Source organism: Streptococcus caprae, from assembly GCF_042649745.1.
In the GTDB taxonomy this organism is placed as follows: Bacteria; Bacillota; Bacilli; order Lactobacillales; family Streptococcaceae; genus Streptococcus; species Streptococcus caprae.
On record NZ_JBHRZV010000049.1, the window covers coordinates 1 to 57,018 of the forward strand.

At 42.3% G+C, this 57,018-nt stretch carries 58 protein-coding genes, 1 pseudogene and 1 riboswitch (1 of these 60 only partly in view); of the genes and pseudogenes, 48 read left to right on the forward strand and 11 right to left on the reverse strand.

Going from position 1 to position 57,018, the window contains the following annotated elements:
• The first annotated feature begins 223 nt into the window (after positions 1-223).
• The gene (locus tag ACFORF_RS06270; protein ID WP_380426476.1) at positions 224-958 is read left to right on the forward strand and encodes a GntR family transcriptional regulator; all 735 of its coding nucleotides are present in this window, start codon (positions 224-226) and stop codon (positions 956-958) included.
• A 108-nt stretch (positions 959-1,066) separates the two neighbouring features.
• Here ACFORF_RS06270 and ACFORF_RS06275 read toward each other — a convergent pair whose 3' ends face one another.
• Positions 1,067-1,777 carry a GntR family transcriptional regulator gene (locus tag ACFORF_RS06275; RefSeq protein WP_380426478.1) on the reverse strand — a complete coding sequence of 237 codons (711 nt, stop codon included), beginning with the start codon at positions 1,775-1,777 and terminating at the stop codon, positions 1,067-1,069.
• Positions 1,778-2,385: 608 nt separating this feature from the next.
• Between ACFORF_RS06275 and ACFORF_RS06280 the strand changes: the two genes are divergently transcribed.
• The 9 genes and pseudogenes from ACFORF_RS06280 (at position 2,386) to ACFORF_RS06320 (ending at position 10,341) form a co-directional block, all read left to right on the forward strand.
• The gene (locus tag ACFORF_RS06280; RefSeq protein ID WP_380426480.1) at positions 2,386-4,173 is read left to right on the forward strand and encodes a glycoside hydrolase family 35 protein; all 1,788 of its coding nucleotides are present in this window, start codon (positions 2,386-2,388) and stop codon (positions 4,171-4,173) included.
• Positions 4,174-4,176: 3 nt separating this feature from the next.
• Positions 4,177-4,662, forward strand: coding sequence for a PTS system mannose/fructose/N-acetylgalactosamine-transporter subunit IIB (locus ACFORF_RS06285; protein WP_380426482.1), 486 nt, complete (start codon positions 4,177-4,179; stop codon positions 4,660-4,662).
• A gap of 39 nt (positions 4,663-4,701) precedes the next feature.
• Positions 4,702-5,601, forward strand: a complete 900-nt coding sequence (locus tag ACFORF_RS06290; RefSeq protein WP_380426484.1) for a PTS mannose/fructose/sorbose/N-acetylgalactosamine transporter subunit IIC — start codon at positions 4,702-4,704, stop codon at positions 5,599-5,601.
• Complete coding sequence (locus ACFORF_RS06295; protein WP_380426486.1) at positions 5,588-6,406, forward strand: PTS system mannose/fructose/sorbose family transporter subunit IID; 819 nt, start codon at positions 5,588-5,590, stop codon at positions 6,404-6,406. Before ACFORF_RS06290 ends, ACFORF_RS06295 begins: the two co-directional genes overlap by 14 nt.
• A gap of 2 nt (positions 6,407-6,408) precedes the next feature.
• Positions 6,409-6,816 carry a PTS sugar transporter subunit IIA gene (locus ACFORF_RS06300; RefSeq protein WP_380426488.1) on the forward strand — a complete coding sequence of 136 codons (408 nt, stop codon included), beginning with the start codon at positions 6,409-6,411 and terminating at the stop codon, positions 6,814-6,816.
• Between the two features lie 156 nt (positions 6,817-6,972).
• Positions 6,973-7,185, forward strand: coding sequence for a YdbC family protein (locus tag ACFORF_RS06305; protein WP_380426490.1), 213 nt, complete (start codon positions 6,973-6,975; stop codon positions 7,183-7,185).
• Between the two features lie 277 nt (positions 7,186-7,462).
• On the forward strand, positions 7,463-8,473 hold the full coding sequence (locus ACFORF_RS06310) for a YeiH family protein (RefSeq protein WP_380426492.1): 1,011 nt from the start codon (positions 7,463-7,465) through the stop codon (positions 8,471-8,473).
• A gap of 608 nt (positions 8,474-9,081) precedes the next feature.
• Positions 9,082-9,162, forward strand: a pseudogene (locus ACFORF_RS06315) (IS200/IS605 family transposase); the annotation flags it as partial.
• A 73-nt stretch (positions 9,163-9,235) separates the two neighbouring features.
• Positions 9,236-10,341, forward strand: a protein-coding gene (locus ACFORF_RS06320; RefSeq protein WP_380426494.1) for an IS3 family transposase whose coding sequence is annotated in 2 segments (ribosomal slippage) — positions 9,236-9,512 and positions 9,512-10,341 — 1,107 coding nt in all. Because the reading frame shifts where the segments join, the coding sequence is not laid out codon by codon here.
• A 43-nt stretch (positions 10,342-10,384) separates the two neighbouring features.
• Here the strand turns inward: ACFORF_RS06320 and ACFORF_RS06325 are convergent.
• Together ACFORF_RS06325 and ACFORF_RS06330 are read right to left on the reverse strand one after the other, a co-directional pair.
• Positions 10,385-10,639: a hypothetical protein gene (locus ACFORF_RS06325; RefSeq protein WP_380426496.1), complete on the reverse strand. Its 255-nt coding sequence runs from the start codon at positions 10,637-10,639 to the stop codon at positions 10,385-10,387.
• A 53-nt stretch (positions 10,640-10,692) separates the two neighbouring features.
• Positions 10,693-11,691, reverse strand: coding sequence for an AraC family transcriptional regulator (locus ACFORF_RS06330; protein ID WP_380426498.1), 999 nt, complete (start codon positions 11,689-11,691; stop codon positions 10,693-10,695).
• Positions 11,692-11,766: 75 nt separating this feature from the next.
• On the opposite strand from ACFORF_RS06330, the gene ACFORF_RS06335 reads away from it, so the two are divergent.
• From ACFORF_RS06335 to ACFORF_RS06345, 3 genes are read left to right on the forward strand one after another with little or no spacing between them, the layout of a single operon-like run.
• Positions 11,767-13,206, forward strand: a complete 1,440-nt coding sequence (locus ACFORF_RS06335) for an MFS transporter (protein WP_380426500.1) — start codon at positions 11,767-11,769, stop codon at positions 13,204-13,206.
• Positions 13,207-13,266: 60 nt separating this feature from the next.
• On the forward strand, positions 13,267-14,913 hold the full coding sequence (locus ACFORF_RS06340) for a glycoside hydrolase family 3 protein (RefSeq protein WP_380426502.1): 1,647 nt from the start codon (positions 13,267-13,269) through the stop codon (positions 14,911-14,913).
• On the forward strand, positions 14,900-17,500 hold the full coding sequence (locus ACFORF_RS06345; protein ID WP_380426504.1) for a family 78 glycoside hydrolase catalytic domain: 2,601 nt from the start codon (positions 14,900-14,902) through the stop codon (positions 17,498-17,500). Before ACFORF_RS06340 ends, ACFORF_RS06345 begins: the two co-directional genes overlap by 14 nt.
• 59 nt (positions 17,501-17,559) lie before the next feature.
• Here ACFORF_RS06345 and ACFORF_RS06350 read toward each other — a convergent pair whose 3' ends face one another.
• Positions 17,560-17,802, reverse strand: a complete 243-nt coding sequence (locus tag ACFORF_RS06350) for a hypothetical protein (RefSeq protein ID WP_380426506.1) — start codon at positions 17,800-17,802, stop codon at positions 17,560-17,562.
• 307 nt (positions 17,803-18,109) lie between these two features.
• Here ACFORF_RS06350 and ACFORF_RS06355 point away from each other — a divergent pair, with 307 nt between their 5' ends.
• Positions 18,110-18,490 (forward strand): alpha/beta hydrolase family protein, encoded by a 381-nt coding sequence (locus ACFORF_RS06355; protein WP_380426508.1) that lies wholly within the window; start codon positions 18,110-18,112, stop codon positions 18,488-18,490.
• A 529-nt stretch (positions 18,491-19,019) separates the two neighbouring features.
• Here ACFORF_RS06355 and lysS read toward each other — a convergent pair.
• On the reverse strand, positions 19,020-20,510 hold the full coding sequence (gene lysS, locus ACFORF_RS06360) for a lysine--tRNA ligase (protein ID WP_380426510.1): 1,491 nt from the start codon (positions 20,508-20,510) through the stop codon (positions 19,020-19,022).
• A gap of 151 nt (positions 20,511-20,661) precedes the next feature.
• Between lysS and ACFORF_RS06365 the strand changes: the two genes are divergently transcribed.
• Positions 20,662-21,564: an HAD family hydrolase gene (locus ACFORF_RS06365; protein ID WP_380426512.1), complete on the forward strand. Its 903-nt coding sequence runs from the start codon at positions 20,662-20,664 to the stop codon at positions 21,562-21,564.
• Positions 21,565-21,972: 408 nt separating this feature from the next.
• Here ACFORF_RS06365 and ACFORF_RS06370 read toward each other — a convergent pair whose 3' ends face one another.
• The 3 genes from ACFORF_RS06370 to ACFORF_RS06380 all read right to left on the reverse strand — a co-directional run bounded on the left by ACFORF_RS06370 (position 21,973) and on the right by ACFORF_RS06380 (position 24,188).
• Positions 21,973-22,446, reverse strand: a complete 474-nt coding sequence (locus ACFORF_RS06370) for an aminoacyl-tRNA deacylase (RefSeq protein ID WP_380426514.1) — start codon at positions 22,444-22,446, stop codon at positions 21,973-21,975.
• Positions 22,447-22,533: 87 nt separating this feature from the next.
• Positions 22,534-23,088 (reverse strand): energy-coupled thiamine transporter ThiT, encoded by a 555-nt coding sequence (gene thiT / locus ACFORF_RS06375; RefSeq protein WP_380426516.1) that lies wholly within the window; start codon positions 23,086-23,088, stop codon positions 22,534-22,536.
• Positions 23,089-23,132: 44 nt separating this feature from the next.
• A riboswitch (TPP riboswitch) is annotated at positions 23,133-23,243 on the reverse strand.
• A gap of 96 nt (positions 23,244-23,339) precedes the next feature.
• Positions 23,340-24,188, reverse strand: a complete 849-nt coding sequence (locus ACFORF_RS06380; protein ID WP_380426517.1) for a glycoside hydrolase family 25 protein — start codon at positions 24,186-24,188, stop codon at positions 23,340-23,342.
• A 173-nt stretch (positions 24,189-24,361) separates the two neighbouring features.
• On the opposite strand from ACFORF_RS06380, the gene ACFORF_RS06385 reads away from it, so the two are divergent.
• The 23 genes from ACFORF_RS06385 (at position 24,362) to ACFORF_RS06495 (ending at position 43,307) form a co-directional block, all read left to right on the forward strand.
• Positions 24,362-25,495, forward strand: coding sequence for a 5-methyltetrahydropteroyltriglutamate--homocysteine S-methyltransferase (locus ACFORF_RS06385; RefSeq protein ID WP_380426519.1), 1,134 nt, complete (start codon positions 24,362-24,364; stop codon positions 25,493-25,495).
• Between the two features lies 1 nt (position 25,496).
• Complete coding sequence (locus ACFORF_RS06390) at positions 25,497-26,012, forward strand: ECF transporter S component (protein ID WP_380426521.1); 516 nt, start codon at positions 25,497-25,499, stop codon at positions 26,010-26,012.
• The gene (locus tag ACFORF_RS06395; RefSeq protein WP_380426523.1) at positions 25,993-26,355 is read left to right on the forward strand and encodes a DUF4430 domain-containing protein; all 363 of its coding nucleotides are present in this window, start codon (positions 25,993-25,995) and stop codon (positions 26,353-26,355) included. The genes ACFORF_RS06390 and ACFORF_RS06395 overlap by 20 nt, the downstream gene beginning before the upstream one ends.
• An 87-nt stretch (positions 26,356-26,442) precedes the next feature.
• Positions 26,443-27,813 (forward strand): glycoside hydrolase family 32 protein, encoded by a 1,371-nt coding sequence (locus ACFORF_RS06400; RefSeq protein WP_380426525.1) that lies wholly within the window; start codon positions 26,443-26,445, stop codon positions 27,811-27,813.
• Positions 27,814-27,943: 130 nt separating this feature from the next.
• Positions 27,944-28,786 (forward strand): amino acid ABC transporter substrate-binding protein, encoded by an 843-nt coding sequence (locus ACFORF_RS06405; RefSeq protein ID WP_380426527.1) that lies wholly within the window; start codon positions 27,944-27,946, stop codon positions 28,784-28,786.
• Between the two features lie 86 nt (positions 28,787-28,872).
• On the forward strand, positions 28,873-29,226 hold the full coding sequence (locus tag ACFORF_RS06410; RefSeq protein WP_380426529.1) for a DUF1304 domain-containing protein: 354 nt from the start codon (positions 28,873-28,875) through the stop codon (positions 29,224-29,226).
• A gap of 146 nt (positions 29,227-29,372) precedes the next feature.
• Positions 29,373-30,242, forward strand: coding sequence for a MetQ/NlpA family ABC transporter substrate-binding protein (locus ACFORF_RS06415; RefSeq protein WP_380426531.1), 870 nt, complete (start codon positions 29,373-29,375; stop codon positions 30,240-30,242).
• A 128-nt stretch (positions 30,243-30,370) separates the two neighbouring features.
• On the forward strand, positions 30,371-31,747 hold the full coding sequence (locus tag ACFORF_RS06420) for a M20/M25/M40 family metallo-hydrolase (protein ID WP_380426533.1): 1,377 nt from the start codon (positions 30,371-30,373) through the stop codon (positions 31,745-31,747).
• A complete protein-coding gene (locus ACFORF_RS06425; RefSeq protein ID WP_380426535.1) occupies positions 31,740-32,801 on the forward strand; it encodes a methionine ABC transporter ATP-binding protein in 1,062 nt (353 codons plus the stop codon). Before ACFORF_RS06420 ends, ACFORF_RS06425 begins: the two co-directional genes overlap by 8 nt.
• A 1-nt stretch (position 32,802) precedes the next feature.
• Positions 32,803-33,504, forward strand: coding sequence for a methionine ABC transporter permease (locus tag ACFORF_RS06430; protein ID WP_380426537.1), 702 nt, complete (start codon positions 32,803-32,805; stop codon positions 33,502-33,504).
• 146 nt (positions 33,505-33,650) lie between these two features.
• On the forward strand, positions 33,651-34,856 hold the full coding sequence (sstT, locus tag ACFORF_RS06435; protein ID WP_380426539.1) for a serine/threonine transporter SstT: 1,206 nt from the start codon (positions 33,651-33,653) through the stop codon (positions 34,854-34,856).
• 216 nt (positions 34,857-35,072) lie between these two features.
• Positions 35,073-35,915 (forward strand): SAM hydrolase/SAM-dependent halogenase family protein, encoded by an 843-nt coding sequence (locus ACFORF_RS06440; RefSeq protein ID WP_380426541.1) that lies wholly within the window; start codon positions 35,073-35,075, stop codon positions 35,913-35,915.
• Between the two features lie 24 nt (positions 35,916-35,939).
• Positions 35,940-36,482 (forward strand): ECF-type riboflavin transporter substrate-binding protein, encoded by a 543-nt coding sequence (locus ACFORF_RS06445; protein WP_380426543.1) that lies wholly within the window; start codon positions 35,940-35,942, stop codon positions 36,480-36,482.
• A 78-nt stretch (positions 36,483-36,560) separates the two neighbouring features.
• On the forward strand, positions 36,561-38,240 hold the full coding sequence (locus ACFORF_RS06450) for an ABC transporter ATP-binding protein (protein ID WP_380426545.1): 1,680 nt from the start codon (positions 36,561-36,563) through the stop codon (positions 38,238-38,240).
• Positions 38,233-39,063, forward strand: coding sequence for an energy-coupling factor transporter transmembrane component T family protein (locus ACFORF_RS06455; protein WP_380426547.1), 831 nt, complete (start codon positions 38,233-38,235; stop codon positions 39,061-39,063). Before ACFORF_RS06450 ends, ACFORF_RS06455 begins: the two co-directional genes overlap by 8 nt.
• Positions 39,064-39,187: 124 nt before the next feature.
• Positions 39,188-39,571, forward strand: coding sequence for a DUF1310 family protein (locus tag ACFORF_RS06460; RefSeq protein ID WP_380426549.1), 384 nt, complete (start codon positions 39,188-39,190; stop codon positions 39,569-39,571).
• 3 nt (positions 39,572-39,574) lie between these two features.
• Positions 39,575-39,901 (forward strand): hypothetical protein, encoded by a 327-nt coding sequence (locus ACFORF_RS06465; protein WP_380426551.1) that lies wholly within the window; start codon positions 39,575-39,577, stop codon positions 39,899-39,901.
• An 89-nt stretch (positions 39,902-39,990) separates the two neighbouring features.
• Positions 39,991-40,377 (forward strand): DUF1310 family protein, encoded by a 387-nt coding sequence (locus tag ACFORF_RS06470; protein ID WP_380426553.1) that lies wholly within the window; start codon positions 39,991-39,993, stop codon positions 40,375-40,377.
• Positions 40,377-40,703, forward strand: a complete 327-nt coding sequence (locus ACFORF_RS06475; protein WP_380426555.1) for a hypothetical protein — start codon at positions 40,377-40,379, stop codon at positions 40,701-40,703. Before ACFORF_RS06470 ends, ACFORF_RS06475 begins: the two co-directional genes overlap by 1 nt.
• A gap of 89 nt (positions 40,704-40,792) precedes the next feature.
• Complete coding sequence (locus tag ACFORF_RS06480) at positions 40,793-41,194, forward strand: DUF1310 family protein (RefSeq protein WP_380426557.1); 402 nt, start codon at positions 40,793-40,795, stop codon at positions 41,192-41,194.
• Positions 41,187-42,464, forward strand: coding sequence for a triacylglycerol lipase (locus ACFORF_RS06485; protein ID WP_380426559.1), 1,278 nt, complete (start codon positions 41,187-41,189; stop codon positions 42,462-42,464). The genes ACFORF_RS06480 and ACFORF_RS06485 overlap by 8 nt, the downstream gene beginning before the upstream one ends.
• Positions 42,465-42,490: 26 nt before the next feature.
• The gene (locus tag ACFORF_RS06490) at positions 42,491-42,922 is read left to right on the forward strand and encodes a hypothetical protein (protein WP_380426561.1); all 432 of its coding nucleotides are present in this window, start codon (positions 42,491-42,493) and stop codon (positions 42,920-42,922) included.
• 37 nt (positions 42,923-42,959) lie between these two features.
• Positions 42,960-43,307 carry a hypothetical protein gene (locus tag ACFORF_RS06495; protein WP_380426563.1) on the forward strand — a complete coding sequence of 116 codons (348 nt, stop codon included), beginning with the start codon at positions 42,960-42,962 and terminating at the stop codon, positions 43,305-43,307.
• Between the two features lie 338 nt (positions 43,308-43,645).
• On the opposite strand, the gene ACFORF_RS06500 is transcribed toward ACFORF_RS06495, so the two are convergent.
• The 3 genes from ACFORF_RS06500 to rsmG all read right to left on the reverse strand — a co-directional run bounded on the left by ACFORF_RS06500 (position 43,646) and on the right by rsmG (position 46,536).
• Positions 43,646-44,317 carry a potassium channel family protein gene (locus ACFORF_RS06500; protein WP_380426565.1) on the reverse strand — a complete coding sequence of 224 codons (672 nt, stop codon included), beginning with the start codon at positions 44,315-44,317 and terminating at the stop codon, positions 43,646-43,648.
• Between the two features lie 126 nt (positions 44,318-44,443).
• Positions 44,444-45,814: a TrkH family potassium uptake protein gene (locus ACFORF_RS06505; RefSeq protein ID WP_380426567.1), complete on the reverse strand. Its 1,371-nt coding sequence runs from the start codon at positions 45,812-45,814 to the stop codon at positions 44,444-44,446.
• Positions 45,815-45,822: 8 nt separating this feature from the next.
• The gene (gene rsmG / locus ACFORF_RS06510) at positions 45,823-46,536 is read right to left on the reverse strand and encodes a 16S rRNA (guanine(527)-N(7))-methyltransferase RsmG (protein ID WP_380426569.1); all 714 of its coding nucleotides are present in this window, start codon (positions 46,534-46,536) and stop codon (positions 45,823-45,825) included.
• 135 nt (positions 46,537-46,671) lie between these two features.
• Here rsmG and ACFORF_RS06515 point away from each other — a divergent pair, with 135 nt between their 5' ends.
• From ACFORF_RS06515 to ACFORF_RS06560, 10 genes are all read left to right on the forward strand, one after another.
• Positions 46,672-47,220 carry a LemA family protein gene (locus tag ACFORF_RS06515; protein ID WP_380426571.1) on the forward strand — a complete coding sequence of 183 codons (549 nt, stop codon included), beginning with the start codon at positions 46,672-46,674 and terminating at the stop codon, positions 47,218-47,220.
• Positions 47,221-47,240: 20 nt separating this feature from the next.
• Positions 47,241-48,137 carry a zinc metalloprotease HtpX gene (gene htpX, locus ACFORF_RS06520; RefSeq protein WP_380426573.1) on the forward strand — a complete coding sequence of 299 codons (897 nt, stop codon included), beginning with the start codon at positions 47,241-47,243 and terminating at the stop codon, positions 48,135-48,137.
• A gap of 156 nt (positions 48,138-48,293) precedes the next feature.
• Positions 48,294-48,827 (forward strand): YceD family protein, encoded by a 534-nt coding sequence (locus tag ACFORF_RS06525; RefSeq protein WP_380426575.1) that lies wholly within the window; start codon positions 48,294-48,296, stop codon positions 48,825-48,827.
• Between the two features lie 234 nt (positions 48,828-49,061).
• Positions 49,062-49,751, forward strand: a complete 690-nt coding sequence (locus ACFORF_RS06530) for a response regulator transcription factor (protein WP_380426577.1) — start codon at positions 49,062-49,064, stop codon at positions 49,749-49,751.
• Between the two features lie 116 nt (positions 49,752-49,867).
• Positions 49,868-51,238, forward strand: coding sequence for a HAMP domain-containing sensor histidine kinase (locus tag ACFORF_RS06535; protein ID WP_380426579.1), 1,371 nt, complete (start codon positions 49,868-49,870; stop codon positions 51,236-51,238).
• A gap of 378 nt (positions 51,239-51,616) precedes the next feature.
• On the forward strand, positions 51,617-53,464 hold the full coding sequence (gene typA / locus ACFORF_RS06540; RefSeq protein ID WP_380426581.1) for a translational GTPase TypA: 1,848 nt from the start codon (positions 51,617-51,619) through the stop codon (positions 53,462-53,464).
• A 171-nt stretch (positions 53,465-53,635) separates the two neighbouring features.
• Positions 53,636-53,815 carry a hypothetical protein gene (locus ACFORF_RS06545; protein WP_380426583.1) on the forward strand — a complete coding sequence of 60 codons (180 nt, stop codon included), beginning with the start codon at positions 53,636-53,638 and terminating at the stop codon, positions 53,813-53,815.
• Between the two features lie 256 nt (positions 53,816-54,071).
• Positions 54,072-55,424 carry a UDP-N-acetylmuramoyl-L-alanine--D-glutamate ligase gene (gene murD / locus ACFORF_RS06550; RefSeq protein ID WP_380426585.1) on the forward strand — a complete coding sequence of 451 codons (1,353 nt, stop codon included), beginning with the start codon at positions 54,072-54,074 and terminating at the stop codon, positions 55,422-55,424.
• Between the two features lie 213 nt (positions 55,425-55,637).
• On the forward strand, positions 55,638-56,705 hold the full coding sequence (locus tag ACFORF_RS06555; protein ID WP_380426587.1) for a UDP-N-acetylglucosamine--N-acetylmuramyl-(pentapeptide) pyrophosphoryl-undecaprenol N-acetylglucosamine transferase: 1,068 nt from the start codon (positions 55,638-55,640) through the stop codon (positions 56,703-56,705).
• A gap of 12 nt (positions 56,706-56,717) precedes the next feature.
• On the forward strand, positions 56,718-57,018 hold the start of the coding sequence (locus ACFORF_RS06560) for a cell division protein FtsQ/DivIB (protein ID WP_380426589.1). The gene runs 887 nt beyond the window's last position; only the first 301 of its 1,188 coding nucleotides appear in the window; it begins with the start codon at positions 56,718-56,720; its stop codon lies beyond the right edge, outside the window.

Sequence of the window (57,018 nt, forward strand, 5' to 3'; positions counted from 1 at the left end):
GAGAAGTTAGAGGCACTTATAGCAGGGGAGAGTTTCAAGGGGAAGGCGGCGTTTATTCGAGAGATTAAGAATAGATTTGGACACGAAGATGGGATGTAATTTTAAATTTAATTTTTTAATACGCTTGTTTTTCTCTTAGAGTGCTTTAATTTTTAGTTGAAAAAATTACTATATCATATTATAATTTAGTTGGTTATCTATGGTTTTTGGAAAGGAGATTGAAATGTTTAAATTTTTAGAAAAACAAAGCTTGTATATTCAACTGGCTGATTATCTAGAAAATGAAATTCGCTTAAATTTTGTTCCTAATCAAAAACTTAAATCTGAACGTGAATTAACGGAAGAATATCAAGTTAGTCGGATTACAGTTCGTCAAGCTTTACAAGAGTTGGAAAAAAGAGGTCTTATTTATAAGAAACAAGGTCTTGGTACGTTTGTTTCAGAAGTTTTAGAACCTTCGGTAGACTTAAGTTTAATTTACAGTTTTACAGATCATATGAAGAAAATTGGTAAAGTTCCGTCCACTCGTATTTTATCTTTTAGAAAAGTTTCCGCTTCAGAATCTATAGCAAACCAATTAAACGTACCATTTGGCAGTACACTTTATGAAATTGAAAGATTGAGATTGGCGAATGATGTACCAATGATGTTTGAAAGGACTTACCTTCCTGCGGAAATATTTCCGAATTTAGTTGAGGATATGTTAAATATGAATCCCCTGTATACAATTTTTAAAGAAAACTATGAACAGTCTATTCGTTCGTTGGAAGAAGAGTTTTACGCTAGTTTAGCTCTAGACAGAGAGTCGGAATTTTTAAATATTCGTCGTCAAAGTGCAGTTCTTCACATTATACGGAAGTCATTTAATCAAAAAAATATTCCAATTGAATATACGTTCAGTATTGCAAGAGCAGATCAGTTTAAGTATCGTGTTTCTGTGAAAGGGCGTAGTTTTTAGTCAAGGTTTTATTAGATGAAAAAATAAACAGACCTGAAACCAAATTGTCAGATTTTCTATCTAACTTTTGGTAATCAGGTCTGTTCTTTAGTTTCGATTTTTTAGTGCTTAGCGATTATTTGCAGAGAGTTCAATTTTAAAGTATTTCCAATGTTTATGGGTTTCAACATACTCTAAAATCTCGTCTGTTCCGTTCTGACGTGTTGTTCTAATTTGTAAAATTGTTGGTTGGTTTTTATCAATGTTTAGTAAATCAGCAATGTCTACAGGTGTTGGTAAGCAAACTTCGTTACTTTCTGTATAAGGTTCTTCAGACATATGGATATTAAAATCAAGTTTGAAACGTTGATAAAGTGACTTGTAGTGACTAGGTTTTGCCTTAGGATTCATAATGAACCGTTCTGGAATATATGATTCTTGAACAATATAAGGATTCTCCTTGGCATGTCTAAGTCGCACAATTTTGAAGTAGAAATCATCTTTATTCAATCCTAGTTTTTCTAAATAGAATAAGTCATTGCCCTTACTGAACTCCAAAACATGTACAGTATCTTCTTTTAAGGGGAAAATCTCAATGTCAGAGAATTCAACTAGTTTTCCTTTGCGTGATCGAGAGACAAAGGTACCTTTCCCTTGTTGACGGATAAGATAACCATCTTTAACAAGTTCATTCATGGCCCTAATTACTGTAATTGAGCTAACATTATAAAGTTTGCTGAGTTCAGCCTCTGTATAAAATTTATCTCCGTTTTCAAATTTACCAGACACAATTTGTTGTTTTAAATCATTCTGGATTAGTTGATATTTTGGTACTCGCATAGTTGACCTCCTATTGGTTAATGTGTTAAAATTCATATTTTTACACTTATTATACTAAATGAAGCTTAAAAAACACAATAAAAAGCATGTTTATTTCAAAAAAAATCAATATTTATATTTTATAGAAACCATTGAACTCAATTTTAGTTTAATTATTGTTTTTGGGTTGCAAAAATAATAAAGACATCAGAGAGTTAACTCAATTTTTTGATAAAAGCACTAGTTATTTCTTTGGAAATTTTGAGAAAAATTGGGAAATCTATATTAGTTTCATAGTTAACAGATCATAGTTTTTAGTTAAATTGAAGGATATTGAGGGAAGAAGAGTTGATCCGATCTTACATCAAAGCCTTCAGCTAATTCAAAAAAGCTTTTATAGAGTTAACAGGTTTCCTCTATAGAACAAGTAAGTAGACACTTTTTGTTTTAAGAACTTTAAAGATATCTTGAATAAGTGGGATAGATTCTTTAAGGTTGATGATATTAAGAGACTTGAATTAGCTCTTTGAAAAAATTTTTAAAAATTTAAAAAAAGTACTTGTCATAACCAGAAAAAAATGTTAATATAACAATAGATAAAATAATACTACATAAAGGTGGTGAGACTCATGCATCGCTTTGAGATAAGAGATGAGTTTTACTTAGACAATGAGCCGTTCCAGATTTTATCTGGGAGTATTCATTATTTTAGAGTTCATCCCGATGACTGGTATCACTCCTTATATAATTTAAAGGCTTTAGGTTTCAATACAGTTGAAACTTATATTCCCTGGAATGCGCATGAACCTAAAAAAGGACAGTTTAATTTTGAAGGCATCTTAGACATAGAACACTTCATCCAATTGGCTACGGAATTAGGTTTATACATCATTGTAAGGCCATCACCTTACATCTGTGCAGAATGGGAATGGGGTGGCTTACCAGCCTGGCTTTTAAATGAAAACATGAGAGTGAGGTCGGCTGATCCAGTCTATCTAGGACACCTAAAAGATTACTATAAGGTACTCTTACCCAAATTAGCTAAACACCAGTTGGATAATGGTGGAAATATCCTCATGTTTCAAGTGGAAAACGAATACGGCTCTTACGGTGAGGAAAAAGCTTATCTGAGAGCTGTCAGCCAGCTAATGCGAGAAGAAGGTTTGACCGCACCATTCTTTACATCAGATGGTCCTTGGAAGGCAACTCTTCGGGCTGGCAGTTTGATTGAAGATGATGTTCTTGTAACGGGGAACTTCGGTTCTAGAGCCCAGAAAAACTTCCAGATGATGCAGGATTTCTTCGATGAGCACGGTAAAAAATGGCCGCTCATGTGTATGGAATTCTGGGATGGATGGTTCAATCGTTGGGGAGAAGATGTCATCAGACGAGATCCTGACGAATTGGCACAGTCTGTGATGGATGTCCTAAAACAAGGCTCAATCAATCTCTATATGTTCCATGGAGGAACAAACTTCGGCTTTATGAATGGATGTTCAGCTCGTAATCAAACTGACCTACCACAGGTAACATCCTATGACTACGATGCGATTCTAGATGAAGCGGGTAACCCAACACGTAAATTCTACGCTCTGCAATCTTTATTAAAAGAAGCTTATCCTAATGGCACCTATGCTGAACCACTGATCAAGCCAGCTAAGGCTTATGGTTCAATAGTCCTAAAAGATAAGACAAGCCTATTTAATAACCTTGAAAATGTAAGCGATTGCGTATCTGGGTTTTATCCAAAAAATATGGAAGAATTGGGACAATCAACGGGTTACATTTACTACAAGACAGAGATTCAGCGTGATGTGACGGACAAGCCTGAAAAATTCCGTATTATTGATGCTAGAGATAGGGTTCAACTCTATGCTGATCAGGTTTTAAAAGCAACCCAGTACCAGCATGATATCGGAACTGAAATTTTCTTTGATATCGATAAGGAAAGCATTGAGCTATCAGTCCTTGTTGAAAATATGGGACGCGTCAACTACGGTAGTAAATTGACAGCACCAACCCAGAAAAAGGGATTGGGACGTGGCTTGATGGTTGATTTACACTACATTGGAAATTGGGAGATTTGCCCATTGCCACTCGATAATGTAGAAGGTCTTGATTTTAGCCAAGAATGGGCTGACAACCAACCTGCCTTCTATCGCTTCGAACTTGAAGTAGATGAACCATCCGATACCTACTTGGATATGACAGGATTTGGTAAGGGCGTTGTCTTTGTAAATAATGTTAATATCGGTCGATATTGGGACAGAGGCCCAATCGTGACTCTCTATTTACCAAAAGGATACTTAAAGAAAGGAGTCAATGAAATAGTCGTCTTCGAAACTGAGGGATGCTATAGAGAGTACTTGGAACTTTCCGATAGACCAAAACAAAAAGCTTTAGAGAAAGAGGGATAACCTATGGCAATTATTGGAACACGCATTGATGGTCGCTTGATTCATGGTCAGGTAGCCAATCTATGGACAACGAAATTAAACATCACACGCATCATGGTTATTGATGACGAAGTGGTAAACAATGACATTGAAAAACAAGGCTTGAAGCTTGCTTGCCCACCAGGAGTGAAACTTAGTATTCTTCCTATTGAAAAAGCAGCAGCTAACATCCTTGATGGGAAATACGATTCTCAACGCTTGCTGATTGTAGCAAGACGCCCAGATCGCTTCAGACGGTTGGTGGAAGCAGGAGTGGAAATTTCAGTGCTCAACGTTGGAAATATGTCTCAAACACCTGAAACACGTTCTGTAACGCGTTCAATCAACGTTGTTGATGAGGATATCAAAGAATTTGATCTTCTCAGAGAAAAAGGTGTAAAATTGGTAGCTCAAATGGTACCAAACGACCCAGAAAAAGACTTTATGCCTCTCTTGGATAAAGTACGCTAAATTTGTTAAAAAAGGAAAAATTTTAAGGAGGAAAACATCATGATTCAATGGTGGCAAATTCTATTACTTACCTTGTATTCAGCTTATCAAATCTGCGATGAGTTGACTATCGTTTCTTCTGCTGGTTCGCCAGTCTTTGCAGGGTTCATCTCTGGTATCATCATGGGTGATGTTGCTAAGGGTCTCTTGATCGGTGGTAGCTTGCAACTCATGGTTCTCGGGGTTGGTACATTCGGTGGTGCATCTCGTATCGACGCAACATCAGGTGCGGTTCTTGCTACAGCATTCTCAGTTGCAAAAGGGATTGACCCAGAAATTGCGATTTCTACAATCGCGGTTCCAGTAGCAGCGCTCTTGGTCTATACTGATATCCTTGGACGTATGTCTACAACCTACTTTGCTCACCGTGTGGATGCGGCAGTAGAACGCTTCGATTATAAAGGAATTGAACGTAACTACCTCTTGGGTGCTATTCCTTGGGCAGCATCTCGTGCACTTCCTGTCTTCCTCGCTCTTGCTCTTGGTGGTACATTCGTTGAAAACCTTGTTGAAGGTGTTGAAAACGTACAATGGTTGGCAAACGGTTTGACATTAGCTGGTCGTATGCTTCCAGGTCTCGGATTTGCAATCTTGCTCCACTACTTGCCAGTTAAACGTAACGCTCACTACCTTGCCCTTGGGTTTGGTTTGACAGCTATGTTGACTGCAGTTTACTCTAACTTGTCTTCTGTTGCTGGTGCTGTTGCTGGTATCATTGGCGAAGCTGGTTTGGAAACAACTGTATTCTCTGCAGCACCTTTCAAAGGTCTTCCAATGATCGGTATCGCTATTCTTGGTGCCTTCCTTGCAGTGCTTCACTACAAACATGCAACTGAAGTAAAAGTGGTTGCGGCTCCATCAAATGTAGAAAGTGGGGAAATTGAAGATGACGAATTCTAATTACAAACTTACAAAAGAAGATTTTAATCAAATTAACAAACGTAGCTTGTTCACCTTCCAATTGGGTTGGAACTACGAACGGATGCAGGCTTCTGGTTACCTTTACATGATTTTGCCACAATTGCGCAAAATGTTTGGAGATGGTACGCCTGAGTTGAAAGAAATGATGAAGATGCATACGCAATTCTTCAACACGTCTAACTTCTTCCATACCATCATCACAGGTATCGACCTTGCCTTGGAAGAAAACGAAGGTGTCGCTTCTAAAGATGCCGTTAACGGTATCAAGACTGGTTTGATGGGTCCATTTGCCCCTATCGGTGACTCTATCTTTGGTTCCCTTGTACCTGCTATCATGGGTTCAATTGCTGCGACTCTTGCAGCTGCTGGTAACCCAATGGGTATCTTCCTCTGGGTTGCAGTCAACTTGGCAATTGATGTCTTCCGTTGGAAACAGTTGGAGATTGCTTACCGTGAAGGTACTAAATTGATCACAACAATGCGTGATCGCTTGAATGCTCTTGTTGATGCAGCGTCAGTTATGGGGGTATTCATGGTTGGTGCCCTTATCGCAACAATGATTAACTTTGAAGTATCTTGGTTGCCACAAATCGGTGATAAAGTAATTGACATTCAAGACCTCTTGAACTCAATCTTCCCACGTTTGGTACCTGCAATCTTTACAGGCTTCCTCTTCTGGTTGCTCGGTCGCAAAGGTATGAACTCTACTAAAGCAATCGTGATTATTATCATCCTTGCAGTTGTATTCTCTGCAATTGGTCACTTCGCATTTGGAATGGCATAATTATGGGAAAAGAACTTATTTTAGTCAGTCACGGTCGTTTCTGTGAAGAACTTAAAGGTTCAACAGAAATGATTATGGGACCACAAGAGATTATTCATACAGTTGCCCTCTTACCGGAAGAAGGTCCAGAAGATTTCCGTGCGAAATTGGAAGCGACCTTGGCTGGGATTGAAGAACCAGTAGTTTTTGCAGACTTGCTAGGTGGGACACCTGCGAACGTTGTCTCTCGTATCATCATGGAAGGTCGTCAAATCGACTTCTACGCTGGAATGAACATGCCGATGGTTATCGGCTTCCTCAATGGCGTACTACTTGATTCCGATGTTGATATTGTTGAATTTGGAACAACCAATATTCTCCATGTCAATGATATGTTAAACTCTGACGATGACGATGATGAGGACGAGTAAACTGTACTATAGCCTTTAAGTATCCAGAGACTAGGTTTTCATGCCTGGTCTCTTTCTTCTAGTCGCTTTATCTTTTTATTTTTGATACAATAAAAAAGTTGAAAAAATAGCGATTTTTTAAATTTTTACGAATAGTCATATATAGGAGGAAGAAGGATGTCTGATTTTACATTCGAAATTGTTGAAAAATTACTGGTCTTATCTGAAAATGATAAGGGTTGGACAAAAGAGTTGAACCGCGTGAGTTTCAATGGTTCGCCAGCAAAGTATGATTTGCGGACCTGGAGTCCTGACCATACTAAGATGGGGAAAGGAATCACACTTAGCAATGAGGAATTCCAAGTGATTCTTGATGCCTTTCGTAAATAAAATAAGGGAGCTCTGCTAGATAGCAGGGCTCGTTTTTGATATTAATGCTCTTCCAAAATCAAAACTATAGGTCTTTAGGTTTCCTTGCCTAACTCTCTTATGTCTACGTCGATCTTGTCTAATGAGGTTTTGAGTGAGTATAACTCCATGAATGCCGTTTGCGGTGAAAGTGAGAGAATTATACTCGAAACTAAAAGTAAGTGGTAAGCTTAAATTAATTTGTTATCATATCATGAGAAACTGTATCATTCGTTTCATTGAAGAAAAGGGGGAAGTCATGAAAATTAAGGATAAGTGGTTAGGTGTTGCTCTTTGCCTACTGATAGCGGGACCGGCTTGGGTGCTTGGTCACTGGCTTCCCTTAGTTGGAGCACCAGTCTTTGCAATCCTAATCGGGATGGTGGCTGGGAGTTTTATTATAAACCGCGAGAAGCTGTCTGCTGGTCTTACTTTTACCTCTAAGTATGTTCTTCAAATGGCTGTTGTACTTTTGGGGTTTGGTCTTAATTTAGGCCAGGTCTTGGCTGTAGGTACCCAGTCCTTGCCAGTAATTCTAGCGACGATTACGACTGCTTTAGTGGTTGCCTATGGCTTGCAGAGGTGGTTGCAGTTTGATATCACAACAGCGACTTTAGTGGGGGTAGGATCGTCGATCTGTGGTGGCTCTGCCATTGCTGCGACGGCGCCGGTAATTGAGGCTGAAGAGGAACAGGTTGCCCAAGCCATATCAGTGATTTTCTTGTTCAATATCTTGGCAGCTCTGCTATTTCCCACACTAGGAGGGTGGTTGGGACTATCCAATGACGGTTTTGCTCTTTTTGCGGGAACAGCGGTCAATGATACCTCCTCTGTGACAGCTACGGCAGCGGCCTGGGATACTCTCCATCAGAGCAATACTCTGGATAGTGCAACTGTTGTCAAACTAACGAGGACCTTGGCCATTATTCCCATCACCCTAGGGCTGTCACTTTACCGTGCCAAAAAACAAGTTGGTCAGGGGCAGGGATTCAGTTGGAAGCGTGTATTCCCAATGTTTTTACTGTATTTTATTCTGGCTTCCTTGGTGACGACGCTTCTACAGAGGGGTGGTTTGAATTTGGCAATTTTTGGTCACCTCAAAACCCTTTCTAAGTTTTTCATTGTCATGGCCATGGCGGCGATTGGCTTTAATACGGATCCTGTTAAGTTGGTTAAGACTGGTGGGCCGGCCATCTTCATTGGTGGGGTCTGTTGGTTTGCTATAACGCTTGTAAGTTTGGTCATGCAGGCGGTGTTAGGGATTTGGTGATAAAAATAAAAACCAGAGTTTGGAGATAACTCTGGTTTTTGGTATTGTGAAATCAGTCATCAATAAAGATATTCGGCTTGCCTAAAAATCGAGAAGCAAGAAAATCTCGCCAAGAAGTAAGCTATCAACATGTTGACGACCCTATTTCATTGTCGGAAATAGAAGTGCATTAATCTATAATGTTTACCGTTTTTTTCCGATATAAGATTCAAATAATTTTTTTCCTGAATCGTCAGAGCTTTTTTTCGTTTTTCCCCTTAGATCTTGATTGTCAGAGCTATTTTAAGGCATTATCGGAATGATTCGAGTTCAGATAGTTAGCGGCCCTGCACCCACAAAATGGGACATAAGAAAAACACTCCTGTTGAAATCTAGTAAACTAGAAACAGGAGTGTTTTATTATGTGACTTTAAGTCCGTCACGCTCCGAAGGTGCGTGACCAATAAACCACCCGCTATGCTGGTGCGCATCGAAGGTTATACCAAAAAACTCCAAACGCGATACCATAAAGGTGTTCAAGCCTATTGTAGAGCGAAAGGAGGAGAAAAATTATCCAGTGGATGATTTTTGCCGAAACCTAAAAATAAAAAAGTTGAAGGGCTCAAAAAGCACATAGTCTATCACACACAAAGCGGAATTTTAAATATCACATTGTGTTCACCCCTAAGTATAGACGAAAAGTCATCTATAATCTGAATCGGTTACACTAAACTAGACAGAATCTATAAAGTGTTCTACACTAAAGAAAATAGGAGAAAAGTTGTGTCTAGAAAAATTCGCCGTCACTTCACAGATGAGTTTAAACAACAAATCGTTGACCTGCATAATGCAGGAAGAAAACGCAGTGAGCTTATCAAAGAATATGATTTAACCCCCTCAACCTTTGACAAGTGGGTCAAAAAGGCAAGAACGACTGGATCATTTAAAACTGTTGATAATCTGACCGATGAACAGCGTGAGCTGATGGAACTCAGAAAACGAAATAAAGAACTTGAAATGCAATTAGATATCCTAAAGCAAGCGGCAGTGATTATGGCACGAAAAGGCAAATAATCACTGCTAACAAGGACAACTATAGCATTTCAGCCATGTGTCAATGCTTGAACATTCCTCGTTCCAGCTATTACTACAAGGCTGTAGAGCCAGTATCTGAAATGGAGCTTGAAGAAATGGTGAAGCGTATTTTCCTCGAAAGTAAGTCCAGGTATGGCGCTAGGAAGATTAAGAAATGTCTGGAAGTACAAGGTATCAACTTGTCTCGTCGTCGGATTCGTCGCATCATGAAGAGACTGAATTTAGTGTCAGTTTACCAGAAGGCTGTCTTCAAACCGCATTCTAAAGGGAAGAATGAAGCACCCGTTCCAAATCTCTTAGATAGACAGTTTAACCAAGAAAAGCCACTTGAAGCCCTTGTAACGGACTTGACTTATGTCCGTGTTGGTAATCGCTGGGCTTATGTTTGCTTGATCATTGACCTCTTCAACCGTGAAATCATCGGCCTATCTGCTGGTTGGCACAAGACTGCCGAACTCGTCAAAGAAGCCTTTCAAAACATTCCTTACGCACTTACCAAGGTCAAACTCTTCCATTCTGATCGTGGTAAGAAATTTGGTAATGCCCTGATTGACAAGATGTTGGAAGCATTTGATATTACTCGTTCGCTGAGTCAGGCTGGTTGTCCCTATGACAATGCCGTGTCTGAAAGTACATACCGTGCTTTCAAACTTGAGTTTATCAATCAAGAAGCCTTTCGGTCACTAGAGGAACTTGCTCTTAAAACCAAGGAATACGTTCACTGGTGGAATCATCACCGTATCCACAGTAGTCTCAATTATCAGACGCCTATGGCTCGGCGATTAAGCGCTTAATCAAATACACTTTATAAATTTTGTACAGAAAACTGTTGCCTTTTCATAAGTTTCCTCTAATAGGAATAATCATCTCTACATGATTATGATAATGAAACGGAACAAAGGAGTCTACAGGATTTACTGATAAAGCAATTGGTTGCGGATTAACATCTAAGGAATCATCTAAGTTATGAAAAAACTCATAAACAGGTTGTCCTTCAAAGGTTTTTGCTGGAATAGGATGCATTGTTGAAACAATAGTTTCCCAATCTCTTTTTTCCCGATATTTAACTAAAAGATCAAATATATCAAACATTACTAACTTCCTTATTCTTATCCTTCATTTATAATAAAAATTTCCTATCTAGGTTAAACATTATTTTTCCGATAAGCACTTGGGGTGCAACCGTATCGTTTTTTAAACTGCCGAAAAAAATAACTAGTCGTGTTAAATCCTGATTCAAGTGCAATATTATCAATAGAAAGTTCTGTATTCGATAGTAAATCACATGCGATTAACAGCCGTTTTTCTAACAAGATTTCTTGAAAATTCTTACCCGTATGCTTTTTTAACATATTGCTCATATAGTTACTATTATAGCCAAAATACTGAGCTAAATCCGAAATTTTTAACCCCTGATAGTGAGAATCAATATAATCTAAAACTTTAGCATAATCAAATCGCTGTGACGTATGGTGAGCAAACGTTTCATCACGGTAGATACGAAATAACTCCATAAAAATTAATTGCAAATAATGAGATAAGAAGGTTTCTCGTTGACTTTGATATGACCAATATTCAGATAAAAGCATCTGCATTTGCAAGTGAATGCGACTATTGCTACTTGTATCAAAAATCATATACCTATCATGTCTAGCTTGCTTATCAAAAGCTGTCGTCAAAAAAGAGGTAGCTAGACTCGTATCATTTTGCATGCGTAGAAGAAATAGTGAAGAAAATGTCTCTTCATTAATCAAAATATTAATAAGAATATCCTCCTCACCAAGCGGTTCAATTGAATGTGGTACATCTCTATCTAGGACACAAAGGCTACCTTGAGGCAAATCTATTTCGTCTCCATTGATTTTTTGCCTACATTGTCCAGCATAAACATATGTTATCTCAATAAAATCGTGTAGATGTTCAATCATTGGCGCAAATCTGTTATGACGGCTGATAAATATATTTTGCCCCTCCTTGAAAAAAGCATTTTTAGGGAAGCGTATAATATTAAACAAGGGATCTAAATACAGTTTTTCTGTTTCATTCAACATAGGAAAATCATTTATAGATTTCCCAGATTCCTTTTGTTTTTGTTCAATAACATTAATATGGTGTAAATAAGTTTCTAACTCTCTGAGATTCATAACAACCTCCTATATGTAGATAGTTCATTATAAACTAATTTTTGTGCATTGTAAATTTTTGAGGAAGATACTAAAATGAACATAAATAAAACGCTTACAGATATCTATAGATATCTAGAAAGGAATTATATGTCTCAACAAAATGCAACTAAAGTACCTTTAAGCGAAAAGATTACATTTGGTTTTGGTAATCTTGCTGCTAACCTAATGATTACAACCGCCAATGGTTTTATTACCTATTTCTATACTGATGTCATTGGATTAACAATGACTGTAGTAGGTTCCATACTCCTATTTGCTCGTGTTTTTGACGGGGTATCCGACTTAATCATGGGGGCCGTTGTAGATAGAACGTCAACAGCAACTGGTAAAGCGAGACCATGGATTAAACGAATGATTCTTCCTTATGCACTAGCTCTTATTTTACTATTTACATCTCCTTCTTTTCTCCCAGAAAGTATGAAAGCCATTTATGCTTTTGCAACTTACGTTATTTCTCTAGCAGGAGTTTATACGATGACAATGGTTCCTTATAACACATTACTTGGAACGACTTCATCTGATTCAAAAGAGCGTGGCTATCTTTCAACTTCTCGAACCATTTTTGGTTTCGCTGGAGCCTTCTTAGTTAACGGAGCTGTCCTACAAATTGTAAACTTCTTTGGTGAAGTAACTTCCGCTTCATCTTGGACTAAAATGGCTGCAGTATTCGCTCTCTTTTCAGTGATTCTGCTCTTTATTCTGCATCAAAATTCTAAGGAACGTGTCCTTGAAAATAGTGAAGCTCTCAGTGCCGATCAGGCACAAAAGGTCTCCACAGCTGATAACATTAAAGCCCTTTTCCAAAATAAATATTGGATTATCTTAATTTTAACAATGTTAATTAGCTTTATCAGCTCTGGACTTGGAGGCATCAATATCTACTACGCTCAATATGTTCTTGGTGATGTTAGCAAGGTTGCCTTGCTTGGTATGCTTTCCTTTGCACCGATTCTTGTAGGTAGTTTAGTTGTCCCATTCTTGATGGCCAAACTATCTAAGAGATCTGTGATGATTTTGGGAAATATTATTATGCTTATTGGTACTATTCTCCTTGCGCTTTTCCCTACCGATTTCACTTTAGTTATTGTAGGGCTTGTCATTCGTGGTTTAGGTATCGCCCCTGGTGCCGTGGCTGGATTTGCTATGCTTGGGGATGTAGCCGACTATGGTGAATGGAAAACCGGTATTCGTTCTGACGGCCTCATTTTCTCAGCGGCAACATTTGGTGAAAAAGTTGGTTCAGGACTTGGCGGTCTTATCCTTGGACTGGTCATGGCAGCTGGTGGCTATGTCGCAGGAGCAGCAACTCAATCAGCAGCAACACTCTTTGCCATTAAAGCTGTCTTTGCTTACATACCAATACTTTTAGCTGTGATTTCAATTATCCTATTGTTCTTCTATGATTTGGATAAGAAACTTCCTCAAATTGTCAAAGACATTCAAGCACGCGCTAAAGGTGGTAACGAAAATTAATACTTATTCTAGGGAGAGGAGCATTGCTCCCTCCTTAGTCTTATGTGAAAGGAAAATACCATGAATTTAAAACAGAAACCATTCTATCTTGATGATGATGCCATCCAGTGGGTTCAAGAAACACTAAGTCACTTGAGCTTAGATGAAAAAATAGGTCAACTCTTTCTTCCTATCGGTTATTCAACAGAGCCCGAATACCTCGACCATTTAATTTCTCTCGGTATTGGTGGGCTATTTTTCCGCCCTGGAGAAGCTACGGAGGTTCAGAAAACTTATCAGTACATGCAAGAAAATAGCAAAATTCCACTATTAACAACAGCCAATCTTGAAGATGGTGGTAATGGAGCTGCGTTTGAAGCAACAGCCTACGGTCGTCAAATGGCCGTTGCTGCTACAGGTGACTCTCGAGATGCTTACACTTTAGGAAAAATAGCTGCTCGTGATGGTAAGGCAGTCGGTGTAAACTGGGGATTTTCTCCAGTCATTGATCTAGACTTCAATTTTAGAAATCCTATCACAAATGTCCGTACCTATGGTAGTCAAGTTCACCATGTTATTGAAAATGCCAAGGCCTATACACAAGCTTTCCATGATAATGGTTTAATGACATCAATCAAACATTTCCCTGGAGATGGGGTGGATGAACGTGACCAACACCTGTTGACCTCTATTAATAGCTTGTCAATGCCTGCTTGGCGCAAAACATTTGGCCGTGTCTACCAAGAACTGATTGATTATGGGTCTAAAGCAGTTATGATTGGCCATATCGCCCTACCAGCCTACACAGGTGATGAGATGCCTGCAACACTCAGTCCTGAACTCTTGCAAAATTTACTCCGAAAAGAACTTGGTTTTAACGGCTTAACCATAACAGATGCCAGTCCTATGGTGGGATTTGGGGCAGCAATGAAACGTCGTGAGGCTGTTCCTTATGCCATTCAGGCAGGTTGTGACATGTTACTCTTTAATCGTGTTTTAGAAGAAGATATTCAATTCATGAAAGACGGTATCACCAATGGCATTTTGACACTGGAACGTCTAGATGAAGCTGTTACAAGAATTCTAGCTACTAAAGCTTCACTTGGATTACACTTACACATCGAACACGGTTCAGGACAATTTGAAAACTACGAACAAGAGCAAAATGAGCTGGCAGACCGCTCTATTACTCTTGTCAAAGACGATCAAAACTTACTGCCTCTCACTCCAAAACATCACAAACGTTTACTTATTCAAATTTTGGGTGGTTTTGAATCCAATTCTAGAGTAACTAAGCAAGTTACCTCTGAGTTAAAATCACGTGGTTTTGATGTAACTATCTATGAACCTGAAACTAATTTTTGGGAATTAGATACCGTCCAAGACTTTACCAACAAATATGATGCTGTCCTCTACATTGCTAACGTTGAAAATGCAAGCAATCAAACCGTGGCTCGTATCAACTGGCATACTTTATTTGGTTTAGGAAATAATCTCCCTTGGTTTGTCAAAGAAATTCCAACTGCTTTAATTAGCTTTGGAAATCCTTATCATATTTTTGACTTACCTATGGTCGACACCGTCATCAATGCTTATTGTAACTATGAGCATTTCATCAAAGCAACTATTGCTAAACTGACTGGTGAAACTTCCTTCAAGGGAATTAGTCCAATTAACCCATTCTGCGATAATCATATTTTAAAGGAGCTAAGACATGAAAATCCATAATTTAAAGGTAAATGGCATCAATGAGCCCCTTGGGTACCATTTTGATTATTTAACGTTTTCTTGGGAATTGGCTACTCAACACGTCCCAGATAATCTCTCTTTCACCATTGAAGTAGCTAAAGACAGTACATTTTTAGACATTGTTTGGAAAGATGAAATAATTGACACCTTTAATACCATAAGCACTACGGCTGATTTTTTAGAACCTAGACAACACTATTTTTGGCGAGTTTCCACAGAAAATAGTCAAGCAGTTAGCCATTTTGAAACCTCAAAGATGGATGAACTTTGGAGTGCTGATTGGATTACTTATAACGAAAAAAGTTTACCAAGCGTCCGCTTTTCAAAACGCATCTCTGTGGACAAACCAGTTCAATCTGCAAGACTGTACAGCATTGGTTTAGGACTTTACGAAGTTGAACTTAACAATCAAAAGGTTGGGCAAGAATATTTCACTCCAGGTTATCATAGCTATGATTTCATTGAGCAATATCAGACCTATGATGTGACTGATTTACTCACCCCAGAAATGGAACTCTCTTTTATTTTAGGAAACGGCTGGTACCGTGGCCGTTTTGTCTTCGAAGGTGGTTTTGAAAACCTTTACGGGGATAAGCAAAAACTAATTGCTGAACTTCATATTACTTATCAAGACGGTAGCACTGAATTAATTGTTACCGACAATTCTTGGAAAACGACGAGCACAGCAATTCAGGATAATTCTATTTACGATGGCGAAACTATTGATTTTGGACATACTATTAAACTTTTAACCACAGTAGAAGTCAACGATACTAAGCAGAATTTACAAGGGCGAATCGACCCACCAATAGGAATTGTGGAATCTTTCACTCCTTGTGTTTTTTATGACGCTGCTGGGCAACTTATTTTAGACTTTGGGCAAGAAATGACAGGATGGATTAGTGGTACATTACCTGCAAATAAAAAGAGAGTAATCTTTCAATTTGCAGAAATCTTGCAAAATGATACTTTTTACACGGATAATTTACGGACTGCTAAACAAACGTTTACCATTCTTAATAATGATATCCAGCGCTTTATCAGACCTCACTTCACTTTCTTTGGTTTTCGATATGTAAAAGTTGAAGGACTAAGCGAACATGAAGCAAAAACATTTAAAGCTCAAGCTATTCATAGCTTGATGGATGAGAGATTTTCTTTCTCATCTTCTCATGATAAATTGAACCAACTGATGAGCAATATTCGCTGGAGTCAAAAAGATAATTTTCTAAGTATCCCAACAGATTGTCCACAGCGAGATGAACGTATGGGATGGACAGGGGATATCACTGTTTTTGCTAATACTGCCTGCTATAATATGGAAACTAGAGCTTTCTTGGGACATTTTATGCAAATGCTTAGTCTAGAACAAAAACATGTTAATGGAGCTATACCTTTCTTTGCCCCTCTTCCTAAAGTTGATAATAAAGAAGGGCTAAATCCCTTCTTGACAAGTGCTGGCGCGGCTGTTTGGGGAGACGCTGCTACTGTTCTGCCTTACACGCTCTATAAACATTTCCGAGACAAGGGGTTACTAGCAAAACATATAGATAGTATGGTGGATTGGGTTGATTTTATTTATCAACAAGATGAAGCCAGAGGCGGAAACAGGCTATGGGATTTTGGTTGGCAGTTGGGAGACTGGCTAGCTCTTGACTCTGGTATCAAGGGCTCTGTATTTGGTGCTACAGATTCTGCTTTGGTAGCTTCTGTCTACTACTACCTCTCTGCTAATTATACGGCACAAGCACTCCACATTTTAAACGACAAACGTACTAAGTTTTACCAACAATTAACCGAGGACATTCGTCAAGCAATACTAAAGACTTACTTTATTGAAAATAAACTAAACCTGAATCCTAAAACACTCCAATCTGAGGTTGAGCATATTCGCCAAAATATGGCTAATACTTTTGCTGGGCAAAGTATCCCAACTCGAATTGACACACAAACAGGTTTATCACTCCTCCTTCGATACGGTCTTTACCCAAATGAAATGGCGCAAAAAGACTTGATTGACCGTTTGAAAAATAACTTAACTGAGCACGATGGATTTTTAACCACAGGATTTGCCGGAACTCCTGCATTACCACATGCCCTACTAGATAATGGGCTAAAACAAGAAGCTTTTAATCTATTATTCAAAGAAGCTGCTCCTAGTTGGCTATTTGAAGTCAATATGGGGGCTACAACCACTTGGGAACGTTGGGATTCTCTTTTGCCAGATGGAACGATCAGTGGTACAGATATGAACTCTCTCAACCATTATGCTTATGGTGCAATTGAAGATTTTATTGTTGAAAAATTACTTGGAATAAACCTTCCAGATGTTATTGACAACACCGCAACTTATACCATATTTCCCCATTACACAGATCATTTAGATTGGGTGGAGGGGCGTTTAAAAACTCCTAATGGTGATTTAACGGTTCGTTGGGAAAAAAATGGCACAAGAGTCTCTATTTCAGTGAACTTACCCGTTAGAACAAAAGCTATTTTCATCACACCTAATGGTGATTATCAATGGTTACAAGCAGGAGAAAATCATTTGTCCTTCATCGCATAATCATGATATGCTAGATTTTTTCGTAAAAATAGTTGACTCATCACTACTAACCAGCCTCATCACAAATGGCTGGTTTTGGTGTATAATGTCAAAAAACCAGACTTAGCTGGTCTAAAATGCATGAAAAACAGTTGGGGAGTATTGTCATTGTTGCCGACGCTGGTTATATCTTTTGTAGATACTTCTGATTGCTGCACTGAGTAAAATGCTAAGCATTCCTTCTGAATAGCAAAATTAACATTATCTTGCTTGGTATGATTAATGAATTTTAACAGCTCACTTACAATAGAAATATGTTGCATAGGTAGTTCTCCAAGATATAACTCATAAAATAGCTAGTCAGTTCATTTGTGGAGTACTTTATGAACTGGGCTTTTACAATTCAAGAATTCTCTTCAAATGTCCTGTTGTTTTATTGTTGAATCCGTTTTACCACAATAAGAGGATCTCCTATGTGCATCTACTTTTTTTAATCTAGCGGAAAGAGACTGTTTACCGTCCTCGACCTAAGGCTCTTAGGCAAGAAAAGGCTCTAGTTAAATATCAACTACACCAAGTTCTCTTACAGATTATTTTGCTCATGAGGCACATGTTAAGACGCAAGATCAAATGGCTCAAGGTCTCTTTCGGGTGGCCAATCTATCCTTGTTTGGAACAGAGACGCCTTCTGAGGAGCAGTTGCTCCAAGCTAGCGTAGCCCGTTTAGTAGACGATGCGACACCGCCCACTTTTATTTGGGCGACTGCTGGGGACAAGCTCGTTCCAGTTAGCCAATCCACGCGCCTTGGGACAGCTCTTGCTGAGGCTGGAATTCCGTTTGAATTGCATATTTTTGAAGAAGGGCCCCATGGATTGTCATTGGCAACCCAAGCGACAGCGGCAGCTTTGACAGAGGTGAATGCTGACGCAAGGCAGAGGGTGGATCTTGCTGAAGCATGGCTTGAAAAACGCTTTACACTCTCTCTAAATAAAAAAAGCAATTGGGCTTAAAATAGAACGACATAATACAAAGGGGTCTAAGTTGGACAGATTGGTTATAGCAAAAAGAAGTTGTTTAATTAATAAGTTTGGTTTAAATTGTAATAAAATGCTCTAGATCAGGTTCTGTTTATAATTAACTTTAGACTCTCTGAAGATGATAGAGTTCTTATAGAGTGTACCAACTCAATTCGTCCAGTAATTTCTTTTAAATTTTAATGCAAAACAGTTACGAGATAATGACAACTATTGCCTCGACTTTATCTCAACTGCAATTCAAGAATTTGTCTCGGATAATTGGCATGACTTCATGTTCCGTTTATCCATCGATTACCCAAATAAATGTGATGCTTAGGAGAAGAATAAAAACGAACGTTCTTTTATCTAGAGACTGATCTCATGAAGAATGTTCGTTTTTTATTTTCGTTAAATTTAGGTTTTTTGACTACTTTTCCAGAGTTGAAAAATTGGTCGTAAATTGGTGGTGAGTTCTGTCACTGACGAGCTATAAACCGCATGAAATCAAGGTTTATAACGACAATTATTTCATCGTCGGAAACAGTAGTACATCTCGAATCGTTGTCGTATCTGTCAAGAGCATGCAGAGGCGGTCGATACCGATTCCAAGACCACCTGTTGGTGGCATACCGTATTCGAGGGCTTCTACGAAGTCGTAGTCGATACCAGTCGCTTCATCGTCACCAAGTTCTTTAGCCTTGGCTTGGGCTTCAAAACGAGACAACTGATCGATTGGGTCGTTGAGCTCGGTAAAGGCGTTGGCGTATTCCTTGGTCATGATGAAGAGCTCAAAACGGTCTGTAAAGCGTGAGTCTTCATCGTTTTTCTTAGCCAATGGTGATACGGCAACAGGGTGACCGTAGACAAAGGTTGGTTGAATCAGGGTTTCTTCGACAAATTCTTCGAAGAAGGCATTGATGATGTGGCCGACTTCTGTGTAGTGCTTTTCAACTGGGACATGTTTTTCTTTGGCAAGAGCAGCAGCTTCTTCAAAGGTCATGTCAACCCAGAAGTCAACGCCAGCGATGTCCTTGATGGCATCGACCATGTGGACACGGCGGAAAGGTTCGTTGATTTTGATTTCAGTGCCTTGGTAGATGACTGGTTCATCCCCCTTAACAGCCTTGGTTGCGTGTTGGATGATGCCTTCTGTCAAATCCATGATGTCTTGGTAGTCTGCATAGGCTTGGTAAGCTTCGATAGAGGTGAACTCAGGGTTATGGGTTGCGTCCATCCCCTCGTTACGGAAGATACGGCCAATCTCGTAGACACGTTCCATACCACCGACAATCAAGCGTTTGAGGTGGAGTTCAGTTGCGATACGAAGCACCATGTCGATATTTTGTGCATTGTGGTGGGTGATAAATGGCCGAGCAGCAGCACCACCAGCTTCATTGTGCAGGATTGGTGTTTCCACCTCAAGGAATCCAAGGCCATCCATGTAGCGGCGGATTTCAGAGATGATTTTAGAGCGAGTCACAAAGCGATTAAAGCTGTCGCGGTTAGAAATAAGGTCCAAATGACGCTTGCGGTAGATGGTCTCAACGTCTGTCAATCCGTGGTATTTTTCAGGAAGTGGACGGAGAGCCTTAGACAGGTGGGTCAATTTGCGGGCATGGATAGACAATTCACCCATGTTGGTCCGCATGATGTCCCCTTCAACACCAAGGAAGTCACCAAGGTCGGCTTTCTTGAAGATTTCGTAAGCTTCTTCACCGACATCATCTTTACGAACGTAGATTTGGATTTGGCCTTCACGGTCTTGGATATGGGCGAATCCAGCCTTACCCTTACCACGCTTGGTCATCAAGCGTCCAGCAATGATAGCGGAAGCAGCAAGTTCTTCCAGTTCTTCCTTGCTAGTGTTAGCGTATTGTTCCTGTAATTGGCCTGAGTTTGCAGTGCGCTCAAAGCGTTTCCCGAATGGGTCAATCCCTTGTTCAGCAAGCGCAGCCATCTTTTCACGACGGACTAGCTGTTGGTCATTTAATTCTTCAACGTGTTGATTAGACATCATGTCCTCCTCAAAAGTAATTCTCTCTATTCTACCATAAAAAGCCTTATAAGACATAGGATATTGCTGAAAAAAAGTAGGTTTGGTAAAGTTTGATATAGTATAGTAATTAGTGTATAATCAGGAGTAAGAAATTTTTCGGAGAAGAGACATGATAACATCGATTGTTTTTGACGTAGATGACACGATTTATGACCAGCAAGCGCCCTACCGGATTGCAGTTGAAAAGTGCTTTCCTGGCTTTGATATGAGTCAAATCAATGCAGCCTATATTCGTTTTCGTCATTATTCTGATGTCGGTTTTCCTCGGGTTATGGCGGGTGAGTGGACGACGGATTATTTTCGCTTTTGGCGCTGCAAAGAGACGCTTTTAGAATTTGGCTATCGTGAAATCGATGAGGCAACGGGTGTTTATTTCCAGGAAATCTATGAACATGAGCTGGAAAACATCACTATGCTGGATGAGATGCGGATGACGCTGGATTTTCTCAAGTCAAAAAATGTCCCTATGGGAATTATCACCAATGGGCCAACAGAGCACCAACTGAAAAAGGTTAAGAAGCTGGGGCTCTATGACTATGTGGATCCTAAGCGGGTCATCGTTAGTCAGGCGACAGGTTTTCAAAAACCTGAGCGGGAAATTTTCAATCTGGCAGCTGAGCAATTTGATATGAACCCAGCAACAACGCTTTACGTCGGAGATTCCTATGATAATGATATCATGGGTGCCTTCAATGGCGGCTGGCATTCCATGTGGTTTAATCACCGTGGACGGACGCTTAAGCCAGGCACTAAGCCAGTCTATGATGTGGCGATTGATAACTTTGAGCAGCTGTTTGGAGCAGTCAAGGTCCTCTTTGACCTGCCTGATAATAAGTTTATCTTTGACATCAACGACAAGAAGAATCCAATCCTTGAAATGGGGATAAACAATGGTCTCATGATGGCAGCCGAGCGTCTCTTGGAGAGCAATATGTCCATTGATAAGGTTGTGATTCTTCTGCGTTTGGACAAAAAGCAGGAAAAGATTCTTCGAATGAAATACGGGAGATAGGTTAAAAAAAGTTTTAGGCCTAGTTTAGGTTACTTTAAGCCAGCCTGGCTATACTATAAGCATCCTAGCAGTAGATGTCATCGAATCGTTACAGATTTCATCCGAACTCTTCGGACATCTTTGCATGGCAAGTGCTAAGCGATTAAAGTCTCAAGAACTTGCTCAAAAACTTTTTACTGCCAAGGCAGTATCGTCATCCTTAAGTGCTAAAGCACCAAGGGATGGCAAATGATTTCATAAATCTCCTGAGGAGTCCTGGCGAAAGCTGGGGCTTTTTAACTGTTCGGATTCGTAGGTAATATGGGAAGCTTCGTGATTTCCTGAAAATAATAGTACCTGTAGCTGGCTTTTTACTTTTGAGTACAAGAAAAATCCCAGATGAACTGGGATTCTGATTTTTGATAGGGACTATTCAACTAAATCAGCAAATTCTGCTTGAACGAAATCTGCGAGGACCTGGGCATCAATCCGGATTGAACGCCCGAGTTCACCTGCCGAGACAATCATCTGGCCTTTTTCTATTGCCTGGTGGTCAATGAAAATGGGGAAGCGATGTTTTTGTCGAATGCCAACTGGATTGTTGGCCCCATGGATGTAGCCAGTGGTTTTTTCTAAATCTTTTTGGGAAATCATGGAGACCTTTTTATTGACTGAAAGTTTGGCTAGTTTTTTCTCTGAGAGATGATCGGTAATCGGGATGATACCGATGACAGGGCCGGTCTTGTCACCCAATAAAGCTAGGGTTTTAAAAATATCAGAGCGATTGACACCGTCTGGTGATTGGCCCTCCAGTCCATTGAAATCTAGGCTGTCATGGGCGATTCCTGCCTTATCTAGGATTTGGTCAACCAGGGTCTTTTTTTGCTTAGTTTTCTTTGCCATTGCAGTCTCCTTGTCACTCAAAAATGCGGTACACTCAGTATACCATATTCTCAATTTCAGTGAGATAGTTTTGGAGGAGGGACTATCTCAGATGTTATAGAAGTTTTTCTGGGTCAGATAAAGACTGGAAAGGACAATCGCGGTCACTACCAAGGTTAACCCAGCAGCTGTGCCATTGACCGTGAAGGAATAAAAGTATGGAGACATGCCTTCAGGCGCGTAGGAACCCCAAAAAATGACACCAGCGATGAAGTGGAAGATATAGCGACAGAGGCAGGCGAGAAAAGTTCCAGCCCAGATAAGTCCCAGAGCCTGTCCCTTTTGATTAGCTTTCAGTGCAGTTTGGAAGGGAACTGTGACCAGCCCTGCAAATCCGACAACCGTAAAGGCTAGGATATATTCAATCGCCACCTGAGACAGGGAGAGATAGTAGACCTTACCAGCAACAAAGTGAAGTAGTCCCCAAATCAAACCAGCCAAAAGGCCGTATTTGGGACCTCTGCGTAGGCTAAAGAGGACCAGAGGAATCATGCCCCAAGATGGTGAGAACCATTCTAGGAAATCAGGTACGAAAGAGAGGGCCATAGCTAGAGCAGCGAAGATAGCGGCTTCTACCAGGGTACGAGTTGAGTTGTGTGACATAAAAAGCCTCCTTTTGTGGTCACAGAAGGAGGCTGGCAATTACATTCTAGCCAGAATCACAATCCCTACGCTAGTCTTAGCTAGATCAGGTCCTTAGGATTTCGTTTGACGATCTCAGCATCCACGTTTTCGCTTCAGCACTCCCTGTGAAATTATTATACTAATGAGACTATTATAAGAAAGTGTTTTCAGTCGGTCAAGGGATATGCCTGGAATGAAAAAAATCAGGCCGTTTTTGTGGCCTGACTCATCTATTCTTTAATTTCTCCGAAGAGGTATTCGTAGGTTGATTTGGTTTTTTGGGTGACCGCAATTTGGTTGAGGTCCAAAGAGCCATCAAAACCTGGCAAGGAGCCTTCGGAAGTATATTGGTGGAGGTGGTATTCTAAATCAGTTTCTGGCGCAGCTTCATAATAGCCAGAGTTACTTCCATAAGTCGGGAACCAGACAGCATCGAATTGATCAACGGTAATGGCCTGCTCTTGCATGAAGTAGGTGCCGATGTAGATGCCGACTTTTTCAGCTCCAAGTTTTTTCAGTTCTTCACGGAAGGCCTGAACGCCTGCATCCATATCGGTCATGGTGACTTCTTCGACATCAATCCAGTAGAAAGTCGGGTTGTAGGGTGATGCATTTTTGTAAAATAGCTGAGCTTCTTCCCGCATCTCCTTTTCACTAGTACCGAGGGCGTAGGAGTAGACAGCCACAGGAATGTTACGTTTTTGGAATTCCTTGATATGGGTCTTGAAAGATTTATCGACGCCAGTGGTGTGGGCGGCATTGTTATCCTTGGTAATCTGCGATCCTCCAAAAACCCTGACGATAGCTCCAGAAATATTTTTAGATAGGGTATCGTAGTTGATTTGTGAAGGCAGCTGCCAGCCGGAAATATCAATGATAGGATTGAGGACGAGGGTCTCGTCTTCCTCCTCGTTAGAGGTTGTGGTGGATACGGTCGTGGTCGGTTCAGGAATTGTCTGCTGGGCCGTTGCCAGAGTTTTCTGACGAACCTTGGCCTGGTGGGCCTGGGCAAGGACCAGGGTGAGACTGAGTAAACCGAGTACGAAGTAGACCACAATTGGTTTTATTCTTTTTCTCATTCTTACTATTTTATCTCATTCTGTCTTAAAAATCAAAACATGGCGCTTCTTAACCGATTAAATAGTCTAAAACTATAACATAGCATAAAAAATCCATAATTTACAGCTATGCTCTGCAATGCTACAATAGGATTATCGAAAATTACTAGGAGCTGGATAAGGAGAGAACTATTATGGCTAAAAAATATTTTGAACACGTTGGATCATTCTTGCGCCCGCAAAACTTGCAGGACGCGCGTGCTGGCTTTGAAGCAGGTACCGTGTCTGCTGAAGAATTAGCAGCAATTGAAGATGCAGCTATCCGAGAACTGGTCGACCAACAAATCGCGGCTGGCCTCGAAAAGGTGACTGACGGGGAATTCCGTCGCGCATACTGGCACTTGGACTTCTTCTGGGGCTTTAATGGTGTAGACCATATTCAGGCTGCTGAGGGGTATCATTTCCACGATGAGACAACTAAGGCTGACTCAGCTATCGTTTCTGGGAAAATCACCGGCGAAGGTCACCCCTTTGTTCCAGCCTATAAATTCTTGAAGGACTATGTGGACCAAACTGGAGCAGCGGTTGAAGCTAAGTATACTATTCCAGCACCATCTCAATTTTACTTTGAGTTGATCCGTGACGCTGAGCATGTGGCACGTTTGAATGAAATCTATCCTGACTTTGATGTTCTGCGCGAAGACCTTAAAACTGCTTATTTGACTGTTATCAAAGACTTGCAAGCAGCGGGCTTGAAAACCATCCAAATCGACGACTGTACTTGGGGTACTCTTGTAGACGATAACTTCCTCAATGCCTGGGGTAGTGTAACTGGTCAAACTGGTGAAGAAGTCCGTGCTGACTTGTCCAACCGTTTCTTGACTGTCAACAATGATGTCTATGAAAACATTCCCGAAGGGATTACCCTTAACACTCACGTTTGCCGTGGGAACTTCCATTCAACATGGGCAACATCAGGTGGTTATGGACCAGTTGCAGAAACCCTCTTTGACAAGGAAGCCGCTGAAACCTACTTCTTGGAATTTGACAATGAGCGTTCAGGTGGTTTTGAGCCCTTGGCTGAATTCAAGGATCCTAACAAGGTTGCGGTGCTTGGCTTGATTACTTCAAAAGAAGGTAAATTGGAAGACAAGGAAACCATCATCGCCCGCATCAAGGAAGCCAGCCAGTACATTCCACTTGAACAAATCTGGTTGTCAACCCAGTGTGGCTTTGCGTCAACTGAAGAAGGTAACATCTTGACAGACCAAGATCAATGGGCTAAACTAGCACTTGTAAAAGAAATCATTGATGAAGTTTGGGGATAAGATGACCACCAAAAGAATGAGTCGGATAGCCATGCTGGCGGCCCTCTGTGTTGCCAGCCGACAGGCTTTCGCAAGCCTACCCAATATCCAACCCATCACTGCCATATTTCTAATATGTGCAGTTTTTTTGAATCTAACCGACAGCATTCTCATTATGGCTGTGACCATGTTAGTCTCATCCTTTTTACTAGGATTTGGGCCATGGGTGCTCTGGCAGATTGTATCCTTTGCGATAGTTTTGGTCATCTGGTTGGGACTCTACAAACTCATCCAGGTACTCCCTCTTGCCAAAGTCCATCAACTTATTATACAATCTATAGTAGCAGCTCTGATGGGGATTGTCTACGGTGTCGTCATTGATTCGATCGGTGCTCTGCTCTATAGCATGCCTTGGTGGAGCTACGTGATGGCAGGACTAAGTTTCAACCTGGCCCACGCCCTATCAACTCTCATCTTTTACCCCCTGCTAGAACCCATATTTAGGAGATTATTATTCCATGAAAAAGTACCTCACTAGCCTTATCGTTTTCCTATCAGCCCTGTTTTTGGTCGCTTGTGGCAATAGCACAGCTTCTAAGGACGAAGGTCAAGTTAACCTTGTCGTGACCCTTGACACTAACAAGGTCGATGAAACGGTTGATTTTGATGAAGGTGATACGGTTATGGACGTCCTCAAGGACAACTACGATGTTACAGAAAAAGACGGCTTCATTACTGCTATCGACGGTGTTTCCCAAGACGAATCAAAAGGTCTTTACTGGATGTTCGATGTTAATGGTGAAATGGCACCTAAGGCCGCAGACCAAATCGAAGTCAAAGACGGTGACGTCATCGAATTCTACCAAGAAGTCTATAAATAAGGAAGAGGCTGGCTTTCCAGCCTTTTTTGCATGGTCAAATGGCCTAAAAAAAGGTAAAATGGAAGAAAAAGATGATGGAGAGAGACGATGGAAACAAGTTTAGCGGGAGCTCAGGCTTATATTGACAGTCATCAGGAGATGGTGAATCCGAGATTTCGGCCCAAGGCCCATTTGACTGGCCAAGTAGGCTGGATTAATGATCCCAACGGTTTTGTATTTTTCAAGGGGGAGTACCATGTATTTTATCAGTATCATCCCTACAGTTCTTACTGGGGGCCTATGCACTGGGGTCATGCCAAGTCTAAGGATTTGGTCCACTGGGAGCAGTTGCCAGTAGCCCTCGCACCGGATCAAACTTACGATAAGGACGGCTGTTTTTCAGGCTCTGCTATTGTCAAGGATGATAAGCTCTACCTCATGTACACGGGGAATTGCTATTTCGGTGAGGGAGATGCCCGCAATGAGCAGGTGCAGAATATTGCCGTATCTGAAGATGGTATCCATTTTGAAAAGGTGGCTCAAAATCCGGTTGTGACAGGCGATGTCTTGCCAGAAGGTTTGGTAAGGCAGGATTTCCGGGATCCGAAGGTTTTTGAACGTGAGGGTCGTTATTATACTGTTATTGCCTCTCGGCATTCTTCAGAAAAGGGTGTTGTCGTGCTTCTAGGTTCGGATGACCTCATCTCTTGGGAGTTTGAATCCATTTTTCTAGAAGGCGAAGATCATCAGGGAACCATGTGGGAGTGTCCGGACTATTTTGAAAAAGATGGCAAGTCCTACTTAATTGTGTCTCCCATGCACTATGAAAAAGACGACAGCGATTTTGCCAACCTCTTTTCAACGGTTCTGTTCACGGGTCAAGTGGACTGGGAGAAAAAAATCTTTATTCCAGAGAAGGTCCAAGAAATCGACCATGGTCAGGATTTTTATGCAGCCCAAACCATGGAAGATGATCAGGGGCGTCGCATTATGATTGCTTGGATGCAGATGTGGCATCGTGCCATGCCAGCCCAAGATTTGGAAGAAGGTTGGGCTTGTAACTTGACCTTCCCACGTGAATTGATGTTTGAGGGTGGCTATCTCCAACAACGCCCTCTGTCAGAGAGCCTGGCCCAGTTGGATGAACTGGTACTAGATGAGGAACTGACCTCAGCTGTTTATGGGGAATTTGACCTGGAGAGCTCTGCTATGTTTGAGTTGGGAAATGCCCAAGAACATCTAACCTTTGGCTACGATGCGGATAAGGGGCTCGTCTATTTGGATAGGTCTGGCTTACAATATGCAATGGCTGGCCAGGAAAAAGAGCCTGTGACTCGACGGACCGTCGCCATCAAAGCCCATAAAATTGGTGTGCTCATCGACACTAATTCTCTTGAACTCTTTATCAATGACGGACAGGAGACCATGACGGCGACTTGTTATATTGCAGGAGAGCAGAAACTCTCTCAAGTAAGGTAATTGCTCCTAGTTTAGCTCTGCTATTTTACTAGGATGATAAAGAAAACCTATCACTGTGATAGGTTTTAAGTATTTTCATGTTTTTTAAGAAAATGATAAGATAGGTTTATCATTATTTTGGAGGATGATTATGAAGTTGAAAAATATCTTGAAAGTTGGAGCTGTAGCTCTAGCATCAACCCTAGTTTTAGCTGCTTGTGGTTCTAAATCATCAAGTACTGACACAGCAGATACAAAGGCAGCTGAGAAAGAAACTGTTGTTTTAGCAACTGTTGGAACGACTAAGCCTTTCTCATATGAAGCAGATGGTAACTTGACTGGTTATGACATCGAAGTGGCGCGTGCAGTCTTTGAAGGTTCTGAGAAGTACGAATTGAAAATCGAAAAAACAGCCTGGTCTTCAATCTTTGCAGGTTTGGATTCTGATAAGTTCGCTATCGGTGCTAACAACATCAGCTACAACGAAGAACGCGCAGCCAAGTACCTTTACTCATTGCCAACAGCTTCTAACCCACTGGTTTTAGCGGTTAACAAAAACTCAGGCATCAAGTCTTATGATGATATCGCTGGTAAGTCAACTCAGGTTGTTCAAGGAACGTCAACAGCAGCTATGCTTGAAACCTACAACACTGAGCATGCTGATGCGCAAACTAACATCAACTATACCAACGAAGATTTAGCACAAATGTTGCTCAGCCTTGACAGCGGTAAGTTTGATTACAAGATTTTTGAAACTCAGTCTGTTCGTACGATCGTTGAAGAGCAAGGCTTGGAAAACATTGAAATCATCGAGCTTGACCTTGAATCTGACCAAAAACCTTACGTCTACTTTGTTCTCTCACAAAGCCAAGAAGATGTTCAAAAATTCATCAACGAACGCTTGAAAGAACTCTACAAAGACGGTACTTTGGAAAAACTGTCTCAAGAATTCCTTGGTGGCAGCTACCTTCCAGATGCTAGCGAATTTGAATAATCTATGAAAGAGTGGAAAGTCAGCTTTCCCTCTTTTTCCTTGCTTGTTAAAGCAAGCAACCTCAACACTTTTTTAGAAAGAAATTTATGTCTTTTTTATCCATCATTTTAACAATCATTGTTGCCCTGGAGCATGTTTATATCATGTACCTAGAGACCTTTGCGACCCAGTCTGAGACGACTGGCCGGGTCTTTAAGATGTCAGCTGAAGAGCGTTCGCGTAAATCGGTAACAACCCTTTTCCAAAACCAAGGTATCTATAACGGAATTATTGGGCTTTTCTTGTTAATTGGTCTAGTTTTGGGTTTGAAGTCGGTTGTCCTTTTTTACCTAGTCAATGTGGTGTTGGCGGCTGCTTATGGAGCCCTGACTTCTGATAAGGCAATCTTGTTCAAACAAGGAGGCCCTGCAATTTTAGCCTTACTCAGCTTTTTGCTGTAAAATAGCAGAGCTATAGTTTGGAAGATTGAATTTTCAGATATTTCCTATAGCTAAAAACTATAACTAACCCTAATTTCTAACAATTTGATTCCTAGAAGTTCTTATGAGACAATAGTGGCACGATAAAAGAAAAGAGGATTTATCTTATGAAATTGAAAAAATTACTCGGTTTGGCAGGTTTTGCTCTTGCTTCAACTCTTGCCTTAGCAGCTTGTTCACCTGAGTCATCTAGCAAGTCAGCATCATCTGACGAGACAGTTGTCCGTGTTGGGGTCATGAGCTTGAGCGAATCTGAAGAAGCACGTTGGGATAAAATCCAAGAAATCTTGGATGAAAAAGAATCAGGCATCAAGCTTGAATTCACTCAATTTACAGACTACTCTCAACCTAACAAGGCTGTTGCTGAAGGCGAAGTAGACATCAACGCCTTCCAACACTATAACTTCCTCAACAACTGGAACAAGGAAAATAATGAAGACCTCGTGGCAATTGCTGAAACCTACATTGCCCCAATCCGTCTCTACTCAGGTACAGAAAATAACAAGAACAAGTATACTTCTGTTGAACAAATCCCAGACGGTGCTGAAATTGCTGTGCCAAACGATGCGACCAACGAAAGCCGTGCCCTCTACTTGCTCCAATCTGCTGGCCTGATTAAGCTGGATGTTTCAGGGACTGAGTTGGCAACGGTCGCCAACATTTCTTCCAACCCTAAAAACTTGAAAATTACGGAATTGGATGCCAGCCAAACAGCAGGATCTCTTCCATCTGTAGCGGCAGCGGTGGTTAACAATACCTTTGTACTTGAGGCTGGATTGGATTACCAAAACGCCCTTTACAAAGAGCAAAAGGATGAAAACTCTAAGCAATGGTACAACATTATCGCTGGTAAGAAAGATTGGGAAAGCTCAGACTTGGCAGATGCCATCAATGCTATCGTCGATGCTTACCATACAGACGAAGTTAAGAAAGTCATTGAAGAAACTTCAGATGGTATGGATGAGCCAGTTTGGTAAGTCGATAAATTTGAATAAGATTAATGTGAGAATGGAACATTTCCCTAGGGATTGAGTTTGCTCACGGTTATTAACAAATAGGGGACTGGTCATGTGCCACGTTCCCTTTTCCAATGAAGGAGATAGTTATGGTAGTTTCATCATCAGAAGAACAATATCAAAAGTATAAGACGGATAGATATATTCAAGCTGGCATCCAACAGTTAAGTCAATTGATTGCTGCTAAGTCGATTTTTGCCCAACAAATTGGTTTGGCAGAGATGGCTCAGCAATTGAAGGGAATTTTTGAGGCGGCGGGTGCAACGGTAATAGTGGATGAACGCTATAGGGCTCCTTTTGTAATAGCGGAGTTCAGCTCTCCTAAACCAGACGCTAAAACACTGATATTCTACCAACACTATGATACGGTTCCGGCCGATAGCGATCAAGTTTGGACTAAGGGAGCCCCCTTTACACTAACAGAGGATGCCGGGTATCTATACGGCCGTGGCGTCGACGACGACAAGGGACATATCACCGCTAGGTTGACAGCAGTTCAACGTTATATGGCTGAGCAAGGTAGTCTGCCTGTCAATATTATTTTCATTATGGAAGGAGCCGAGGAATCTGCTTCCCTTGATTTAGGAGCCTATCTTTCAGATTATCGTGAGAGACTATCTGGAGCAGATCTCTTAATTTGGGAACAAGGTCGTCGAAACAGTAAAGGACAGTTAGAAATTACTGGTGGAAACAAGGGCATTGTCACCTTTGATTTGTCGGTGCAGTCAGCTGATACGGATATCCATTCCTCCTTTGGTGGTGTAATTGAGTCTGCCAGTTGGTATTTGTTGGAGGCCATTCAGTCTATGCGTGATGCGCAAGGTCGTATTTTAATTGGAGGAATAGCTGAGGCTGTTCAGCCAGCAAGTGAACGTGAACTCGAGCTTGTACGCCAATATGCTCCGACTGACCAAAATGATTTAGCAGAGCTGCATGGTTTGACCTTAGATAGACTAGCTACAGACCGCGATGATTTTTTGAGACGTTTGTATTTTGAACCATCTCTGTCTATCCAAGGTCTGTCAACAGGTTATCTTGGCCAAGGGGTCAAGACGATTTTGCCATCTCAGGCTACTGCCAAGATGGAAATGCGTCTGGTACCAGGCTTGACACCAGAGTTTGTTATGCATAAAATAGAAGAGCATCTTACTTCGCAAGGTTTTAATCAGATTCGTGTTAACATGACCTTAGGAGAAGAAGCCTATCGGTCTGATATGTCAGCACCGGCCATTCAAAAAGTCATTAAACTTGCTTCAGCATTCTACGAGGAAGGCATCTCTGTTCTCCCGACATCACCTGGAACAGGTCCTATGCATCTGGTCTATGAAGTATTGGAAGTTCCCATGGCTAGTTTTGGTCTAGGAAATGCCAATAGTCGTGACCATGCAGGCGATGAAAATATTGCTATCGCTGATTACGTGACTCATATTGAATTAGTAGAGGAGTTAATCGCATCTTATGTCTAAAAAAATGATTCAACTAGACCATATCGACGTGACCTTCCACCAGAAGAACAAGGTTATCGAAGCCGCCAAGGATGTGACCATTCACATTAACCAAGGCGATATCTATGGGATTGTAGGGTATTCTGGCGCTGGGAAATCAACCCTGGTCCGTGTCATCAATCTCTTGCAGGTGCCAACTGCTGGAAAAATTACCATCGATGACGATGTTATCTATGAAAATAAGGTGACTCTGTCGGCTGGGCAATTGCGTGAAAAACGCCGTGAGATTGGAATGATTTTCCAACATTTTAACCTGATGGCCCAAAAAACAGCGGCTGAGAATGTGGCCTTTGCCCTCAAACACTCTGGTCTAAGCAAGCAAGAGAAGGCGGCTAAGGTTGCAAAACTACTGGACTTGGTTGGTCTCTCGGACAGGGCAGATAACTATCCAGCTCAGCTATCTGGCGGACAAAAACAAAGGGTTGCCATTGCACGCGCCCTAGCCAATGATCCTAAAATTCTGATTTCAGACGAGGCCACCTCAGCCCTTGATCCTAAGACGACCAAGCAAATCTTAGCCCTTCTACAAGAACTCAATGAAAAGTTGGGCTTGACCATCGTCCTTATCACCCATGAGATGCAGATTGTTAAGGACATTGCCAACCGAGTGGCGGTCATGCAAAATGGGCGCTTGATTGAAGAAGGCTCTGTCTTGGAAATCTTTTCTCATCCCAAAGAAGAATTGACCAAGGACTTTATCGAGACGGCGACGGGGATTGAGGACGCCATGGGCAAGATTAACCAACAAGCCGTTGTTCAAAATCTAGCCAAGGGAAGTCGTCTTATTCTGCTCAAGTATGCGGGTGCATCAACTGACGAGCCCCTGCTCAATGAGCTCTATAAAAACTACGGTGTCACAGCTAATATTCTCTTTGGGAATATTGAAATTTTGGACCATACCCCAGTAGGTGAGATGATTGTCATCCTATCTGGTGAAGGTGATAATATTGAGGCTGCCTGTCAGGCCATTGAAACTGCGGGTGTCAGTCTTACAATTTTAAAGGAAAGGGAATAGGATGCAGAGCATTTATCATTTTATCGAAGTCTATCTGCCCAATGTCTATAAGATGGGCTGGGATGGTCAAGCTGGCTGGTGGACAGCTATTTATGCCACGCTTTACATGACCTTTTGGTCCTTTGTTATTGGAGGGCTTTTGGGCTTGATTACAGGCTTGTTGCTGGTTCTGACCCAGCCACGTGGAATCTTGGAAAACAAGGTCGTCTTTTGGATTGTGGATAAGATTGCATCCCTTTATCGGGCTATACCTTTTATTATCCTTTTGGCGCTCTTGTCTGGTTTTACACGCTTTATCGTAGGCACCAGCATTGGTCCGACGGCTGCCATTGTCCCTCTGGCTATCTCGGTCTGGCCTTTCTATGCTCGTCAGGTTCAGATCGCCCTATCGGAGCTCGACCGTGGTGTCATTGAAGCAGCCCAGGCATCAGGGGCCACCTTTTGGGACATTGTACAGGTTTACTTTAGGGAAGGCCTACCAGAGCTCATTCGGGTGACGACCATGACCCTGGTTTCGCTGATTGGTTATACGGCTATGGCAGGAGCTATCGGCTCAGGAGGCCTGGGGAATGTTGCCATTTCTTACGGTTACAACCGCTACAACGATGATGTGACCATCGTGGCGACAGTTCTCATCCTGATTTTGGTCTTTGCCGTCCAGTTTATTGGAGATACCCTTACTAAGAAGATTAACCACCGTTAGGTTTAAAAACATAGCAGAGCAGGTCAGAAGACATGTTCTGTTTTTATATTTATGTTGGAAAACCTAGTTTTTCCCTTGTATTGACAGGGCAAATATTTTGGTTTATACTAATTTTTGTTTAAAAATACAAAAAGAAAAGAGATAAGATGAAACGTGCAGTTTGGATTTGGAATCAGACGAGTTTGATTAAACGAATTATTGTTGGAGTATTCCTAGGTGCCATCCTAGGACTAGGTCTACCTAAAGTGACCGTCATTGGGTTACTAGGTAATCTGTTTGTTGGAGGTCTTAAGGCCGTCGCTCCGCTATTGGTCTTTGCCCTGGTAGCTAACGCCTTGTCTCAACATAAGGAGGGGGCTTCGACCAACATGGGGCGCGTAGTGGCACTCTATTTGATAGGGACCTTTGCGGCGGCATTGGTTGCAGTCTTAGTTAATTATGTCTTCCCCTTGACCCTGACCTTGACCGATGTTGCAACGACAGACGTCAGTCCACCGCAGGGGATTTCTGAGGTCTTTCAAGGCTTGCTTCTTAAGTTGGTTGATAATCCAATCAATGCTCTTGCAACCGCAAATTACATCGGTGTGCTCTCTTGGGCTGTAGTCTTTGGCTTGGCTCTGAGAGCTTCTTCAGAAACGACCAAAGATATTCTATCTTCGTTGGCTGATGTCACCTCTGAGGTGGTTAAATGGATTATCAATCTAGCTCCTTTTGGAATCATGGGCTTGGTCTTTACGACCTTGTCAGACAATGGAATCGGAGTTCTTAAAGATTACGGTGTTTTGATTTTGGTTTTGGTAGGGACGATGGCTTTTGTTGCACTGGTGATTAATCCTTTAATTGTGTTTATGATGTTGCGGACCAATCCTTATCCACTGGTTCTTCGCTGTTTGAGGGAGTCTGGTGTGACGGCCTTCTTCACGCGCTCTTCTGCAGCCAATATTCCTGTCAATATGAAACTCTGTGAGGACTTGGGGCTAAATAAAGAGGCTTACTCCGTATCCATCCCACTCGGAGCGACTATTAATATGGCTGGTGCTGCTATTACTATTAATGTTTTGACGCTAGCAGCTGTCAATACTCTAGGAATTGAAGTTGATTTTGCGACGGCGCTTTTACTCAGTGTTGTAGCTGCAATCTCTGCCTGTGGAGCGTCTGGTGTGGCTGGTGGATCACTCTTGTTGATTCCGGTGGCTTGTAGTTTATTTGGGATCTCTAACGATTTGGCCATGCAGGTGGTTGGTGTTGGTTTTATCATCGGTGTTATCCAAGACTCCTGCGAGACAGCCCTCAATTCTTCTACAGATGTGATCTTTACAGCGGTTGCGGAGTGGAGTCAGAAGGCAAAATAATCTTAACTATTAGAAAGGTTGGACATAGGTTCAGCCTCTTTTGTTATAGTTTTTCCTTATAGCTAGTTCTTAATAGTTCATATTTTACAGAGGCTTTCTGGTATGGTAGAATGAAATATACGTTTTTTGTGGTTTTATCCTTCTTGTCTTGCTGTTTTCCATTCGGTTTCATGGCTGAGCAGGAGAGGTGATGACCACAAGTCAGAAAGGAATTTCATGGGAAATCATTTATTAGTCTTGCAGTCGGACTTTGGTCTGGTGGACGGTGCGGTCTCAGCCATGACAGGGGTTGCCTTGCAGGAGGATCCGACACTTGGTGTTCACCAATTGACGCACGACATCACACCTTATAATATTTTTGAAGCTTCTTATCGCCTCTTCCAAACGGTTGAGTATTGGCCAGAGTGGACGACATTCGTCTCTGTTGTCGATCCTGGTGTGGGTTCTAAACGTCGTAGTGTTGTGGCCCTGACTGAGCAAAATCATTATATCGTCACACCGGACAACGGGACCTTGTCTTACCTGAAAAAGCATGTTGGGATTAAGGCCTTACGCGAGATTTCTGAAGTGGCCAACCGTCGTCAGAATACGGAGCATTCTTACACCTTCCACGGACGGGATGTCTATGCTTATACGGGTGCAAAACTGGCTTCTGGCCACATCACCTTTGAAGAAGTCGGACCGGAGCTGGACGTGAATACCATCGTTGAATTGCCAGTGGTTGAAACAGAAGTTTCAGACAACTGCGTTCGCGGTGCAGTGGATATCCTGGATGTTCGCTTTGGATCACTTTGGACCTCTATCACACGTGAGGAGTTCTACACCTTGTCACCTGAGTTTGAGGACCGCTTTGAAGTGACTATCTACAACAATGATATGTTGGTCTACCAAAACCAAGTCACCTATGGTAAGTCCTTTGCGGATGTCCGCATCGGTCAACCTATCCTATATATCAACTCCCTCTACCGCGTCGGTCTGGCCATCAACCAAGGTTCCTTTGCCAAGGCCTATAACGTCGGAGTCGGCTCAAACTGGAAAATTGAAATTAAACCTGTCTAAGCGTAGTGAAATGGAGAAATGGAAATGAAAAATAATTCAACTAAAAATGTTGTTGCGATTGGTATCGGGGCTGCCCTCTTTATCTTGATTGGGATGATCAATATTCCAATCTTTGGAAATACCAGCATTCAGTTGCAATATGCTGTACAGGCCCTGTTCTCAGTGATTTTTGGTCCTGTCGTTGGCTTCTTTATGGGCTTCATCGGTCATGCCCTCAAGGACGCCATCCAATACGGTGGTGTTGCCTGGGCTTGGGTTCTTGCTAGTGGCTTGGTTGGTCTTGGTATCGGTGCCTTCCGTCGTTTTTACGATGCGACTAAGGGCTCGCTTAGTGCTAAGGAACTGGTTTTCTTTAACTTTGTTCAAATTGTGACCCTCTTTGTAGCCCATGGCTTGGTTTGTCCAATGGGAGACCGCATCCAATACGCTCAAGAGTGGTCTTACCTCTTTACTCAAGGGGTCGTTGCTGCGACTTCTAATGCCATTACCATTGGTGTTGCAGGAACAATCTTACTAGTCGTTTATGCACGGACCCGTACACAGTCTGGTTCATTGACCAAAAATTAAGAAGTTGGGGCGGGGCAGTTGCCTAGTCCCTCTCTTGCTTTTAGGAAGAAATAGCGGAGCGATTTTTAGAATTACACTATGACACATCCTATTATTACCTTTAATCATTTCACCTTCAAGTATGAGGTTCAGGCGGAGCCGACCTTGAAGGAGCTTAATTTGACTATTGAGAAGGGCCAAAAGGTCCTTATCGTTGGTCCTTCAGGTTCTGGTAAGTCAACCATCGGTCAGTGTCTCAATGGCATTATTCCCAATATCCATCGCGGAGAGGTCTCTGGTAGCCTGATGATTGATGGTCAGGAGGCTTTTGACCTGTCCATTCACGATAAGTCCCAGCTGGTATCGACGGTGCTCCAAGATCCAGATGGTCAGTTCATAGGCTTGACTGTTGCTGAGGACATTGCCTTTTCCCTGGAAAATGACGGTGAGTCCCTGTCTGAAATGCGGGAGAAGATTAATCTCTGGGCAGACCGGTTGGAACTCTCAGACTTCTTGGACCACCGTCCTCAGGATCTCTCTGGAGGTCAAAAGCAACGAGTTAGTCTGGCTGGTGTCCTGATCAATGAGAGTCCGATTTTACTCTTTGATGAGCCCTTGGCTAACTTGGATCCCAAGTCTGGCCAGGATACGATTGATCTGATTGACCGGATCCATGAGCAGACGGGGGCAACCACTATCATTATCGAGCATCGCTTGGAGGATGTGCTCTACCGTCCTGTAGACAAGATTATTCTGATTAATGACGGGCGGATTCTCTTTGATGGCCATCCAGATGATTTGCTCAAAACAGCCCTTCTAGTTGAAAATGGCATTCGAGAGCCACTCTATGTGACGACCCTCAAGCATCTGGGGCTTGACTTAACTAGCTTAGCTGGCCTGTCCAGTTTAGACAAGCTGGATCTGGGAGACCTTAAGCCTGAACTTGCTCCTGCAGGAGCTTTGCCATTGGCCCAAGAACCTTTGCTAGAAGTGGAAAATCTAACCTTTGCTTACCGGGAAGATGAGCCGATTTTGAAAGGCGTGAGTCTGGAGATTCATGCGGGTGAGCGCTTGGCGATCGTTGGGAAAAATGGGGCTGGTAAGTCAACCTTGGCTAAGGCTCTAACTAAGTTTATCGATGTGGCTGGGCAGTTGCGCTATAAGGGTCAGGATATTGCGAGTGATTCAATTAAAGAGCGGGCTGAGCGGATTGGATTTGTCCTGCAGAATCCTAATCAGATGATTAGCCAAACCATGATTTTTGACGAAGTGGCTCTAGGGTTACGCTTGCGTGGGGTGGCAGAGGATGAGGTAGAAGAGCGCGTGCATGAGGTTCTCAAGACCTGTGGACTCTATGAGTTTCGGACTTGGCCAATTTCAGCCCTGTCCTTCGGTCAGAAGAAACGGGTGACCATCGCTTCAATTTTGGTGCTTAATCCTGAGATTATTATTTTAGATGAGCCGACGGCTGGTCAGGACAAGGACCACTATACGGATATTATGACCTTCCTGGATGATCTTCATAAACAGGGGCATACCATTGTGATGATTACCCATGACATGCAGCTGATGATGGAGTATTCCGACCGCTGTATTGTCGTGGCAGATGGACAGATTTTAGCGGATGCTAGTCCCCTGGAAATCTTTGGTCAGGAGGAACTCTTGGCCCAGGCCAATCTCAAGAAGACTAGTATCTATGATTTGGCGGAGCGGCTGTCACTTGACCCGGTTGCCTTGACTCAGTTTTACATTGCAGCAGAAGGAGGTACCCATGGCTAATCGTCTTATTGGTTATCGTGAAGGAGAAGGTTTTCTCTATCGCCTCTCTGGCGCCAGCAAGTTACTCTTTTTTGTCATCGTTTCTATCGCCTGTATGACGACCTATGACACTCGGCTGATTTTGGCGGTCAGTTTATTCTCGCTGTTCCTATTCAAGCAGGCTAAAATCAGGTGGCGCGACATTTCCTTTGTGATTAAGATTATCATGGTGATTGCCACCTTTAACGTCATCATGGTCTATGTTTTTGCGCCTTATTATGGTGGGAAACTTTATGGTACGGAGACCATTCTGATCAAGGGTTGGGGTTGGTTCTACCTGTCAGCCCAGGAGTTGTTTTACTTGTTAAATCTCCTGCTCAAGTATTTCTGTACTGTTCCCATGGCGATTTTATTTTTGATGACGACCCATCCTAGTCAGTTTGCGGCCAGTCTCAACCAGATTGGCGTACCTTATCGGGTGGCTTACGCGGTCAGCTTGACGCTCCGCTATATTCCCGATATCCAGGAGGAGTTCTTCATGATTCGGACTTCCCAGGAGGCGCGGGGGCTTGAGTTGTCGGAAAAAGCAGGGCTCATGCAGCGGATTAAGGGCAATCTGCAGATTGTTATTCCACTGATATTCTCATCGCTAGAGCGGATTGATACGGTCTCGACTGCCATGGAACTTAGACGCTTTGGCAAGGAGAAAAAAAGGACCTGGTACACCCACCAAGCCTTTACGAATGCGGACTGGTTAACGATCGGTCTGGCAGTCGCTATCTTAGCCGTCAGTCTAGGACTGATTTTCGTCAACCACGGCAGGTTCTATAATCCATGGGCGTGATCAACAAAATCTATGTTTTTAAAAGGCCTGGCTCAAAGTTAGAGTACAGGTCTTTTGTGTTATACTATAAGCAAAGTAAGGGCTTACTAGGTTTATAGGATAGCGTAAAGGAGGCCACAAGAACATGAAAAAGAGCGTCAAAATGTTAGTAGCATTAGTCATTATTGTAGTCGTCGGAATTGGAGGGTTTGCCATGCATCAACATAAGGAAAAGGAAAAAATGATTGCCATCGCCACTAGTGAGGAGGCCAAGAAGGTGTATGAGGATAAATTTCGTAGAGAAGATGCTTTGGCTTTGACTGAAAAGGGAGTTATTCGGAGTTACTGCATAGATGAAAATAGTTTAGAATATAATCCTATGGGAGGATTGATGGTAAGAGTGATCGTCAATCAAGATTCTAAATCTTATATTAACTTTAACCTAATTGATAATGGAGATGACACCTATCATTCTGCTTATTATGTAATATCAGCTAAATTAGATCGCTTGTTGGTGGGAGAGAAATGATTTATGGCTAAAAAATATATTGACGACATCAATCTTCAAATTGCAATGACAGAGTATAATGAAGATATGACGTATGGAGATAGAGTTGATGACCAATATGATAGAACAATTGGAAGGGTAATCCAAGTCTACGACAATGAACGTGGATTCCTTGGTTTTGGTTCAGGCGAGCAGGTTTATGCGGTAGTCGCAAATCCTAATCAAGCCCCCATTGAGGTTACAGAGGTCACCGTCCTCTTTCGAGGCTCAACAGGTCCGGATAAAATCTTGTCACAGCCCCAAGATGTTTGGAACGACTGGGTGGAGAATGAGATTAGAGGAGTAGTATAAAATGTATAAAAATTAAATTTTATATTATACTATAAGAAAGGTAAGGGCTTACTAGGTTTATAGGATAGCGTAAAGGAGGCCGTAAGAACATGAAAAAGAGCGTCAAAATGTTAGTAGCATTAGTTATTATTGTAGTCGTCGGAATTGGAGGATTTGCCATGCATCAACATAAGGAAAAGGAAAAAATGATTGCCATCGCCACTAGTAAGGAAGCCAAGAAAGTGTATGAGGATAAATTTCGTAGAGATGATCCGAAAGCCTTGACAAAAGATGGTATTATCCGCAGTTATAAAGTTGATGAAGACAGTCTAGACTATAATCCCATGGGTGGACTGATGGTTAATGTCATCTTAAATGAAGATGCATCAAGTATTGTTGGTTTCAATCTCATTGATAATGAAGATGGAACATACTTTTCAGCCTATTATACTGAATCTCCAAATTACTACAAACTGTTTCCTGAGGGAGATGAATGATGTCTAAAAAAAATATTAATGATATTGATTTACAAGTTGCTATGACTGAGTACCAACCAGGACTTGATGTAAATATTAAAATTAAAGACCAGTATGACCGTCCTATAGGTACCGTCACCCAAGTCTACGACAATGAACGTGGATTCCTTGGTTTTGGTTCAGGCGAGCAGGTTTATGCGGTAGTCGCAAATCCTAATCAAGCCCCCAGTGAGGTTACAGAGGTCACCGTCCTCTTTCGAGGCTCAACAGGTCCGGATAAAATCTTGTCACAGCCCCAAGATGTTTGGAACGACTGGATGGAGAATGAGATTAGAGGAGTAGTATAAAATGTATAAAAATTAAATTTTATATTATACTATAAGAAAGGTAAGGGCTTACTAGGTTTATAGGATAGCGTAAAGGAGGCCGTAAGAACATGAAAAAGAGCGTCAAAATGTTAGTAGCATTAGTTATTATTATAGTCGTCGGAATTGGAGGGTTTGCCATGCATCAACATAAGGAAAAGGAAAAAATGATTGCCATCGCCACTAGTAAGGAAGCCAAGAAGGTGTATGAGGAGCATTTGAAAAAGCAAGATTCAAATGCATTTAGTGAGACCGGCTTTGTTCAGTCTTATGAGGTGGATCAAAATAGCTTAGAATATAATCCTATGGGAGGATTAATGGTTTCGTTAGTTATAAACAACGATAAGAATATGATTGTTGACTTTAACTTAATTGATAACGGAGATGGAACATATTCTTCAGCATATTATGGGAGCTCTCCAAAATTTTGGAAAACTAGAGATAGTTATAAGCAGGAGTTAGTTGATGAGTGAAAAATATTTAAATGATACCAATCTTCAAATTGCGATGACAGAGTATCAACCCAATATAGGTAAGATTGAAAATTATGAGGTTATTGACCAGTTTGAAAATACTATTGGAGTCGTCACCCAAGTTTACGACAATGAACGTGGGTTCCTTGGTTTTAGTTCAGGCGAGCAGGTTTATGCGGTAGTCGCAAATCCTAATCAAGCCCCCAGTGAGGTTACAGAGGTCACCGTTCTCTTTCGAGGCTCAACAGGTCCGGATAAAATCTTGTCACAGCCCCAAGATGTTTGGAACGACTGGGTGGAGAATGATTTAGTTTTAGGGACTCGAATATTAATGGAAGACCATACCCCTATTAAGTTGAGTGATGATCAGTCCACCATGCAACTTCAAGCTTCTGCGGCTGCCCTTAAGGACATAATGGAAATCTATCCTAATGCCAAGATTAATATTTACGCTCATTCCCTTGGTTCCATGGATGCTCAGTATTCCATGGCAGACCTGTCTGAAGAAGACATTAAACGTATTGCGAGTGCCCATATCTATAACGGCCCCAATATTTATACCCTGTTAACACCGGTACAACAAAACCGAGTTGACAGTATTAAAGGTCGTGTATACAATTATGCGGACCCTAAGGATATGATTAGCATGGTCGGGCGTGATCCTGACAAAGGGAGTATAGGCTCTGTAGGGATGGTTTTTTATGCTGATTCTAAAGATATAGATTTTGTAGACCAGCATATGACCTATGGATATCAATTAGATGGAGATGGCAAGATTAAGTTAGCTAATGATTCTCAAAGTCTGATTTATAATTCGGTCTTATCTGGCGTAGTATCGCTGGAAAGCAAGGGAGCTGCCTATGCTGATGGAGGTTTCACTGCTGCAGAGAAATTTGTACTTGATAGTGAATTAGCAAAGCTTATCGGGAGTTCGTTAGCTAAAACTGCCCAAGAGGGGACAGAAGAAATTAGGACCGATCGAGATACAGCGATTCAAAAAGCGGACGAAATATACCAGACACTCACTGAAGTTCCTTGGGGATTCATTCTTAGTCCAAGCGAGGTGAAGGCGGCCTATGATGCAGGTGGGGTAAATTACCAAACTTTGGTAGGGGCTATGATGGAGACACTAGATCCTAAGGTAGAAAAAGCAGAGAAAATTTCCCAACAGTTCACAGAATTAGAGAAATCTATAAGCTCGGGAATTGAGACAGCTTTGACTAAAGATGCGGAGCTAGCCACCCAGGTTGTCCAATTAACAGCCTCTTAGTGTTTTAGGATAGAGGAGGGCAATCAATGGGAAAGAAGTTCGATGCCGCTCATGAGGCTTTGAAAAAAGCGGAGCGAGAATTAGAAGATTTGGAAGTCCAGCATGTTAAACAAGTTTACCAATTTGAACAACGTTTCATGTTGTTGGAGGATAAGAAGAGGTTTTTGGAAAATCTCATAAGGGAGAAGTCTGACGCGGTGATGGCCCATCTACAACGTTCTATAGCTGATGTGAGTGAGCAGTTGACGGTACATCATCAGATGACATCTCAATTTATGAACGAAACCGAAGACCAATACCGGCATTATAAGCGTCAACTCGATGATGAATTTGAGTATTTTGAAGACAACTATCGTCGGGAACATCAGCGAAAAATTGATAGGGTCACCTTGGCTAAGCGTCAGAGAGATTTAGCTTTTCAAGAGGATATTGATGATAGGAAACGTGACTTATACTAAAGGTAAGTCCTTGGTGAAATGATGAGAGAGTATACAGATGAGTTGGTTTGAAGATTTTAGTAAACATGTGAACCAGTTTATGTCAGATGTTGGGAATGATTTAGTTGACAGCTACGAGACACTTCAGAAAAAGGCTATTCAGTTGGAAAAAACGCTAGAAAAAGCGTATGTCACTTATACTTTAGCACCTGTTAAAATTCGTGAGTGCTATATACTAAGGAAAGACTTCCAAGATAAACTACATAAGACAGCTACTACCACTAAATCAAACCTTTCGGCCATTAACTCACAGATTGGTAGTGAGAGTGATATCATACAGGGGCAATTTTCCAAAAAAATTTCAGGATCTGTGTCGGATTTTATAAAAGGCTATGACGATATTTAGATAAAAGAAAGAACTCAAGCAGAGTATGTGGATTAGAGTAAGCTTTTTATCTTTTTAATGCCCTGTTTTTAATTTGCTCTGAGATTCGATGGAATCACTCTGCTAGTTGAACTCGTAAAGAAAATTAATGTTTAAACGGCTCTTTTTCAACCCACTCCAGAAATTATAGAGCCGTTCAAACAAATATAAGTAACTCAAAAGAGCTGGAAGCTATTTCCAACTCTTTTTTGGTTTTTCATACTCACACAAAATCTCAACAGAAAAGGCAGATTGACGTAGGCATAGCTGAATTTAGGCAGGGAAACCTAACGCCATATAGCTTTGATTTTGGTAGAGTATCAACTCAAATATCCCAGATAGTCGAACTCTTCAAAGGTACGAGAATTGGCGATGGCAAGGACCGTTACACCGGCTTCCAAGGGCTTGTCGACAAGGATGTGGGTATCGACAGGTCCGGTCTTTTCCTTGCGGATGCCGATGAGGTTGAGGTCATATTTTTGGCGGATGTTGAGCTGTTTGACCGTCTTGCCAACCCATTCTTGCGGTAGGGTAAATTCAACCAGGGAGATGTCTCCTTCCAGGTGGAAGATGCTGTCGATGGTCGACCGCATAATCTCAGAAGCAGAAATTTTAGCCGATTGGCGCTCAGGGGAAATAACCACGTTAGCCCCGATGCTATAGAGGACTTCCTCATAGACATCGCTCTTGGCTTTGGCGATAATCTGCTGGACGCCCAGCTTTTTACAATTCATAACCGCCAGCACGGAGGCTTCGAGATTGTTTCCAGTCGCTATTATAACGGTATCACATTGGTCGATGCCACTGTAGCGTAGAAATTCCAGGTCTGTGATGTCACCGATAACGGCTCGGCTAACCAGATCCGCCACGGCTTCGATGTGGCTTTCCTTAAAATCGATGGCGATGACCTCTTGGTCAAACTGGCTGAGCTCCTTGGCCAGGGTTTGGCCGAAGATACCGAGACCGAGGACTCCAATAATTTTTCGTTGCATATATTCTCCTTAAGACTCACTCAAAATCTCAATAGGCAGGGCAGGATGACTTAGGCATCAAAGAGATAGGCAAGGCAACCCGAGGATCTATTGTTTTGATTTTCGAAGAGTATAAAAATAGCAGAGCTAACCTAAAATAAGGTCCGCTTTAGCGTAAGGGATGGATTTCTCAGTGCGCTGACGCAGGCTGAGCAGGACGGTAATGGGACCGACACGGCCGATAAACATGAGGGCCATAACGATAAAGCGTCCAGGTATTGACAGGTGAGGTGTGATGTCCATGGTCACCCCAACAGTTGCCAGGGCTGAGAAAACTTCAAACAAAAGTCCAAAAGGATTGAGGGTTGGCTCAGTTTCTAAGAGCAAGAGATAACCGGTCACTAGGACAGTAAAGAAGAAAATTAGGACAGTCAGGGTCTGCTTAATCAAGCTATCTGAGATGGTCCGGTAGTGGAAGGAAACATGAGAATGCCCCTTGATTTCTGCCCGGAAGAGCAGGAAAATCACAGCCGCTATCGTGACCTTGAGCCCGCCAGCAGTCCCTCCTGGGGAACCTCCGATAGCCATCTGCAGCATGTAGAAAAAGTTGGTACCTTGCTCAGCTGCGGAGTAAGAAATGGTCGCAAAACCAGCTGTCCGCATGGTCACTGTCTGAAAGAAGGAAACCAGAAGTTGGTCGGGCAAAGCGTAGGTCCCAATCGTCTCTGGATTGGTCCGCTCCAGGATCCAGGAGATAAGGGTTCCAAGACTGAGGATGATGGCGTTGGTGTAAAGGACCAGTCGGGTTTGGATGGAAATCTTGTGAAAGGCCTGTTTGAAAGAGAGAGGGCCAGACAAGAATTTCTTGTTCCTCTCACGCAAGTCAAACCAAACCCCGAATCCGAGTCCTCCAGCCAGAATGAGAAAGGCCACGGTCAAGTTAATCAGAGGATTTTTAGCAAAGTCCATCAGACTGTTGCTACCAAGGTTGTCAAAACCTGCATTGCAGAAGGCTGAGATCGCGATAAAGATGCTGTTGAAGATACCGTCTGACCAGCCGTAACGTGGGATGAAATCCAGCATGAGAATCAAGGCACAAATCCCCTCAATCGCAAAGGTCAGCTGGAAGACATGATAGAGGTAGTCTCTTAGTCCCTTATGGGAGTCCTTACTGATGGCAGACTGCAGGGTGGCTTGGTTGGAGAGGGAGAGTTTACGCCTCAAGGTGTAGTAGGACAGGGCAATCAAGCTGACCAAACCCAGCCCTCCGATTTGGATGAGGCAGAGGCAGAGAATCTGTCCCATGCGATTATAGACATCCGCTACCGCAAAGACTGATAGACCTGTCACACAGACCATGGAGACCGTTGTAAAGAGGTGGTCCAGATAAGTTGTGGCCGGTGCATCAGCTACATGAAAGATGGGCAGAGACAGCAGGATAGACCCTGTCGCAATCACTAAGAGAAAGCTGAGTGAAATCCGCTGGGTGATGGAGAGTTTTTGGAATAATTTTGTCATGACCTCTCCTAGAGCGGTTTTTTATTGGGCAGGCCAGCCTTACGCGGATACTTGTTGGGAGTTTCTTTTTTCTTCTCAACGATGGTCAGGTAGCGAGGGTCGCGATTAGGGAGCTGGTAGTCGCGGTTTTCGATGACTTGAGAAAAGAGCAGAGCGAGGGCATTTTTAGCCTCAGTCAACTCATTTTCAGCGGCAGCAGCCTTGAGGGCAATCAATCGTCCTTTGATTTTGAGGAAGGGAATGGTCAACTCAGACAGGACCTGCATGCGGGCAACAGCTCTGGCTGTGACGATGTCAAACTGACCCCTAAAAGTCTTATCCTGACCGAAGTCTTCCGCTCTGCCATGGTAGAAATGAACGCCAGTCAAGCCAAGCTCCTCCGCTAAGAGGTTAAGGAAGTTAATTCGCTTGTTGAGGGAGTCGATGATGGTGACCTCAAGTTGAGGGTAGACAATCTTCATGGGGAGGCTCGGAAACCCAGCACCCGCACCGATATCTAGAAGTTTAAACTCGTTTGGAGTGATATCGCCTTGAAGGATAGGAGCGAGGGAGTCATAAAAGTGCTTGAGGTAGACCTCGTTTTTGTCTGTGATGGCGGTTAAGTTGATTTTTTCATTCCACTCAACCAAGAGTTCAAAATAGCGTTCGAATTGGGCTATCTGTTTGTCGGTGAGAACAATACCCTGGTCAGCCAGGGCCTGATAAAATTTCTGAGGGGTCATAAGGTGCTCTTTCTTGTTTGTAATGGTCCTATTTTACCATAAAACGGTTGGTTTCTGCCAATTAAAGGAAAACGTGCTATAATAAGAGTAATTACACTAGAAAGGCTATGGTATCCATAGTATCAGGTATTGAAAATGGGATGGATTATTGCCCTTATTGTTATCACTCTTGTTGTTGTCTTTGTTATCGCGACTTATAATGGTCTCGTTAAGGCCCGTATGCAGAATCGTGAGGCTTGGAGTCAGATTGATGTTCAGCTCAAACGCCGGAACGACCTCATTCCCAACTTGATTGAAACCGTTAAGGGGTATAGCAAGTACGAAGGTGAGACCTTGGAAAAAATAGCAGAGCTTCGCGCTCAAGTCGCTAAGGCTAGCAGTCCGGCAGAAGCCATGCAGGCCAGTGATGCCTTGACTCAACAGGTGTCACGAATCTTTGCTGTGGCGGAAAACTACCCAGATCTCAAGGCCAATGCAAGCTTTGTTAAACTCCAGGATGAGTTGACCAACACAGAAAACAAGATTTCCTACTCTCGTCAGCTTTATAATTCAACAACTACCAACTACAACACCAAACTAGAAACCTTCCCAAGCAACATTATTGCAGGAGTCTTTGGTTTCAAGGCAACTGAGTTTCTTCAAGTTCCTGAAGAAGAAAAGGCTGTTCCAAAGGTACAATTCTAAGATGACCGTGAGGTGATCCTATGCTTTACCAACAAATTGCAAGCAATAAAAGACGGACGGTACTCTTAATCATTCTCTTTTTCCTACTTTTATCAGCCATCGGCTATGCCCTGGGCTATCTGTTAGCAGGTCAGGGGGACTTTGGAGTAATCATAGCTCTGATTATTGGTGGGATTTATGCGATTATCATGATTTTTCAATCGACTAGCGTTGTCATGTCCATGAACCATGCGCGCGAGGTTACCGAGGCAGAAGAGCCTGAGTTCTACCAGATCGTCGAGGACATGGCCATGGTCGCTCAGGTTCCTATGCCCAAGGTTTATGTCATCGACGATCCTGCCCTTAATGCCTTTGCGACAGGGTCCAGCCCTGATAAGGCAGCAGTTGCTGCGACGACCGGTATTTTACGGGTCATGAACCGTGAAGAGATGGAAGCCGTCATCGGCCATGAAATTAGTCACGTTCGCAACTACGATATTCGGATCTCAACGATTGCAGTGGCCTTGGCTAGTGCCGTCACCCTCCTATCCAGCCTTGGTGGACGCATGATGTGGTACGGCGGTGGGCGTCGTAGGCGCTCGGATGATCGAGACAGCGGTGTGGAAATGCTTATTCTAGTGTTCTCTTTGATTGCGGTGATGTTGGCGCCCTTGGCTGCTAGTCTGGTTCAACTGGCCATCTCTCGTCAGCGAGAGTACCTGGCAGACGCAGGTTCGGTGGAATTAACTCGCAACCCTCAAGGGATGATTAAGGCCCTGCGCAAACTTGAGGGTCAAGGCGCAATGAAGGAACCTGTTGATTCGGCCAGCGCAGCCCTCTACATCAATGAACCCACTAAAACCAAACGTGGTTTCCAAGAACTCTTCTACACCCACCCTAGTATTGCAGACCGTATTGCTAGGTTGGAAAGAATGTAAAACCAAACGATAAAAGCTACTGAATTAAAATAATTCGGTAGTTTTTTTACTTTCTCTCTTTTTTTAAGATAATTTATAGGATATCACGAAAAATCTATGACAATTCTAATCATTAGTGTATAATGGAATTAAAAAGTGAAAATTAGGAGGCGCATCGTGTTTTCAACTGCAGAGATCAAGAAAAAAACAGAAGGAATTGTCTTTGATGAAATTCTTAACGTTAAAGATGAACTTTGTCAGCGTGATTCTGAGATTATCGACATCAAAGATGTCAGGGCATCTGGCAAGGTGACTTATGAACAAGGCTTATATCTGCTCCAGTACAATTTGGCCTACAAGATAACTTTACCGTCATCACGTTCTATGGAGCCAGTTGAATTGGTTTTATCGGATGATATTATGGAACCTTTTATTGAGTCGGAGCATGTTCAGACGAATCAGGAGTTAATAGATACTGACTTGATTCTAGTACTTGAAGGTCAGACTATAAATTTACGCGAGAGTGTTATCGACAATATCCTTCTTAATATTCCTCTACGTGTTTTATCACCCGATGAAGAAGCGGATGATCAATTGCCTAGCGGAAAAGATTGGTCTGTTTTAACGCAAGAACAATACCAAACTCTACAAGAGGAAAAACATAAGGAAACGAACCCTTTTTCAGTTTTGGACGGATTATTTGATAACTAAAATAGTTTCATCCACCAAGAAAAATGAGAAAGAGAAAAATAAAAAATATATTTTATTCAAATAAAATAAGTAAAAAAACCTTGTAGAATAAGGAAAAGATGTTATAATTATAAAGAAACAGGGAAATGGACTTATTCAAAAATTAGAAGAATAGAGGTTTCTCTAATTTTTTTATAATAACAACTATTTTAAAATTGGAATACCAGACAATTCTGGACGAGGAAAAGAAATTAAATGGCTAAACGCATTTTAATTGTTGAGGATGAGAAAAACTTAGCGCGCTTCGTGTCACTGGAACTTCAGCATGAAGGCTATGAAGTTCACGTAGAAAATGATGGAAAGTCTGGCTTGGCTCAGGCGATGGAAAATGACTATGATCTTATTTTGCTAGACTTAATGTTGCCTGAGATGGATGGCTTTGAGGTTACCCGTCGTTTGCAAAATGAAAAAGATACCTACATTATTATGATGACGGCTCGCGATTCTGTTATGGACATTGTTGCAGGATTGGACCGTGGTGCAGATGGTTATATTATTAAGCCATTTGCCATCGAAGAATTGTTGGCGCGTGTACGGGCAGCTTTTAGACGGATAGATAGTGACATTGCTAAAGCGGCCCCAACAAGAAAAACGTCTTACCGAGATCTTTCTCTAGATGTTCAAAATCGAGGTGTTATTCGAGGAGATCAATTTATTCCACTGACCAAGAGAGAATTTGCGCTTCTCCAAGTCCTTATGTCTAACATGAATCAAGTTATGTCTCGCGAAGAACTTCTAAGTAAGGTTTGGAAGTATGTTGAGGATCCTGAAACCAATGTAGTTGATGTATACATTCGATATTTACGTGGAAAAATTGATATTCCTGGAAGGGAAAGCTACATCCAAACGGTTAGAGGTTTGGGTTACGTTATACGTGAGAAATAATGAAAAACGGGAAAATAGGAAGAAAAAATAGGCTTCTTAGCCGCATTATCATGACATCTTCCTTTATCTATCTTGTTATTTTCAGCTTGTTTTTGGTATTTGTCCATAGGGGAACCATGAAGTATTTACTTCTAGGTGAACAAAATCGGATTACTGATAATATCACACTGATTAAAGATAGATTAAGTGAGTCGGATGAGGTTCTCACAGTGGGGAGTATTACGAGTATCCTCTATAAGAATGCGACTACAGATACACTTGTTGATAATAATGGCTCTTATTATATTTTAAGGGCAGAGCGTGATATTACAAATATGCTCTATTCCAATCAAAAACTTTTTGTCTACGATCCAGACGGAGATCTGATTTTCACCTCGTCTGAAGATGCAGATAATCCTAAAATGACTGAACTTAATAAGATTGAGACAGTTCGGACAAAAAGCGATATGGTTTATGTTTTAACAGAAGCGGTTCAAGATAAGTCAGGTCAATTGATTGGGTATGTTCAGGTTTCACACGAGCTTACATATTATGATGAGATGCGTCAGAATCTCTCCTATGTCATTATTGCTATGGGAGTGGTAGCTCTGGTCCTTATTTTACTAATCACCATCTTTACTACACGGGAGTTTTTAAAACCGTTAATCCAATTTCAACAGATTATGGGTGAGATTACCCAAAACCCCAATTCTTTGGACCGTCGAACTAACTTAAAAACAAATGATGAAATCCAAGACTTGTCAGAAATGTTTGATGGGATGTTGGATAGATTAGAAGAGCATAATCAATTGCAGACACGTTTCGTTAGTGATATTAGTCATGAACTGAGAACTCCGGTTGCGGTGATCAAGGGACATTTGGGCCTTTTAAAGCGTTGGGGTAAAGATGACCCTGAGGTGCTTGAGGAATCGCTTGAGGCTTCCTATGAGGAGACTGAACGGATGTCACTGATGATTAACGACATGCTTGACACAATCCGTGTTCAGGGGAATCTTGAAGATCATTTGAGGGACACTGCTTTCCTCCCTGATTCTGTAAGGACAGTTGTTGGGAATTTTAAACTTTTACATCCTACTGCGACAATTAAAACAGTGATTGGTCAAGCTATTCCTATGGCAAAAATTTATAAAAATCATTTCGAGCAGATGCTGACCATCTTACTTGATAATGCCTTGAAATATTCGCCGAATCACCAAGAAATCGAAGTGTCTCTTACAAGGGTAGAGAATCAGATTGAATTGATTGTATCTGATCATGGTGAAGGGATTTCTGAGGACGATTTGAATCATATTTTTGAGCGATTCTATCGCACTGATTTATCTCGTAATCGTACGAGCACCAAATCTGGTTTAGGGATTGGATTGTCCATACTGAAGAAAATTTCAGATGCCTATGCTTGCAGTGTCTCTGTAGCCAGTCAACTTGGTCAGGGGACAACATTCAAGGTGTTGGTTCCAGTTGTAAGTGAAGAAGATTTAGTTTATTAGATGATATAGAGAATCTGGTAGAAAAAGTACCAGATTCTTTTGTTTTTCAAGAAAACTTGTGACAGGTAGCAGTTGGGGAAATCTCTGCTGAATTAGCTCAACTAGAGAGGTTCCTACCTGATTGGCTAGAAGAGGTTTAGCATTTATGAAGGATTGCTAAGTGAGTAGTATTTATTGGGGTTACTAAATTTTAAATTCCTAGAGTGAATTACTGATTTTTATCCCACTCTCTAGTTCTCTGTATTTTGCTTTGCTATGCTTGGAAGCGAGAAAGAGATTCTGAAAACATTTACACTTGGTTGAAGTCGGTTTTTCTTAAGCATTTGTGGTATAATGCATAAGTTAAAATAAAATCACAGACAGATAACAGAGGAAACCATGACGAATTTAAGAAATGATATCCGTAACGTTGCCATTATTGCCCACGTTGACCACGGAAAAACAACCCTTGTAGATGAATTATTGAAGCAATCCCAAACCCTTGATGAACGTGCTGAGTTGGCTGAACGTGCCATGGACTCAAACGACATCGAAAAAGAGCGTGGAATTACTATCCTTGCTAAGAACACAGCTGTTGCCTATAATGATGTTCGCATCAACATCATGGACACACCAGGCCACGCGGACTTTGGTGGAGAAGTTGAGCGTATCATGAAGATGGTTGACGGGGTAGTCCTTGTCGTGGATGCCTATGAAGGAACCATGCCACAGACCCGTTTCGTTTTGAAAAAAGCCCTAGAGCAAAACTTGACACCGATTGTCGTTGTTAACAAGATCGACAAGCCATCTGCTCGCCCTGAAGAAGTTGTGGATGAAGTCCTTGAACTTTTCATTGAACTCGGTGCAGATGATGATCAGCTTGAGTTCCCAGTGGTTTACGCGTCAGCCATTAACGGAACATCTTCATTGTCAGACAATCCAGCTGACCAAGAGAAGACCATGGCGCCAATCTTTGATACGATCATTGAGCATATCCCAGCACCAGTTGACAACTCTGATGAACCCCTTCAGTTCCAAGTATCCCTTCTTGACTACAACGATTTTGTTGGTCGTATCGGGATCGGTCGTATCTTCCGTGGAACTGTAAAAGTTGGTGATCAAGTAACCCTTTCTAAATTGGATGGAACAACTAAAAACTTCCGTGTTACTAAACTCTTTGGTTTCTTCGGACTTGAGCGCCGTGAAATCAAGGAAGCCAAGGCTGGTGACTTGATTGCCGTTTCAGGTATGGAAGACATCTTCGTTGGTGAAACGGTAACGCCTACGACTGCGGTTGAGCCCTTGCCAGTTCTTCGTATCGATGAGCCAACCCTCCAAATGACCTTCCTCGTCAACAACTCTCCGTTTGCAGGTCGTGAAGGGAAGTGGGTAACTTCTCGTAAGATTGAAGAACGTCTCATGGCAGAGCTTCAAACAGACGTTTCGCTCCGCATTGACCCAACGGATTCTCCTGATAAGTGGATCGTGTCAGGACGCGGAGAGCTCCACTTGTCTATCCTTATTGAGACCATGCGTCGTGAAGGATATGAGTTGCAAGTATCACGTCCAGAAGTTATCATCAAGGAAATTGACGGCGTGAAGATGGAGCCATTCGAGCGCGTGCAAATCGACACGCCTGAAGAATACCAAGGTGCGGTTATTCAATCCCTCTCTGAGCGTAAGGGGGAGATGTTGGACATGATTGCAACAGGAAACGGTCAGACGCGTCTGATTTTCCAAGCACCTGCCCGTGGTTTGATTGGATACCCAACTGAATTCCTGTCAATGACTCGTGGTTACGGTATCATGAACCATACCTTTGACCAATACCAACCGGTTATCAATGCAGAAATCGGTGGCCGTCACCGTGGAGCCCTTGTTTCTATCGACCAAGGTAAGGCTACAACCTACTCTATTATGCGTATTGAAGAGCGTGGAACGATTTTCGTTAACCCAGGTACAGAAGTCTATGAAGGGATGATTATCGGGGAAAATGCGCGTGAAAACGACCTCGGTGTCAACATTACGACTGCTAAACAAATGACCAACGTTCGTTCAGCAACCAAGGACCAAACAGCGGTTATCAAAACACCACGTATCCTGACCCTTGAAGAATCTCTTGAATTCCTCAATGACGATGAGTACATGGAAGTAACCCCTGAGTCAATCCGCCTCCGCAAGCAAATCCTCAATAAGGCTGAGCGCGACAAGGCAGCTAAAAAGAAAAAATCTGCCCTTGAAGGCTAAAATATAAGATGAACCAAGTCGATTCTTGAGCGATCAAGATTGGCTTGGTTTTTCTTTATCTCTTATAAAACGACAATATAATAAAAAAAGCGTGTTAACTACTGAAAAACAATTAATAGTTTGATAAAATAGACTTGTAAGCGATTTAATTATAAAGAGAGGGTGATTAATATGAAGAAAACTTTAGTGCTTATTCAAATGATTTGGTTTATTCTATCTCCTATCATCGCGCTTAAACTCGCAACCATGACCAGTGCAGTGGATAATTTATTCGTGGTGATGGTTATTCTCCTGACGGTGTCTCAATGGTTAGCGGTAAACTGTCTTGGAGAGTTAAGATTACTGGAATAAAATTAACACACTTTGGAGGTACATCCTGGAAAAATTTAGAGAATTGTTGAAAAGTAAGAAGTTTTGTGTTGCATTTTTATCTGGGATTACGACAGATTTTACCATTTAAACACTTTTGGTAATGCTCAAATAAAAGTGGTAAGGGGGCTGACTGATGTCAGTCCTTTTATTTGTGTTTCTCTGTTGCCCTTCTCATACCCATCTGTCTGATTTTATGGTAAAATAGGGTACGATATTAGAGAGAATGGATCTGTATATGAAGACGATTGAACAATTTAAAAATAAAAAGGTTTTGGTGCTCGGTTTGGCTCGTTCTGGGGAGTCTGCTGCTCGCTTGCTGGCTAAACTTGGGGCGATTGTAACCGTAAATGATGGTAAACCCTTTGAAGAAAATCCAGCGGCTCAAAAGCTCCTTGAGGACGGGATTAAGGTTATCTGTGGCAGCCATCCCTTGGAACTCTTGGATGAGAATTTTGAGCTCATGGTTAAAAATCCAGGTATCCCTTATAGCAATCCTATGGTTGAACGTGCGATTGAAAAAGGCATCCCTGTATGGACTGAGGTCGAGCTGGCCTATCTGATTTCAGAGGCTCCGATTGTGGCGATTACTGGTTCTAACGGAAAAACGACCACCACGACTATGATTGCAGAAGTCCTCAATGCGGCTGGCCGTAAGGCCCTCTTGTCTGGGAATATTGGATTTCCGGCCTCTGAGGTGGCCCAAACTGCCCAAGCTGAAGATACTCTAGTCATGGAATTGTCCTCCTTCCAGCTCATGGGAGTGGACGCCTTCAAGCCACATATTGCGGTTATTACCAATCTGATGCCGACCCATATCGACTATCATGGTGATTTTGAGGGCTATGTGGCGGCTAAGTGGAATTTACAAAACTACATGACGGCAGATGATTACCTGATTTTGAATGTCAATCAAGATTTGGCAAAAGAATTGGCTCAGAAAACTCAGGCAACAGTTGTTCCGTTCTCCACTGAAGAAGTCGTGGACGGAGCTTATTTGCAGGACGGCCTCCTTTACTTTAAAGGCGAAGCCATCATGGAGGCTGATGAAATCGGAGTGCCTGGTTCTCACAACGTGGAAAATGCCCTGGCGACGATTGCGGTGGCCAAGTTATCTGGCCTGCCAAATGAATCCATTCGTGAGACTTTGTCTAGCTTTGGCGGGGTTAAGCATCGCCTCCAAAAGGTCGGTGACCTTGATGGGGTGACCTTCTACAATGACTCTAAGTCAACCAATATCTTGGCCACCCAAAAGGCCTTGTCAGGTTTCGACAATAGCAAGGTCATCTTGATTGCGGGTGGACTTGATCGCGGAAATGAATTTGATGAATTGGTCCCTGACATTACAGGACTCAAGAAAATGGTCATTTTAGGACAATCTGCAGAGCGGGTCAAACGAGCAGCGGATAAGGCTGGTGTGACCTATGTGGATGCTAAGGATGTGGCAGATGCAACGCGTTTAGCTTTCGAGTTGGCTGAAGCAGGGGATGTGGTTCTTCTGAGTCCAGCTAATGCCAGCTGGGATATGTATGCTAACTTTGAAGTCCGTGGCGACGAATTTATTGCAACCTACGAGAGCCTAAAGGGCTAAGGACTAAAACCACGCAGGGCGTCGTCACGTCCGAAGACCTGTAACAAGTAAAGTAAGAAAGGAAATCTCATACTCATTCAAAATCTCCTTAGACAAGGCAGGTTGACCTAGGCATAAGAGAGTTAGACAAGGAAACCTAAGGACCTATAGTTTTGATTTTGGAAGAGTATCAGGTGGTCGCTGCAGTTGCAAGTCACCTCCTAGGGATCAATTATGGGAAAAAAGAAACGAATGGTATTTACAGGAGGAGGGACGGTTGGTCATGTGACCCTCAACCTTCTTCTAATGCCAAAATTTATTGAGGATGGCTGGGAGGTCCACTATATCGGTGACCGTCACGGTGTCGAATACCAGCAAATCATCAAGTCTGGGCTTGATGTCACCTTTCACGGGATTGCGACAGGGAAACTTCGTCGCTATTTCTCCTGGCAAAATATGCTGGACGTTTTTAAGGTAGCCTGGGGAGTCCTACAGTCCTTGTTTATCATGCTCCGCCTCCGACCTAAAGCTCTCTTCTCTAAGGGAGGCTTTGTATCTGTGCCACCTGTCATTGCGGGGCGCTTGACGGGAGTACCCGTCTATATTCATGAGTCCGACCTCTCTATGGGTTTGGCTAACAAGATTGCCTATCGTTTTGCGACCACTATGTACACGACCTTTGAGCAGGCTCACGGACTCACCAAAGCCAAGCATGTTGGTGCGGTGACCAAAGTTGGGAGTTCTCAAACTTATGATGAAGCAGAATTGGCGACCATTAAGGCTCAATTTGATGAGCAACTGCCAACCCTGCTCTTTATCGGTGGGTCAGCTGGGGCCAAGGTCTTTAATGACTTTATCACAGCCAATCCGGACTTGACGGACAGCTACAACCTCATCAACATCTCTGGAGATGCTAGCTTAAACACGCTGACACGCCACCTTTACCGTGTGGACTATGTGACCGGTCTTTACCAGCCCCTGATGGACTTGGCTGATGTGGTCATCACCCGCGGAGGTTCCAATACTATTTTTGAATTGTTGGCCATGGCAAAGCCCCATATCATTGTTCCCCTGGGGAAGGCAGCCAGTCGCGGTGACCAGCTGGAGAATGCGGCTTATTTTGAGAAAAAAGGCTACGCCAAACAAATCTCCGAGGAGAACTTAACCGCTCCGCTATTGCACCAAGAGGTCCAAGACCTCCTTACCCACAAAGAAACCTATATCACGACCATGTCTGCGAGTCAGGAAATTCAGACGCCTGAGGCTTTTTACGCCCTTTTGAACCAGGACATGGCCCAGTAAAAAGGAAAAGACATGCCTAAAAAAACAGACCAACCGCAGGAAACCAAACCGGAACTAACGGAATGGCAGAAGCGCAACCTTGAGTTTTTGCAGAAAAAGCAAGAGCGTGAGGAAGAAAAAAAACGCCTCGAAGAGGCAGAGAGAAAGCAAGCCCAGCTCCAAGCAGTCGCAGACCTAGAGACTGATCGTGAAGAAGGAACTTTTAAGGAGGAACCCAAAGATTCTGAACTCTCTGGTAAAGCTGAGGAGAAAAAAACGAAAAAATCCTGGCTCTCTCGTTGGCGAGCTACATCCAAAAAGGTAAATTTGACTT

Bases quoted from the DNA above. Each gene is read 5' to 3' on its own strand.
- ACFORF_RS06395 (WP_380426523.1), top strand. From the start codon at position 25,993: ATGAAAAAGTACCTCACTAGCCTTATCGTTTTCCTATCAGCCCTGTTT.
- ACFORF_RS06485 (WP_380426559.1), top strand. From the start codon at position 41,187: ATGAGTGAAAAATATTTAAATGATACCAATCTTCAAATTGCGATGACA.
- ACFORF_RS06295 (WP_380426486.1), top strand. From the start codon at position 5,588: ATGACGAATTCTAATTACAAACTTACAAAAGAAGATTTTAATCAAATT.
- ACFORF_RS06420 (WP_380426533.1), top strand. From the start codon at position 30,371: ATGGTAGTTTCATCATCAGAAGAACAATATCAAAAGTATAAGACGGAT.
- ACFORF_RS06515 (WP_380426571.1), top strand. From the start codon at position 46,672: ATGGGATGGATTATTGCCCTTATTGTTATCACTCTTGTTGTTGTCTTT.
- typA (WP_380426581.1), top strand. From the start codon at position 51,617: ATGACGAATTTAAGAAATGATATCCGTAACGTTGCCATTATTGCCCAC.
- ACFORF_RS06490 (WP_380426561.1), top strand. From the start codon at position 42,491: ATGGGAAAGAAGTTCGATGCCGCTCATGAGGCTTTGAAAAAAGCGGAG.
- ACFORF_RS06405 (WP_380426527.1), top strand. From the start codon at position 27,944: ATGAAGTTGAAAAATATCTTGAAAGTTGGAGCTGTAGCTCTAGCATCA.
- ACFORF_RS06390 (WP_380426521.1), top strand. From the start codon at position 25,497: ATGACCACCAAAAGAATGAGTCGGATAGCCATGCTGGCGGCCCTCTGT.
- htpX (WP_380426573.1), top strand. From the start codon at position 47,241: ATGCTTTACCAACAAATTGCAAGCAATAAAAGACGGACGGTACTCTTA.
- ACFORF_RS06470 (WP_380426553.1), top strand. From the start codon at position 39,991: ATGAAAAAGAGCGTCAAAATGTTAGTAGCATTAGTTATTATTGTAGTC.
- ACFORF_RS06415 (WP_380426531.1), top strand. From the start codon at position 29,373: ATGAAATTGAAAAAATTACTCGGTTTGGCAGGTTTTGCTCTTGCTTCA.
- ACFORF_RS06365 (WP_380426512.1), top strand. From the start codon at position 20,662: ATGATAACATCGATTGTTTTTGACGTAGATGACACGATTTATGACCAG.
- ACFORF_RS06290 (WP_380426484.1), top strand. From the start codon at position 4,702: ATGATTCAATGGTGGCAAATTCTATTACTTACCTTGTATTCAGCTTAT.
- ACFORF_RS06480 (WP_380426557.1), top strand. From the start codon at position 40,793: ATGAAAAAGAGCGTCAAAATGTTAGTAGCATTAGTTATTATTATAGTC.
- ACFORF_RS06425 (WP_380426535.1), top strand. From the start codon at position 31,740: ATGTCTAAAAAAATGATTCAACTAGACCATATCGACGTGACCTTCCAC.
- ACFORF_RS06350 (WP_380426506.1), bottom strand. From the start codon at position 17,802: ATGCAACATATTTCTATTGTAAGTGAGCTGTTAAAATTCATTAATCAT.
- ACFORF_RS06310 (WP_380426492.1), top strand. From the start codon at position 7,463: ATGAAAATTAAGGATAAGTGGTTAGGTGTTGCTCTTTGCCTACTGATA.
- ACFORF_RS06380 (WP_380426517.1), bottom strand. From the start codon at position 24,188: ATGAGAAAAAGAATAAAACCAATTGTGGTCTACTTCGTACTCGGTTTA.
- rsmG (WP_380426569.1), bottom strand. From the start codon at position 46,536: ATGACCCCTCAGAAATTTTATCAGGCCCTGGCTGACCAGGGTATTGTT.
- sstT (WP_380426539.1), top strand. From the start codon at position 33,651: ATGAAACGTGCAGTTTGGATTTGGAATCAGACGAGTTTGATTAAACGA.
- ACFORF_RS06370 (WP_380426514.1), bottom strand. From the start codon at position 22,446: ATGGCAAAGAAAACTAAGCAAAAAAAGACCCTGGTTGACCAAATCCTA.
- ACFORF_RS06460 (WP_380426549.1), top strand. From the start codon at position 39,188: ATGAAAAAGAGCGTCAAAATGTTAGTAGCATTAGTCATTATTGTAGTC.
- ACFORF_RS06475 (WP_380426555.1), top strand. From the start codon at position 40,377: ATGTCTAAAAAAAATATTAATGATATTGATTTACAAGTTGCTATGACT.
- ACFORF_RS06340 (WP_380426502.1), top strand. From the start codon at position 13,267: ATGAATTTAAAACAGAAACCATTCTATCTTGATGATGATGCCATCCAG.
- ACFORF_RS06335 (WP_380426500.1), top strand. From the start codon at position 11,767: ATGAACATAAATAAAACGCTTACAGATATCTATAGATATCTAGAAAGG.
- ACFORF_RS06440 (WP_380426541.1), top strand. From the start codon at position 35,073: ATGGGAAATCATTTATTAGTCTTGCAGTCGGACTTTGGTCTGGTGGAC.
- ACFORF_RS06345 (WP_380426504.1), top strand. From the start codon at position 14,900: ATGAAAATCCATAATTTAAAGGTAAATGGCATCAATGAGCCCCTTGGG.
- ACFORF_RS06275 (WP_380426478.1), bottom strand. From the start codon at position 1,777: ATGCGAGTACCAAAATATCAACTAATCCAGAATGATTTAAAACAACAA.
- ACFORF_RS06545 (WP_380426583.1), top strand. From the start codon at position 53,636: ATGAAGAAAACTTTAGTGCTTATTCAAATGATTTGGTTTATTCTATCT.
- thiT (WP_380426516.1), bottom strand. From the start codon at position 23,088: ATGTCACACAACTCAACTCGTACCCTGGTAGAAGCCGCTATCTTCGCT.
- murD (WP_380426585.1), top strand. From the start codon at position 54,072: ATGAAGACGATTGAACAATTTAAAAATAAAAAGGTTTTGGTGCTCGGT.
- ACFORF_RS06400 (WP_380426525.1), top strand. From the start codon at position 26,443: ATGGAAACAAGTTTAGCGGGAGCTCAGGCTTATATTGACAGTCATCAG.
- ACFORF_RS06465 (WP_380426551.1), top strand. From the start codon at position 39,575: ATGGCTAAAAAATATATTGACGACATCAATCTTCAAATTGCAATGACA.
- ACFORF_RS06410 (WP_380426529.1), top strand. From the start codon at position 28,873: ATGTCTTTTTTATCCATCATTTTAACAATCATTGTTGCCCTGGAGCAT.
- ACFORF_RS06505 (WP_380426567.1), bottom strand. From the start codon at position 45,814: ATGACAAAATTATTCCAAAAACTCTCCATCACCCAGCGGATTTCACTC.
- ACFORF_RS06305 (WP_380426490.1), top strand. From the start codon at position 6,973: ATGTCTGATTTTACATTCGAAATTGTTGAAAAATTACTGGTCTTATCT.
- ACFORF_RS06330 (WP_380426498.1), bottom strand. From the start codon at position 11,691: ATGAATCTCAGAGAGTTAGAAACTTATTTACACCATATTAATGTTATT.
- ACFORF_RS06530 (WP_380426577.1), top strand. From the start codon at position 49,062: ATGGCTAAACGCATTTTAATTGTTGAGGATGAGAAAAACTTAGCGCGC.
- ACFORF_RS06300 (WP_380426488.1), top strand. From the start codon at position 6,409: ATGGGAAAAGAACTTATTTTAGTCAGTCACGGTCGTTTCTGTGAAGAA.
- ACFORF_RS06535 (WP_380426579.1), top strand. From the start codon at position 49,868: ATGAAGTATTTACTTCTAGGTGAACAAAATCGGATTACTGATAATATC.
- ACFORF_RS06455 (WP_380426547.1), top strand. From the start codon at position 38,233: ATGGCTAATCGTCTTATTGGTTATCGTGAAGGAGAAGGTTTTCTCTAT.
- ACFORF_RS06445 (WP_380426543.1), top strand. From the start codon at position 35,940: ATGAAAAATAATTCAACTAAAAATGTTGTTGCGATTGGTATCGGGGCT.
- ACFORF_RS06450 (WP_380426545.1), top strand. From the start codon at position 36,561: ATGACACATCCTATTATTACCTTTAATCATTTCACCTTCAAGTATGAG.
- ACFORF_RS06270 (WP_380426476.1), top strand. From the start codon at position 224: ATGTTTAAATTTTTAGAAAAACAAAGCTTGTATATTCAACTGGCTGAT.
- ACFORF_RS06500 (WP_380426565.1), bottom strand. From the start codon at position 44,317: ATGCAACGAAAAATTATTGGAGTCCTCGGTCTCGGTATCTTCGGCCAA.
- ACFORF_RS06555 (WP_380426587.1), top strand. From the start codon at position 55,638: ATGGGAAAAAAGAAACGAATGGTATTTACAGGAGGAGGGACGGTTGGT.
- ACFORF_RS06495 (WP_380426563.1), top strand. From the start codon at position 42,960: ATGAGTTGGTTTGAAGATTTTAGTAAACATGTGAACCAGTTTATGTCA.
- ACFORF_RS06325 (WP_380426496.1), bottom strand. From the start codon at position 10,639: ATGTTTGATATATTTGATCTTTTAGTTAAATATCGGGAAAAAAGAGAT.
- ACFORF_RS06285 (WP_380426482.1), top strand. From the start codon at position 4,177: ATGGCAATTATTGGAACACGCATTGATGGTCGCTTGATTCATGGTCAG.
- ACFORF_RS06385 (WP_380426519.1), top strand. From the start codon at position 24,362: ATGGCTAAAAAATATTTTGAACACGTTGGATCATTCTTGCGCCCGCAA.
- ACFORF_RS06430 (WP_380426537.1), top strand. From the start codon at position 32,803: ATGCAGAGCATTTATCATTTTATCGAAGTCTATCTGCCCAATGTCTAT.
- ACFORF_RS06355 (WP_380426508.1), top strand. From the start codon at position 18,110: ATGGCTCAAGGTCTCTTTCGGGTGGCCAATCTATCCTTGTTTGGAACA.
- lysS (WP_380426510.1), bottom strand. From the start codon at position 20,510: ATGTCTAATCAACACGTTGAAGAATTAAATGACCAACAGCTAGTCCGT.
- ACFORF_RS06280 (WP_380426480.1), top strand. From the start codon at position 2,386: ATGCATCGCTTTGAGATAAGAGATGAGTTTTACTTAGACAATGAGCCG.